Here is a 57,671-nt window from a genome sequence, read left to right on the forward strand (position 1 = left end):
AGCGCGCGGCGATCTGCTGTTGCGGCTTGCCCACATCTTTGAGCGCTACCGCCGCGGCTTTTTCCATCGCCGCATGGATCTGATCGAGATTGGCCGTTGGTACCGTCAACCCGACGGCCATCGCGTGCCCGCCAAAATGGGTCATCTTCTCGCGCACCGGATCGAGACTATTAAATAGGTGGAACTGGGCGACGGAACGACCGGACCCCTTGGCGCTGGTGCCGTCTGCGTTGATGTTCAGAACCAACGTCGGCTTGCCTGTGGCTTCGACCACATGGCTTGCAACGATGCCCAAGACCCCTTCATGCCAGCCGGCTTTGGCCAGTACCAGGGTCTTCTTGTCTTGATTCTCAGGTGCTTGGGCCATCGCCAAGGCTTCTTGCGAGATCTTACGCACCAATCCTTGACGCTCGACGTTGCGCTCGTTGACATTAGTCGCCAAGCGCGCGGCTTCTTCGTCATCAAAGGTCGTCAGCAGCGTCACCCCAGGATTGGCATCCCCCAGCCGACCAAGCGCATTCAACCGCGGCCCGATGCCGAAGCCGACGGTTTGCTCATTCACCTGTTCCGGCTTGATCTCTGCCGCGTTCAACAACGCGTTTAGCCCGATGCGCGCGCCTGAACGGATCTGGGCGAGCCCGAGCTGGACGATGATCCGGTTCTCGTCGGTCAAGCTGACGATGTCGCAGATCGCCCCCAACGCGGCGAGATCGATGGCATCCACCGGTGGCGCGTCGAGTAGTGCCGTCGCGACCTTGAAGGCGACGCCGGCGCCAGAAAGCTCACCAAAAGGATAATCACTTCCCGGATAACGCGGGTGCACGACCGCCACCGCGTCAGGCAACTGCTCAGGCAGTTCGTGGTGATCGGTGACGATAACATCCATCCCCGCCGCCATCGCAGCATCGATCACGTCTTTGCCGCCGACCCCATTATCGACGGTAATCACCAGCTGGGTGCCGTTTGACTGCAGGTATTTGTAAACCGCGGCGTTGGGGCCATAGCCATCCGTGAAGCGGTCAGGAATGAAAACTTCTGGCTCTGCCCCGATCGCTTCCAGCGCTTCTTTCATGATCGACGTCGACGTCAAGCCATCGACGTCATAATCCCCATAGATCGTGATCTTCTCGCCGTTGGCAATGGCCTGCTGGATTCGCGCCACGGCCTTGTCCATATCGTGCAACAACATCGGGTCGTGAAGCATCGCGATGTCAGGCTTGGTAAATTGCGCCCACGCTTCAGGAGTCGTGATGCCACGTTGCCACAACAGCCGCGCCAAAAATGGCGTCACGCTTAAAGTCTTCGCCAACGCCGTGATTTCACTTGTTTCTGGCTGATCAGCCAACTGCCAGTCGTAATGTGCCACCATATTGCCTCCGTTCTCATAAACTAACCTAGTATAGCAAAAAAAGCCCGGACTGTCGCGGCGATCTGGTGCTATAATATTCTTGTAAACTAATTACACAGCCCTACTCCAATCAGCGACTGCAGTAGAATGGAGAGATTTATATGTCAACTACAGCAGAAGCAACCGCAGATGCCACCATGGTCAAGAAGGCCAACGAAGCTTTGAACAGTCAAGGTTTTGTCGACGAACACCAACTGCCTGAACTCGAGAACATGTTCTTTGCCCGCGACCTCACCCAAAAGGTGATCAAGGAACGCGAGAAGAACTCCGAGGAAGGCTACATCTACACCGAACCGTTCGACTTCAGCGGTGGCCGGATTTCCAACATCGTTTGGAACATGGACAAGATCAAGTCTCGCGAAGATGCAGAACAGACCCTCGCCGACGACATGCACTGGTCAGTCGTTAAGCCGTCACTGTCCGCAGCCGATCAAAAGGAATTCTAATTAACAAGTCCGTCGGCGATTGCCGGCGGGCTTTTCTATCCCTGAAAGGAGCCACAATGAACCCTATCGACACCTTTTTCCAGACCGCCAAGCAAGAACTCGCCCTCGACCCGACACTGCACTACCAGCGCGTTATCACAGATATCGATGATTCTGAACAACTGCTCGCCGGCAAACTGACTGCCCTCACCAGCGGCTTTGAACTCTACATGCACAATCACTTGCCGCTTCCGGAGGCGCATGACATCAACGTTGTCGTGGATCCGAACCAGCAACCATTGGCACTGACTTACACCGAAGAGGTCCTGATCAGCCCCTTTGCCACGCTAGACGCCACCCACGCGTTGGCCGAAGGCGCGGCAGACTTCGACCAGTGGCGCGAAGCGAAGATCGCGACGCTGACGTCGGCCTACCAAGCCGCCGAGTTGCGATTTGATCCCAAGTCGGCCATGGTCGTCATCGAACGTTTCCGCGTGTTGTATCCTTTTGATTAGAAACCGCGGGTCAAATCGACCTGATGGCTGACCAAGGTGTGCGTGTTTAAGTAGCTACGGAGATTTTCAGTATAAATCGCGGTGACCACGGTCGTGAAGTGCGCGACTTGCCCCGCGATATGTGGCGTGATGACGGTATTGGGCAAGCGCCACAACGGCGAGTCGCTCGGTAGCGGTTCGGTTTCAAAAACGTCTAGCACCGCATGCCCCACCTGCTTGCTTCTGATCGCCGCGATCAGCGCGTCGGTGACAACCGTGCCGCCGCGGCCGACGTTGATGAACATCACCCCGCGCTTCAACTGGGCAAACCGTTCAGCATCGAAAAAATGTGTCGATGCTGGCGTCAATGGTAGCAGATCGACCACGATATCGGCTCGCGCGAGCGTATCAGCCGCCTGCGCGTCGGTCACGTTAGCATCAAAGAACGGGAGCTTACGCCCACTACGGCTAACGCCGATCACCGTCATCCCCAAAGCCGTCGCAACCTTGGCGATCTGGGTACCAACGCGTCCCGCCCCGACAACGACCAACCGCTTACCAACAACGCCGGCATAATCGACGTCGTGCTGCCATTTCGCCTCTCGCTGATTGGCGGCCGCCTCGATCAGCGCGCGGGTGCGCTGGAGGATAGCCCCGATCACGTATTCGCAGATGGCTTGGGTATGGATGCCGCTCGTGTTGGCGACCAAGACACCGGCCTGAGCGAGCCGCGGCAGATCCAGATAATCGATGCCTGCCGAATGCGCTTGGACAAAACCAAGATGGTTGTCTGGCGTGTCAAGAATCTGATCCGTCAAGTTCCCATCGCCGCCGAGGATCACCTCAACTGAGCCGCGGCGATCCGCAGGCAGGGGCCGTTGCCACTGAGTGAAGAACTCATAATCCGGGGCGATGGCTTGTAATTGTGCGACTTGGTCGGGTTTCAGTGGTCGGGTAATGACGATTGCTGGTTTCATGATGCTGTTCCTCCCATCTTTTGCTATGCTCATTGTACCGCATCTTCAGCTAACCTTGCGTAAGCGAACTTTTGTTTGTATAATAGATACTGAGGTGATAATCGATGAAACTTCCTATCACAATTGCAAACTGGACGATCAGCAAACAACACGCACCGCGCAACATGGTGCGCTTGCAAAGCCGCGACGGTAGCGGCATGCTCGAAGCAGATAAGCTACTCGACGACCTGCCGCGTGTTTTGGGCCGGCCGTTGACGATCGACGAACAAGTGGCTTTGACCCTGGCAGTGCCTGGGTTGGCGGCGTAAGCAACCTACTGACAACAAAAACTCAACCTCCGGGAGGCAGACTGGTTTGACACAAGCACACTACGAATTAATTCAAGACGGCACGAATGAATCGCTGGTTTACGGATCGCTTGCGGCCGTCAAACAAGTTGAACGCCGATTGCTGTGGCGGCTTTTTACCCCGACGCCTGGCCACCAACTTTACGCCGATCCTACCAAGTACGCTAAGCCGGGCGAACCGCCATTCTTGGGGATCTATGAAGTCAGTCGCTCCGAAATTCGCACGGTTATCTACGAATGGACGAAGCCTCGCAACTGGCAGCTCCTTCAGGAATTGATCGGCTGTCAGCTTTATCGTGTGATCGATGACAAGCTGGTCGAATTACCGCGCAATCCTGATTGGCAGGATTGGGTCATCGACGACGAACTGGCCAAGCCCTTTCCCGGTTCACCTGAAGAATTCATGGCAGAGTTGCCAGATTATCTGGCTGACCCGCAGGCCTATAACCGCTCAGGGATTCGCCAGTGGCTGTTCAGCGGTGACCCGCAATTCAACGTGAACTACGCGGATTGGCTAGACGACCATCCTGAAGAAAAGCCGCGCGGTTACGACTGGTAGCGTTTTGAACTCTGAGGTATGCAAATAAGGCGTGTGGCAACTGCCACACGCCTTATTTGCGCGATGATTACTTGCCTTTAGTGTCGTCTTCGTTCATCTTCAAAATTGACATGAACGCTTCCTGAGGAACTTCGACGCTCCCTACCGACTTCATCCGCTTCTTGCCGGCTTTTTGCTTTTCCAGCAGCTTGCGTTTACGCGTGATATCCCCGCCGTAACACTTGGCCAAGACGTTCTTGCGATAGGCTTTGACCGTGGAACGGGCGATGATCTTGTTGCCGATCGCGGCTTGGATCGGGACTTCGAACTGTTGCCGCGGAATCGTTTGCTTCAGTGAGGCCACGATCGCCTTACCACGGTCGAAGGCAAAATCTTTGTGCACGATCGTCGACAAGGCATCAACCGGATCGCCATTGAGCAAGATATCCATTTTGACCAGCTCAGAAGCCCGGTAGCCAGTGATCTCGTAATCTAAGCTGGCGTAACCTTTAGTGGATGACTTAAGATCATCGAAAAAGTCATAGATGATTTCGCTTAGCGGCAGGTTGTAGATGACATTGACCCGATATTTGTCCAAATAGTCCATGGTGACAAATTCGCCACGCTTGCGCTGGGCGATTTCCATGACCGGGCCGACGTAATCGTTAGGCACCATGATGCTGGCCTTAACGTATGGCTCGCGAATCTCTTTGATCTCACTGGCATCCGGCAGTTCCGACGGGTTGTCGATCGTCATCGTCGTCCCGTCGGTTTTATCGACTTGATAGTCAACAGAAGGTGCCGTCATGATCAGATCAAGATCAAATTCTCGCTCCAGCCGTTCTTGAACGACATCCATGTGCAACAGCCCCAAGAACCCGACGCGGAACCCAAAGCCTAACGCCTGAGACGTTTCGGGTTCAAATTCCAGTGATGCGTCGTTGAGTTGCAACTTTTCCAACGCTTCGCGCAGATCCGTGAACTTCGCGTTATCGACCGGGAAGACCCCTGAGTAAACCATCGGGGTGATCTGGCGAAAGCCTTCAAGCGCCTTTTGTGCCGGGTTGTCGGCCAGGGTAACAGTATCGCCGACCCGCGTGTCTTGGATCGTCTTGATGCTGGCAGTGATGTAGCCAACATCCCCGACCATCAAATAGTCTCGTTTGACGGCCTTAGGCGACATCACGCCCACTTCGGTAACTTCAAACTGCTTGCCGTTAGACATCAGTTCGATCTTGTCGCCGGGTTTCACAATACCTTCTTTGACGCGCACCGCCAAGACGACGCCACGGTAAGAATCGTAAACAGAATCAAAAATCAAGGCCTCTAACGGTGCATCGAGATCGCCACTGGGCGCGGGAACATCTGAGACGATCCGTTCCAAGACTTCCGGCACCCCGAGGCCGGTTTTAGCCGACGTCAAAACGGCATCGGACGCATCAAGGCCGATCATCTCTTCGATTTCTTCTTTGACGACATCTGGTTGGGCGCTAGGCAAGTCGACCTTGTTGATGATCGGGACGATTTCCAGATCATCGTCCAAAGCGAGATAGACGTTGGCCAGCGTTTGCGCTTCGACGCCTTGCGCGGCATCGACTAGCAACAAGGCGCCTTCACACGCCGCCAAAGAACGCGACACTTCATAAGAAAAGTCGACGTGTCCCGGCGTGTCGATCAGATGGAAAATGTACGTCTCTCCGTCCTTCGCCTTGTAGTGCAGCTCGACCGCGTTGAGCTTGATTGTGATGCCGCGTTCGCGTTCCAATGCCATGTCGTCCAAGACCTGCGCCTGCATGTCCCGCTTGGCAATGGTATCCGTCAGCTCCAAGATCCGGTCTGCAAGCGTCGATTTGCCGTGATCAATATGCGCGACGATCGAGAAGTTGCGGATGTGTTTTTGTCGCTCTAATAATGCCTGTTTATCCATGAATGGTCTCACTTTCGTTAAGTTCCTGCAATCCATTATACCAAGACTGCGCCAAAAACGCTTGATTCTCTCGCGCAGAATTATTGCCGCCACCGGCCGGCCCCAAAATACCCCTTGATATAATCGTTTTAACGCTGTATAGTCAGGTTAAATTAATCGTTCGCTCATAAACCGTCGAGGTGGAGAATGGGTCAAGCAGCGCGCACAGAGAGTCGTTATTGTTGAGAATGCGACCGTGGCACTTGATCAAATGGACCACCGAGGGTACCTCTGAACGCTTTTTTCGGTCAGTATGGGGTAACGTGTTGGAATACGTCAGTTTCCGGGAGAGTGTTGGCTCTTCGCAAAGTGCACGCCGTTGCGCGTGAATCTAGGTGGTACCGCGGATTACTAGTCCGTCCTTGACTGATGTTTAGGGCGGACTTTTTGTATTCTCGGGAGGAATAATGATGACACGATGGCAAATCAGTGGTTGCTAGTTACTAACGTCCAAGCAAAGGAGCACCCACATGAATTTTGAGACCTTGACCCCATATTTAAACACCTATCCAGCCGTTCCGATCGTGATCCAATACCGCCAGCCTGACTTCGACAGTCTGGCCGTTTTGAACCGCTTGCAAGCCACCGACAAAAAGGCCTTGTTGTTGCGCTCAGCCGACGCCGGCACGACGTTGATCGCCGCGGAAATCGGCACCGCCTACCGCTATCGCCAAGGTGAACTCACTGTCGACGATGGCAAGACGACCACGACGACCAAAACCGCACTGGGTCCGGTGATCGACGATCTGTTGGCCAGCCAGCGCACGCCCCACATTGCTGATCTGCCGGTTTTCACCGGCGGCATCGGCGGCTATTTTGCCTATGAATACGCCCAATATGCCAAACAACACCTGGACCTTAAGGCCGCAGACCCCCACCATCTCGATGACGCCGACTTGTTTATCGTCTCTACGGTGATTGCCTACGAACGCGATGCCCAGCGGGTCACCATCAGCCATATCGTCCCAACTAAAGGCCTTGATGCCGCCAAGTTTGCGACGGTTCAAGAGAAGCTCACGGCGGTGCGCGACCAGATCACCAACGGCGCCGCCACCTATGTGCCTGCACCGTTTTCCTTCACGACGCCTTTACAGATGACTTTTGACGAAGACACGTTTGAAGCCCGCGTCCGCCAGGCGCAACAACATATTCGCTTAGGCGATATTTTTCAATTGATCATGGCCAATCAGCAATACGCCACGATCGCCGGATCACTGCGCAGCCAAGCGGCAAGCCTGTTCGCCGCCAACCCGACCCCTTATCAGTTCTACTTCCAAGACGGTGATTACGAAGCCCTCGGAGCCTCTCCAGAAACCTTGATCCGTCGCCGCGAAGACACCTTGTTCACCTACCCGCTAGCCGGCACCCGCCGCCGCGGACGTACCAAAGAAGAAGACGACGCGTTTGCCTATGAGTTGCAACACTCAGAAAAAGAGCTTTCTGAACACAACATGTTGATCGATCTGGGTCGCAACGACCTCGGCGCCGTCAGCGAATTCGGGACCGTCGCTGTTACCCGCACCCGTGCGCTGTTGAAGTTCGCCAACGTCATGCATCTCGGTTCTGTTGTTGAAAGCAAGGCTCGCAAAGACACCACCCCAATGCAAATTATCGACTCGCTGCTGCCGGCTGGGACCTTGTCAGGCGCCCCGAAGCAAAGCGCAATGAGCATCATCGATGAACTAGAACCCACCAAGCGCGGGCTGTATGGTGGCGCCCTTGGCTACTTTGATTACAACGGCGATCTCGATTTTGCCATCGGCATCCGGCTTTGTTTCCGTCAAGGCGACCAGCTTTTGCTCCAGTCTGGTGCCGGCATCGTCGCAGATTCTGATCCGCGACTGGAATACAAAGAATTCAACAACAAGATTTCTGGGGTCAAAGATGCTTTGGAGGATCGCTCATGATCTATCTTATCGATAACTACGACAGTTTCACTTATAATCTCTACCAGCTGATGGGCACCCTCACCGAGCAGCCGATCACCGTCGTGCATAACGACGACCTCACCGCAGAAGAATTGGTCGCCAAAAAGCCCAGTGGCGTTGTTTTCTCGCCCGGTCCCGGCCGACCGGAAGCCGGTGGCAACATGCCAGCGATGATCCAGGCGTTGCGCGGCCGCGTCCCGATCCTAGGGGTCTGTCTCGGTGAACAGGCGATCGGTCAAGCGTACGGTGGCGAAGTCGTGGCCGCCAAAACCCTGATGCACGGCAAACCGTCGACGATCACCGTCACGGCAGACAGCACGTTGTTCGCTGATTGCCCACACCAATTCACCGGTGCGCGCTACCACTCACTGGTCGTCAAAGAAGCCCCAGATGGCTTGACGCTCAGCGCCGTAGCCGACGACGGCAGCGTCATGGCGATCGAAGACGACACTAACCAGGTTTACGGCGTCCAATTCCATCCCGAATCGATCATGACCGATCCCGAAGTCGGCAAGCAGCTGATCGTCAACTTCTTGAAGCAATGTCAATAATTGCCACACAAAAAATCACGCTCGCAATGAGCGTGATTTTTGTGATTATTGGCCTTTGAACGCATCCTTGACACGATCAAACAGCCGCCCGCCGTGCGGGGTGACGTCTTCGCCACTCGCCGCGGCAAAAGCCATCAAGGCGTCTTTTTGCTTGCTGTTGAGGTTCTTTGGCGTCTTGACCGTCACCGTGACGATCTCATCGCCGATGCCTGAACCTTGCAGTCTCGGTGCGCCTTTGCCGCGCAAACGGAACTTGCTTTGGGTCTGGGTACCAGAAGGAATCTTGAGTTCGACCGGACCATGAACCGTATCGACCTTGATCGTGTCACCTAAGGCCGCCTGAGCGAAGCTGATCGGGATCTTTAGGTAGATCGTCGCGCCGTCGCGTTCGTACTTGTCGCTTGCGGCGACCCGGAACACGATGAACAGATCCCCATAAGGGCCACCGTTCGTCCCGGCTTCACCAGCACCTTGCAGACGCATCTGCTGCCCGTCTTCAACACCGGCTGGCACCTTGACGTCGATTGTGTGGCGTTCTTGCTTGTGACCTGTACCGTGGCAATCGACACACTTGTCCTTGATTTCCTTACCGGTACCGCCACAAACGTCGCAAACTTCTTGGCTCATCATTGCGCCAAGCGGCGTGTTGCGTTGGACTTGGATATAACCAGAACCGTGACACTTATGACAGGTGACCGGACTGGTTCCTGGCTTGGCGCCGGAACCGCCACAGGTCTTGCAAATTGCTTCGCGATCATAGGAGACTTTGGTGTCTTTGCCGAAAATCGCTTCTTCAAACTTCAGATCCATCCGGTATTGCAGATCGGCCCCTTGCCGCGGGCTGTTGGCCCGTTGCTGCTGGCCACCGCCACCGAAGAACTGGCTGAAGATATCTTCGAAGCCACCGCCACCAAAACCGCCTTGACTAAAGCCACCAAACCCTTGGCCGCCTTGACCACCGAAGCCTTGTGGGCCGTCAGCTGACCCATATTGATCGAACGCTGCCCGCTTTTGCGGATCAGACAAGACCTGATAAGCTTCGTTGATTTCCTTGAACTTTTGTTCTGCGCCAGGGGCGTGGTTGATGTCTGGATGATATTTTTTAGAAAGTTGCCGAAAGGCCTTCTTGATGGTCGCATCGTCGGCATCTCGACTGACACCGAGAATGTCGTAGTAATCTTTCTGCTCTGCCATTATTGCCTCCTAATGTCTGTACCAAAAGCTAATACAGAATAACATACAACGTCTCACAAGTACAATTCACCAAAAGAGCCAAAGCCAGCTGGCTTTGGCTCTTCTAACCCAGGTGCTTACTTGTTGTCGTTGACGTCTTTGTATTCACCATCAATGGTATCATCATCGTCAGACTTCTTGGCACCAGCAGCACCGCCTTGGCCTGCGTCATCGGCGCCGGTTGCGGACTTTGCTTGCTGATCTTTTTGGGCTTGTTCGTACAACTTGACCGTCAAGTCTTGAACGATCTTGTTGAGCTCGTCGCGCTTGGTCTTCATGTCTTCGACGTTGTTTTCTTGTTGGGCCTTCTTCAAGGCTTCCTTAGCGTCTTCGGCCTTCTTGATCTCGTCGTCGGAAACCTTACCCTTCAAGTCCTTCAAGGTCTTGTCGGTTTGGAAAAGCAGTTGGTCGACGTCGTTCTTCAGATCGACTTCTTCCTTGCGCTTCTTATCGGCTTCTTCGTTTTCCTTGGCTTCTTTCATCATGCGATCGATTTCTTCGTCGGACAAACCGCTAGAACTCTTGATCGTGATGTTTTGCGACTTCCCGGTGCCCATATCCTTAGCGGAAACTTGGACGATACCGTTCTTATCGATGTCGAACTTAACTTCGATTTGCGGTACGCCACGAGGGGCAGCAGGAATGTCGGTCAGCTGGAAACGACCCAGCGTCTTGTTGTCAGCAGCCATTGGCCGTTCGCCTTGGAGCACGTGGATATCAACAGCAGGCTGGTTATCAGCGGCCGTCGAGAAGACTTGGCTCTTAGATGTCGGGATCGTGGTGTTGCGATCGATCAACTTGGTGAACACCCCACCCATGGTTTCGATCCCAAGGGAAAGCGGTGTAACATCGAGCAAAACGACATCCTTGACGTCACCGGAAATGACCCCACCTTGGATCGCCGCGCCAAGCGCAACGGCTTCATCAGGGTTGATGCTGTGGTCAGGTTCCTTGCCGGTCCAGTTCTTAACAGCTTCTTGAACGGCTGGGATCCGGGTGGAACCACCGTTTAAGATGACCTTATCAAGATCAGAGGCGGTCAAGCCAGCATCCTTCAACGCGTTGTCGACTGGGATCTTAGTCTTTTCGACCAAGTCTTCCGTCATCTGTTCAAACTGCGCCTTGGTCAAGGTGCGTTCCAAATGCAGCGGGCCGTTGGCACCGGCGGAAATGAATGGCAATGAGATCTGGGTGGAAGAAACGCCAGACAGGTCTTTCTTCGCCTTTTCAGCCGCGTCCTTCAGACGTTGCATGGCCATCTTGTCTTTAGATAAGTCAATGCCGTTTTCAGCCTTGAACTCGTCAACCAACCAGTTGATGATCTTGTCATCAAAGTCATCCCCACCAAGACGGGTATCACCGTTCGTGGAAAGCACTTCGAAAACGCCATCGCCAAGTTGCAAGATGGAAACATCGAAGGTCCCACCGCCAAGGTCGTAAACCAGAACCTTTTCATCGGCGTCGCCTTTATCAAGGCCGTAAGCCAAAGCAGAAGCCGTTGGTTCGTTGACAATCCGAGAAACATTCAAGCCAGCGATCTTGCCGGCATCCTTGGTCGCCTGACGCTGGGAGTCGTTGAAGTAGGCTGGCACGGTGATGACCGCGTCGGTAACTTCTTCACCCAAATAATCCTGAGCAAAATTCTTAATGTATTGCAGGATCTGAGCGGAGATTTCTTGTGGTGTGTAGGCCTTATCGCCCACCTTCACCGTGTAACCGGCTTCGCCCATGTGCCGCTTGATCGACACGATGGTATCTGGGTTAGTGATTGCCTGGCGCTTGGCCACTTCACCAACTTGAATTTCGCCGTCTTTGAACGCAACGACGGAAGGCGTGGTACGGTTGCCTTCTGGGTTGGTGATGATCTTCGGTTCGCCACCTTCGAGCACCGCAACAGCGGAGTTGGTGGTCCCTAAGTCGATCCCAATAACTTTACTCATTGTCATACCTTCTTCTAAATTTTTGATTAACTAATTTTAATTGCCATTGCCTGTCAGGCGCCGGCAAGTCCCTTACCAGAGTGAAACAAAGCGAATTCAGCTGGTTATGATGCCACAACCACCATCGCCGGACGCAACACGCGTTCCTTCATCTTATAGCCTTGCTGAAGGACCTGCACGATGCTGTCTTTAGGATGATCGTCGTCTGCCGGCACCGTCTGCACCGCCTGATGCAGTGTCGGATCAAACTTGCCGTCTGTCGGCACCTTCTCAACGTGGTTTTCTTTGAGGGCCGATTCGAGGTGGCTATAAACCATCTCGACCCCTTTTTTCAATGGATCCGCGTCATCGGTGCTGGCTTGCAAGGCCCGCTCAAGGTTGTCGAGTACAGGCAAAACAGCGGTGGCGAGCTTTTGCCCATCGTATTGCAAAAGCGTTGCGCGCTCTTTTTTGAAGCGGTTGTTCATGTTGCTGATTTCTGCAGCGGCGCGCAGATACTTGTCTTCAAAATCGTCGCGCTCTTGTTGGAGCTTCTTGACATCTACAGGTGCTTCTTTGACCTGCTCGTCGAGATCGGCCTTCATTTCAGCCTCGATCTCTTCTTTCAACGAAGGTTCCGCTTTTTTTTCAGCATCCTTTTCAGGTTGCTGCTTGGGTTCCTCATTGGTTTCAGGTTTTTGCTTTTCGTCTGCCATAAGCGACCTCCTTTTATTATTGATCAAAATGTGAATAGTAATCGGTCAGCCGCTTGGCTAACTCTTCACGAAAGGCGTCGAGCAAGCCGATCATCTTCGAATACGGCATCTGTGTCGGCCCCAGTAACGCAATCATCCCGGTGCCGTGATCGCCAACTGAATAACTGGCGGTGATCAAGCTGAGATCATCGAGGACATCAGGTGTCAGCTCTTGGCCGAGGCGGACGCGAACGCCACTGGAATCTGACACCGGCCCGATGAGTTGATTGATATCACTGGAATCATCATCAAACAGCGAGAAGATCTGCTTGACGCGGCGCACATCAGAATCATCAAGATAATCCATCAGATTCAACCGCCCGCCAACATAAAAGCGCTCGGCCGCGGCCTGTTTCAACACGTTGCCGAAGATATCCAAGAACCCATCCGGGCTGGTCATATACTTGTACAGCAATGATGGGACATCGCCTTGCAACTTCTTAGCGACCTGATTCAGTGGTAACCCGACCAGCTGATCGTTCACGATCCGGATCGCCTTTTCCACTTCATCGGAATCGATCTCACCGGGAAGGGTAAACAGCTGGTTGACCACATTCCCATTATTGGTCACCAGGATCGCCATCACCTGATGGTTTCCCAGCGGCACCAGCCGAAAACCGGTCAGCCGCAGGTTAGACACTTCAGGCCCGAGTGTGATCGCCGTGTAATTCGTCAGGTTGGATAAGATCCGTGCTGACTGCGCGACGATTTCGTCAATCTTATAAAAATGTCCGCCGAAGCCTTGCTGAATCGCAGCAATCTCGGCAGGTTCCGCTTGTGCCGGCTCGACTAAGTTGTCCAAGTAATACCGGTAGCCTTTGGTCGAGGGCACACGCCCAGAACTACTGTGAGTCTTGGTAATCAGTCCTGCTTCTTCCAGGGCCGCCATGTCATTTCGGATCGTCGCCGAGCTGACATGGATCGGTAGTTCCGCCATCAAGGTTTTGGAACCGACCGGCTGACCGGTTTCGGTGAAGGAGCGGATAATCTCTTTCAAGACGAGCAGTTGGCGTTTTGTCAACATATTGCCACCCTCTTCTTAGCACTAACAACAGATGAGTGCTAACACAATTACTATACTAGCAACGCGTATTAGCATAGTCAACCCCTAGAGTGCTAAAATCTACGGCTATCGGCGTAAAATCAGCCTTCAGCCCTAGATTAGACCAACGGATTGTCTAATAAAAATTGTTGAAAGACTTCGTTACCTAAAAACATCCCTTTGTTCGTCAAAACCAAACGATCGCCGTCTGCGACCATCAATCCTTGTTCGCACAAGTCTTCGACTAGATCACCATAGACGTCTTCGACCCGCATCTGATACCGCTGGTAAAAACGCTGGCGGCTGACGCCAGCACGGGTGCGCAAGCCCAGAAACATTTCCTCTTCGATCTGCTCTTCAAGCGGTACCAGGTGGTGTTCGATCACCGGCACCTTGTGGTCGTGAAGCGGTGCGAGGTATTGCTGGATCGGGCCAAAGTTGTGGTAACGATCCCGCCCGACATAACCGAACGCGCCAGCACCGAAGCCAAAATAGTGGTCATTTTGCCAGTACAACAAGTTGTGTTGGCACTCAAACCCTGGCTTGGCGAAGTTGGCGATTTCGTATTGCTCGCGACCATGGGTGTGCATCAAGTCGATCGCGTCTTGGTACATGTCGGCTTCAACATCTTGCGTCGGTAAGGCCAGCTTGCCTTTGCGCATCAGGTTATAAAAAATCGTCTTGCGCTCTAAAATCAGTGAATACGTGGAATAATGCGGCAAGTCCAGCGCCAATGCGGCCTGTAAACTGTGTAAAAAGTTTTCCCGGCTCTGCCCCGGCAAACGAAAGATGAGATCGATCGACAGGTTCTCAAAGCCCACTTTCCGGGCGTTGGCGATTGCCGTGTACACGTCAGCGACCCGGTGGATGCGCCCGATCTTTTTGAGAATGGCGTCATCGAAGCTTTGCACCCCGATCGACAGGCGGTTGACGCCGTTGGCCTTCAAGACCTTTAACTTTTCCAGATCCTGCAAGTCGTTGGGATTGGCCTCAAACGTGAACTCCCCGTGGTCAAAATGGAGTGCCGAACGGATGCCCTGACAGAGTTGGTCAAGTTGGTGCGGCGTCAACGTGGTCGGGGTGCCACCGCCGACATACACCGTTTCAATACGTTCGTTTGGGTGGCTTGCCATCACCATCTTCATTTCTCGCAACAACATCGCCACATAATCGTCAACTGGCTGGCCTTCGATGAAAACTTTGTTGAAATCGCAATAGTAACAGATGTGCTCACAAAACGGAATGTGCACGTAAGCCCCTGCCATCAAGACACTTCCTTTTTCAGATACGCCAAGCTGTGCTCACGGTCGGCTTGCAGCTGGGTGATCAACCCTTCAGCACCGGCAAACTTGATCTCGCCACGCAGATAATGGCACCATTGAACGACCACCTGTTCGCCATAAATATCAGCATCAAAATCAAACAGATTGATCTCCAAGGTGACGTCGCGTCCGGCCCCAAAAGTGACGTTACGGCCGACAGACGCCATGCCGCCAAACCATCGGCCGTTGACCTGCATCCGCACCGTGTAGATCCCAATGCCAGGCAACCGTTCTGCGTTCGGCGTATTGATGTTAGCCGTCGGGAACCCCAGCGTGCGCCCGCGCGCCTCGCCGTGAACCACGACCCCAGTCGTTTGGTACTGATAGCCTAACAGTTGGTTAGCCCGATCGACATCCCCTGCATCCAGTGCTTCGCGAATGTGCGTCGAGGAGATTTTTTCCCCATCTTGGCGGTGTGCCGGCACAGTAATAATCTCAAAACGCCCCTGCGCGTAATCAGGGAGCGTGGTCATGTTGGCAATCGCCTTTTTGCCATAAGTATAGTCAAAGCCGGCAACAACGACTTGGGCGTTCAATCCAACAAGATATTGGTCAACGAACGCTTGGGGTTGCAGCCCGGCAAACTCAGGCGTGAAATGGACAAAATACAGCAGATCAACGCCTAGGCTAGCCATCAAGGCTTCTTTGCGTGGCCGCGGCGACAGATACTTCACGGATTCGGCAGGCACGCCTTGATAAATCACTGCCGGGTGCACGTCAAACGTCATGACCGCCAGCGGCGAGTGCTTGGCGATCGCGATTTGCTTGGCGCGCGTGATCACCGCCTGATGGCCACGATGGACGCCATCAAAAAAGCCGAGGGCCAAGACGATCGGTGACTGCGGGCGCAATTCGTCTGTTAATGGGGGTTGAATATCGATCACTTGCATGCGTTAAAACTTCCTTCGTTTGCGAGATACATCACGTCTGGCCGGTACAGATCACCATCTTGGCGATACACCGCCTTAAGCAGCCCGTGATAGGTCAATCCGAGCCGTGGTTGGCTCGCGTCCAGCTTCAAGAAGCGGCCGTGGTTCAACCGCTCCCACTGGTCGTCATCAAGCGCCAAAAGCGGTAAGTCACCATAAGCAAACTCGATCGGCCGCAATTTTTCTGCGACTGCGGCCGGCGCCGTGTCAGGCGTCAGGGGCCGCAGATCCAAGGTCTCATCGAGCGTGAACCCACCGCTGGCGATCCGCGTCAGCTGACTCATCACCGCCGGTACCCCGAGCAGATGCCCGACTGCCACTGCCAGCGTCCGGATATAGGTGCCTTTGCTGACGCGAACCGAGAATTTGAACCGCTGCTCGCCGCGGACGGCATCAAAGCTGCCCGCATCGGTGCGCGTAAACGCATAAACCGTCGCTTGCCGTTTTGGACGCGTCACCGTTTCGCCGGCACGCGCATATTCATAAAGTTTGCGTCCGTTGACCTTCACCGCGGAATACATCGGCGGAATCTGGGTGATCTCACCGGTCAGCGTCGCCAACGCCTGGTCGATCTGGGCCGTGGTGAACGGCTGCGGCAACACAACACGCTCGACTTCTGCGCCGTCGAGGTCTTCGGTTTCGGTAGCAAATCCTAACGTGACTTCACCCGTGTAGGTCTTACCTGCCGCCATTAACGCTGGCACCGCCTTGGTGGCGGCACCTAGCGCGATCGGCAAGACCCCATCAACGCTGGGGTCAAGCGTACCGGAGTGCCCGATTTTTTTCATATGAAGCAGTCGGCGTAACTGAGCGACCACGTCGTGACTCGTGACACCAACAGGTTTATATACTGGCAAAATGCCGTCCATGGGATCAATCCTTTCACACATAACTCATTCCATTATACGCGTAACGCCCTGCAAAAGGCCACCGCCAGATTACCCGCGAGGCCACGCAAAAAGCCGCCAAAGTGGCGGCTTTCATGTTACTGCTTACGCTTCATTTCAGCGAGCAACTGGTCGATCCGGGCACCATACTGCACGGATTGGTCTTGCTCAAAATGAATCTCCGGCGTCTTGTACAACTTGATGCGTTGGCCGACTTCCCTGCGGATCAAACCAGTCGCCTTGTCCAAGCCGGTCTGTGCTTCAGCGATTTTCTTTGGATCATCCGAAAGAATGCTGAAATACACAGTCGCCTCTTGGAGGTCGCCGGTAAGATTGATCCCAGTGATCGTCACACCTTGCACCCGCGGATCGTTGACATCTTTCAACAAAATGTCGTCGATCTCACGCTGGATCTGGGTTTCTACCCGTCCAATACGATGTTTCATTGTGATTCTCCTTGTTGTGGCATATCACCCCTGACGAGGTGATATGGGGCAAACGTTGACGTCAAGCGATACGTTACTTAACTGGAACTTCTTCCATCTGGTAAGCTTCGATCTGATCGTCGACCTTGACGTCGTTGTAACCTTCGATCGTCATCCCAAACTCGAAGCCAGAACGGACTTCTTTCACGTCATCCTTAAAGCGACGCAGGGAACCCAGTTCGCCTTCGTAGATCACGATGCCATCACGGATCAAGCGGACCTTAGAGTCGCGGTTGATGAAGCCAGTATCGACGTAACCGCCAATAACCGTCCCGACCTTCGAAACAGAAATGGTTTCACGCACAGTGATCTGCCCGGTAATCTTTTCTTCGTAGGTTGGTTCCAGCATCCCTTTCATCGCGGATTCGATCTCTTCGATCGCCTTGTAGATGACAGAGTGCAGACGGATATCAACATCATCAGTGTCGGCTTGCGCCTTGGCTTGTGGTGTTGGCCGGACATTGAACCCGATAATGATGGCGTTAGAAGCAGACGCCAAGGTCACATCAGATTCGTTGATCGCCCCAACGGCTTGGTGAATAATGTTGACACGAACACCTTCAACATCGATCTTCTTCAAGCTGCTTGCGATGGCTTCAACAGACCCTTGCACATCGGCCTTGATGATGACGTCAACTTCTTTGAGTTGGCCTTCCTTCATCGTCTCGAACAAGTTGTCGAGGGTGACGTGGGTCGTCTGTTGACGTTCCTTGTCTAATGCGCGCTTGGCACGTTCTTCACCGGCGGCACGGGCAGTCTTTTCATCGTCAAAGACAACGAAGCGATCTGCTGATTGTGGCACGTCGTTGAGCCCAGTGATTTCGACTGGCATGGAAGGCAAAGCTTCCTTGACCCGACGACCGCGGTCGTTGGTCATGCTCCGGATCCGCCCATAGGTGTTGCCGACAACGACAGGATCGCCGATGCGCAACGTCCCTTGTTGAACCAAGACGGTGGAAACAGGCCCGCGGCCTTTGTCCAGACGTGATTCGATCACAGTCCCGACGGCCTTTTGGTCTGGGTTGGCCTTGAGTTCCAGAACGTCGGCTTCCAGTAAGATCATTTCGAGCAATTCGTCGATGTTCTTACCAAACTTCGCAGAGATTTCCACGAAGATGGTGTCGCCACCCCAGCTTTCAGGAATCAGCTGATATTCTGAAAGTTGTTCCATGACGTGGTTCGGGTTAGCACCTGGCTTATCGATCTTGTTGACCGCCACGATGATCGGTGCGTTGGCCGCACGCGCGTGGTTGATTGCTTCAACCGTCTGTGGCATCACACCATCATCGGCCGCAACAACCAGCACGATGATATCGGTGATATCAGCACCACGCGCACGCATGTTGGTGAACGCCGCGTGCCCTGGGGTATCCAAGAAGGTGATGACCCGATCATTCAAACGCGTTTGATAAGCGCCGATGTGCTGCGTGATCCCGCCGGCTTCGCCTTCGGTGACATGCGTATGACGCAACTTGTCCAGCAGGGTCGTCTTACCATGATCAACGTGTCCCATGATAGTGACCACTGGTGGCCGCGAAACCAGGTTATCCGTGCTTGAGGTCTCTTCTTCAAAGACCTTATCCAAGTCGGTGATATCCTCTTCGACCTTCTCTTGCGCTTCGATGCCGTAATCAGTCGCGATCAGCTCGATGGTGTCTTTATCAAGGCTTTGGTTTTGGTTGACCATCACACCCAGCATGAAGAGCTTCTTGATGATCTCGGCCGGTTCGCGATGCAAGATCTTACCCAGGTCTTGCGCGTTCATGCCGACCGTGTAAACCAAAGTCTCTGGTAACGGCCGATCTTTACGCTGTGGCAACGGCTTCTTCGGGGCACTCTGCTGCTGGCGCTTCTTGTTCTTTCGGTTGCGACGGTTGTTACGCCCGTTGCCGTAACCATTGTTGTAGCCCCCGCGGTTGTTGCCGTAGGTGTTACGACCGCCACGGCCGTTGCCATGGCTATTGTTGTTGCTTTGCGGTGCAGATTCAAAATGATTCCGCGCTGGCCGCGGCGCAGACGTCGATGCTTGAGCGGCTGGCTTGGCCGCTGCCGGACGTTGGCTTTGTGGGCGTTGATTATTTTGATGCTGTGTCGGCTGGCTGGTTTGCCGTTGTGCCGGTTGTGCCGGTGCCGCTGGCTTGGCCTTGGCAGCCTCTGCAGCTTGACGCTTGGCCTCTTTGGCCGCTTGTTGTTGCTTCAGTTGCTGGATGAACTTCTCGTCGTTACCCGCAACAGGACGTGGCTGGCTGTTAGCAGCCGTTGCACGTCCAGCACGTGGCATCGGACCAGTCGCAGCACGCTGTTGACGATTGTCGCGGTTATTGCGAGGATTGCGGTTATTGCTGCGATCATTGTTACGCGGGTTGCCGTTATGATTGCGTTGTTGGGTGCCAGGGCGCTGGTTACCTTGGCCGGACTGTGTCGCGTGTGGCCGGCGAATCGCCGACTTGGCGATCAACGTTTTGCCATCTTTCGTCTTTGTCGTCGCATGATGCGGGCCTGGTGCCGCCTGCTTAGGGGCATCGACGGTTGCTTCTGGCTTGGCCGCTGGCTTGGTGGTAGGCGCTGGCTTTTCAGCAGCAGGCTTAGCCGCTGCCGGCTTCAAGGCCTGGCGTACCTTATTTTCTTGTTCAGGCTCCATGGTTGACATGTGCCCTTTGAATTCGATCCCTTGTTTTGCAGCAGCATCGATCACTGCTTTTGATGGGACATTCATTTCTTTAGCAAATTCATAGACTCGTTTTTTGCCCATTTCTTCACGCTCCCTGTTAATTTAGGTGAGCAGCTTTATCAGCTTCTTAGCGAAACCTTGATCGATCACGGCGATTGCCGTGCGCGGAACCCCGATTGCTTGGGCAATATCCACTTTGGACATCACTTTCAGTATGGGAACTTCATAAAAGCTACTTTTATCAGTAAACTGCTTGATCGTGTTGGCGCTGGCATCGGTGGCAACAAGGACAAGGCGGGCGCTACCATCACGGATGGCGCCTAACACAAAGCCTTCTCCCAGTGTCAACTTACCTGCTCGCCGCGCTAACCCCAAGAGGTTAGCCGCTTGTTGTTGTGGCGTCATTGCTTGGTTTCCCCAAACAATTCTTGCCGTGCCTTCTTGTGATCGACATATGCGAACAATTCGTCATAAAACGCCGGATCGACAGTGACGTCGAAGGCCTTATCGATCACTTGCTTCTTCTTGGCTGTGGCAATGGCTTCAGGTACCAACGCCACATAGGCGCCACGACCTGCGGCTTTGCCGGTTGGATCGATCGAGACGGTTTGATCTGCGTTACGCACGATGCGCACCATCTCTTTTTTTGGAAACATCTCGCCGCTCAACAAATCTTTACGCATCGGAATCTTTCGCACTTTAGCCATGATTGCCCTCCTATGCTTCGTCGTCAGGCGCCGTTTGGTCGCCGGCTTCTGCATCGTTGGCAGCATCTGTGGCATCTGGCGCAGCTTCGGCGGCCGGTGCTTCTGTTTCTGGGGCAACTTCCGCCTCAGCGTCTGAAGCAAAGGTTGCTGAGTCGACCGCTTCGTCTTCTTCCGCAAACTCATCGTCATCGACGAATTCAACTTCAGATTCCGGCTTGATGTCGATCTTGTAGCCGGTCAGCTTAGCGGCCAGACGGGCGTTTTGCCCCTTCTTTCCAATTGCTAACGACAGCTGATAATCAGGAACGATCACAGTGCATGAACGATCGTTGTCTTCATCGTTGAATTGCACGGCGATGACCTGTGCCGGGTTCAAGGCGTTAGCGATATAATCGACCGGATCTTCTTCGTACTGCACGACGTCCATGTTCTCGCCGGACAGTTCGTTGACAACCGCCTGCACACGCGCACCTTTAGGGCCAACGGTGGTCCCGACAGGATCGACGGAAGGGTTGTTGGACTTCACCGCGATCTTGGTTCGGTCGCCGGCTTCGCGCGCAATACCGGCAATTTCAACGACCCCGTCGAAAATTTCTGGTACTTCTTGCTCGAACAGGCGCTTAACCAACCCAGGGTTCGTCCGCGAAACGAAGACCTGCGGGCCCTTGGTGGCATTTTCGACCTTCGTCACGTAAACCTTGATGCGGTCATGCGCTTCGTAATGCTCGTTAGGCATCTGGTCTTGCTTGCCAAGAACGGCTTCGATCTTACCCAGGTTGACGTAGATGAACTTGTTATCCCGTCGTTCAACGACCCCGGTCATGATTTCTTCTTCATATTGAGAATATTCATCATAAACGATCGCCCGCTCTGCTTCACGCACCCGTTGCATGATGACTTGCTTAGCGGTTTGCGCCGCAATCCGACCAAAATCTTTAGGGGTTACTTCGAAGCGAATCTCGTCACCGATTTCGTACGCCCGGTTGATTGCCAAGGCATCCTTTAAGCTGACTTCCAAGCGAGAGTCAAAGACTTCTTCTGTGACTTCTTTGACCGCATACACGTGGATGTCACCGCGGTCTTTGTCGAAAGTCACTTCAACGTTTTGGGCCTGGTTGTAGTTGCGCTTGTACGCACTCGCCAAGGCTTGTTCCAACGCGTCGATGACGATCGCCTTTTTGACTCCTTTTTCTTGTTCTAAGGCGTCTAGCGCCTCAATCATTTCCTTTGACATGTTGATCTCCCTTTAACTTCAGATTAGAACTCGATGGCTAAACGTGCCTTGGCAATCGCGGACCGCTCGAAGGTCTGATCGAACTTGCGCGCTTTGTCACGCAGCGTCAAAGTCAATGTGGTCTCGGTCAAGGCCTTCAGTGTGCCTTCATAAACCTTCTTGCCATTAACCTTGGCGAACAATGAGATATGAATATACTCACCGACGGCATTTTTGTAATCCGCTTCGTTCTTTAGCGGCCGCTCAGCGCCAGGGCTTGAGACCTCCAAGAAATACGCTTGTGGAATCGGATCGGGATCCATCGCATCGAGCTGCTCTGACAACGCCTCAGAAACCAAGACGCATTCATTAAGGGAAATCCCACCAGGCTTGTCAATATACACCCGCAGGTACCAGCTCCCGCTTTCCTTAACGAATTCGATATCACTGAGATAGAAGCCATGCGTGTCCAAGATCGGATTAACGACCGCAGACACGGTTTCAACAACTGTACTCATGCTTCCCCCCCTTTATTCAAAATTGAGTGCCTGTCGTCCATGAAAAAGAGTGAGCATCACTGCTCACTCCCGGCCGACATCATAATTACTAATACTAATTTAGCACAGGTTACAACCAGATGCAACCACACTGTACGGGTTAAACCCTTGACACCTTGCATCCAGCAAAATCACACGTCAATGTGCCCAGTACCGTCGGCCTCTGAAGCCATCAGGTTAGAATAGCCCTTCAAACAGCGACAACTGGTTTTCATCTGGCAGGCCGTCAAGCACATGGTTTTCTGTCATGTAATCGATCAAGGTCTTTGAGACCTTCCCCCGCGTTGCCAAGTCTTCTTTAGATAGGAACGGTTTTTCTTCGCGCGCAGACACGATCTGCTTGGCAACGTTATCGCCTAATCCTGGCACCGCACGGAACGGCGCGAGCAAGGTATGGTCGTCGACGATCAAGAAGTCATGGGCATCAGACTTTTCGATGTCGACCATCAAGATCTTGAAACCGCGCTCCAAGCACTCGTTGGCGATTTCCAGGATCGTCATCAACCCTTTTTCTTTGGCGCTGGCGTCCATACCCTTATCCGCAATTTCTTTGATGGCGGCCTTGGTTGCTTCCTTTCCGTAGCTCATCGCCACCAGATCGAAGTCCTCCGCCCGCACAGAGAAATAAGACGCGTAATATACTAGCGGGAAATACACCTTGAACCACGCAATCCGCAGTCCCATCAGATCATAGGCAGCGGCATGGGCCTTCGGAAACATGTACTTGATCTTCAAACAAGAATCGATATACCAATCTGGCACATTCTCGTTATCTCGCATCGCCTGCTGCCACTCATCGGGGATCCCGCGCCCTTTACGGACCCGTTCCATGATGTTGAAGGCCATCGAATCATCCATTCCCCAGTGGATCAAGTCCATCATGATGTTATCACGACAGCCGATCACTTCTTTGATCGTGACGACTTTGTTTTTGATCAGCTCTTCCGCGTTGCCCAACCACACGTCGGTACCATGGGACAGCCCGGAAATCTGGAGCAACTCGGAAAAATGTTTGGGATGGGTTTCTTCCAACATCCCCCGGACGAACCGGGTCCCAAACTCTGGCACGCCGAGCGTCCCGGTCTTGGAATTGATCTGTTCAGGGGTCACCCCCAGCGCCTCGGTGCTGGAAAATAGCGACATCACCCCGGGATCGTCCATCGGGATACTCTTGGGTTCGATCCCCGACAGATCTTGCAGCATCCGGATCATCGTTGGATCATCATGGCCCAAGACATCCATCTTCAGAATGTTATCGTGGATCGAATGAAAATCAAAGTGAGTGGTTTTCCACGCGGCGTTTTGATCGTCTGCAGGATATTGAATCGGCGAGAAATCATAGATGTCCATTTTTTCAGGCACGATTAAGATCCCGGCCGGGTGCTGCCCTGTTGTCCGCTTGACGCCGGTGGCGCCTTTGGCAAGCCGGTCGATTTCCGCACCACGAATCATCTGGCCGGTGTCCCGTTCGTACGCCTTCACATACCCATAAGCGGTTTTGTCTGCCACCGTGCCAATGGTTCCGGCACGAAAGGCGTGGTCTTCACCAAACAAGACCTTGATGTAGTTATGGGCAACCGCCTGATAGTCTCCGGAAAAGTTCAGATCAATATCAGGCACCTTGTCACCCTTGAACCCTAAGAACGTTTCAAAAGGAATGTCTTGGCCATCTTTGACCAGCTCAGCACCACAATTCGGGCAGTTTTTGTCCGGGAGGTCAAACCCAGAACCATATTCCCCTTTGGTGTAAAACTCAGAGTATTGGCATTGTGGGCAGCGATAGTGCGGCGGCAACGGATTGATCTCAGTGATCCCCGCCATGGTGGCTGCCAGACTGGAACCGACAGACCCACGAGAACCAACCAAGTAACCGTCTTTGTTGGACTTCAACACTAGCTGTTGGGCAATGTGATAAATCACCGCAAACCCGTTACCGATGATCGACTCGAGCTCTTTATCCAGCCGCTTCTGGACGATCTCGGGAAGCTTCTCCCCATAAAGTTCATGAGCTTTGGTCATCACGTCATTGCGTAAGCCCTCTTTGACCCCGGGAATCTCCGGCGTGTAAAGCTTGGTCTTCACCGGGGTGATATCGTCGGCCACCCAGTCGGCGACTTGATGCGTGTTATCGACCACCAAACGGTGCGCGACGTCTTCTGGCAACCAGTCAAAAGCTGCGAGCATCTCTTGGGTCGAGCGGAAATGCACGTCAGGCAAGCTGTGGCGGTTCAGCGGATTGGCGCCGCCTTGAGAGTGGATCAAGATCTTGCGATAGATGGCGTCGTTAGCGTCGAGATAATGAGCATCGCCGGTTGCCACAACCGGCTTGTCTTGTTCCTGCCCAATCTTGATGATGTTTTGGATGATATCTTTGAGGTGGGCATCCCCTTTGACCAGCTCCGCTTCTTTGAGCGGTAGATAGTTAGCCAGCGGTTGGACCTCGAGATAATCGTAGAACTTCGCTTTTTCTTCCGCTTCGGCATAACCTTTCTGCATCATCGCAGTGAAGACTTCACCACTTGAGCAGGCAGAACCGACCAACAAGCCTTCGCGCATCTTCTGTAGTCGGCTGCGCGGTACCCGTGGCATCCGGTAGTAGGTCTCGACATTGGACATTGACACCAGCTTGAAGAGGTTCTTCAATCCCGCTTGCGTCTTAGCCAAGATCACGGCATGGCTGGGCCGACTTTGTTGCCAAGCATCCCCTAAGCCAACACGGGAATTCAGCTGATCCAAGGTCGTGATCTCAAAGTTTTTGGCGGCCTCTTTTTCCAAGGCGTATAACAGATACCCGGTCGCTTCGGAATCGGCGTTGGCCCGGTGGTGATTCTCCAATGAGATCTTGTATGCCTTGGTCAAGGTGTCAAGCTTGTGATTCTTGCGCTCTGGATGCAACATGCGTGACAGTTCCAGCGTATCGACAATTGGATTTTGGATGGTGTCTTCACCCAACCGGCGGTAGCCCGCGTTGATGAAACCCACGTCAAACGTCACATTGTGACCGACCATGATCGTGCCGTCACAAAACGTCCGGAAGGCATTGAGAACTTCCGGCTCGGTTTTGCTTCCGCGCACCATGTCGTCAGTGATATGGGTCAGATTGATGGTGAATTCAGAAAGCGGAAAGCCGGGATCGAGTAATTCTTCGAACTCATCGATCACCTTGCCGTCTTGCATCTTCACCGCTGCGATTTCGATAATCTTGTCATAGACCGCAGACAAGCCGGTGGTTTCGATATCGAAGACCACATACGTTGCGCTTTCTAAGTCTCGTGGCTCATCAGCGTTATAAGCCACCGGGGTGCCGTCGTCGACCAGGTTGACCTCGACGCCATAAATCATTTTCAGCCCTGCTTTAGCCGCTGCTGAATGGGCTTCCGGATAGGCCTGCAAGCCGGCGTGATCGGTGACGGCGATGGCCGTATGGCCCCAAGCTGCAGCCCGAGCAACATAATCGGAGATGCTCGCCATCCCATCCATGGTCGACATGTTCGTGTGCAAGTGTAGCTCCACACGTTTGTCGCCTTGAACGTCATCTTTCGGCTGGGGATGAGAAACTTGCTGCATGTCTTGGGCCATGACCGTCAACTCGCGGGAATAGCTGTCTTCTTGAACGCTCCCCCGCAACCGGAACCACATCCCAGTCTTGATGCGATCAAACATGGCTTCATCGTCGGCATTGTTAGAAAATTTCTTGACGACAAAACTTGAGGTGTAGTCGGTGACCTTGATCATCAACAACTTGCGCTTGGAGCGCAACGAACGTACCTCGACATCAAACACGTAGCCTTCGATGATAACGGAGCGTTCTTCTTGAGAGATTGCGATCATCTGTGCAGGCTCATCGTTGCTTTTGATTGGCCGACCGATCACGATCGGGCCGCTGGCGGCATCGGGATCGGCCGCCTGCGCCTGCTGCCGCTTTTGAACAACTTCTGCGGCATGCTTGGCCATCTCCGCCGTTTGTTGGGCCTGTTGGGCCTTGAACGCTTCGCGCTGCGCGCTGGCTTGTTCCTCATCGACATCGGCATTGAGGTGCAAGGTGCGGAAGCCAACGTTGTGATACGCCTCTTCGAGTTTGCCAAGGCCTTGGTTGACCAGAAAATCCTTCACCGGCTGATTGTCTGCGGTGAGGCTGACACGACCGTCTGTCAGCTGTGGCTGCTGCTTCATGCACAACTCATAAACCAAACTGGAGGCGATTCCGGCGTGGGTGACGACATAAGACCAGTAACCGGCGAGCAGTGCCTGATCGAATGCCGGCGTTGCCGCAGCAATCGTCAGACTGACGCTGGCGATATCTTTGAACGCGGCTTCAAGATGTTGTTCAAACGGCGTGAACACCGCGATCGGTAAGATTGTTGGCACCCCGATGGTGAAGTGATAGTGACGCGACTTCGCGTGCACGTCGACTTGATCGATCGTGGCCTCTTGAAAGCCTGGATAATTTGCCAGATCTTGTGGCAATTGAAGCTGCTCCAGCAGCTTCATGAACATTTCGTGTTTGGATAAAGGCAAAACACTGACACCCTTCCATTAAAAAACTGAACTTGTTGGTTGCGACATGCATCTAGCTTAACTGTTTTTAAACGCTGAAACAAGCGCCGGGATTCGGGCCAATTCCAAGCACCCCACTGCGTAAAAAACCGCCAGGCACTAGTGGTTTTGGTGCACAACGCACTAACGGCCTGCAAAACCACGTTGGGTTTTGCAGGCCGTTAGGCTACGCCACTGCGAGACGCACCACAGTGTTGCTAGATGTTTGCGAATCGAATCAATTCAGCTGATCAAGCAAAACGTGTAAGGAGTTGATGACTTCTTCTTGTTTGACTTCCAGCGTTTCGCCGGTTTTACGTAACTTGAGTTCCACGATGCCATCAGCCGCTTTCTTACCAACGGTAATGCGAATCGGCAAGCCGATCAAATCAGAATCAGCGAACTTAACGCCAGGCCGTTCGTTACGGTCGTCTTCCAAGACGGCATAGCCGGCGTCTTGCAGTTCGGCTGTGATCTGATCTGCCAAGTCCCGTTGTTCCTGCTTCTTGGTGTTGACCGGGATCACATGCACGTCAAACGGCGCGATGTTCTTTGGCCAAACCAAGCCGTGCTCGTCGGCTTGCTGCTCAGCCACGGCAGACAATAGGCGTGAAACCCCGATCCCATAAGAACCCATGATGATCGGTTGCGCGCGGCCATTTTCATCCAAGAAGTTGGCACCCATCGCTTTAGAATAGCGCGTCCCCAACTTGAAAATGTGGCCAATCTCGATGCCGCGGGTAAAGTGCAAGACCCCTTGGCCGTCTGGTGAAACTTCACCTTCAGTCACAAACCGGATGTCGGCATATTGTTCCGGTTGATAGTCGCGATCAGCATTGACGTTGCGCAGATGCTTTTCTGGCTGGTTGGCGCCGGCGACCAAGTTGGTCAACCCTTGCAGCGAGTTGTCGGCGATCACGCGCACATCGTCATCGACCCCGACAGGCCCGACGTTACCGACGGCACAGTGCAGATATTCTTGCACTTGCTCAGGCGTGGCCATGTCCAAAAAGTCAGCCCCAAGCAAATTCTTCAGCTTGACGTCGTTGATCTCGTAGTCACCACGCACCAGCGCCAAGACTGGTTTTTCATCAGCGATGAACAACACCGACTTGATCAATTCGCTTGCCGGGACATCTAACAGCGCAACCACTTCATCGATGGTCTTAGCCGCGCCGGTATCAACAGTTTCCAGCGGCAAAGCCTCCGCATGCGTTGCTTGCGGCATGGTCATGCTGGTCGCCATCTCAAGGTTGGCGGCGTAGTCAGAGGCATCCGAGTAAACGATCGTGTCTTCGCCAATCGCGGCAATGGCAGAGAATTCTTTGGAGTCTTTGCCGCCCATCGCCCCGCCGTCACCGATGATGGCGCGGAAATCGAGCCCCATCCGGTTGAAGATGTTCGTGTACGCCTTTTCCATCTGGTGATAGATGGTATCGAGATCTTCTTCATTGGCAGTGAAGGAGTAGGCATCTTGCATGATGAATTCGCGCCCACGCAACACGCCGTAACGCGGACGATCTTCGTCGCGGAACTTGTTTTGAATTTGATACAAGACCAGAGGCATCTTCTTGTAGGAATTCAACGCATTCTTGACCGTGTCAGTAAAGGTCTCTTCATGTGTTGGCCCCAAGATGAAATCCCGCTCGTGGCGATCTTTGAACTTGAATAAGTTCGGGCCGTATGTGGCATACCGGCCAGATTCCTTCCATAATTCGGCAGGCAGGATGTTTGGCATCCGCATCTTCACCGCGTCGATCTTTTCCATTTCGTCGTCGATGATCGCATCGATATTTTGCAACACCCGCTCTGCCAGTGGCAGATACGCATAGACCCCTGCTGACACCTGGCGCACGAAGCCGGAGCGGATCATCATTTTGTGTGACTTCGCCACGGCGTCTGTTGGCACCTCTTTGACCGTAGGGATAAACATTCGAGATTGTTTCATTATTCAGATTGCCTCCAAAAGCAGATTATGTTCACTAACGACTGTGGGTCGTTAGAATTGCCGTAAAATATCGTTGATCGTTACCGCGACTAGTAGTAAAACCATCAAGCCCGCTCCGATCAGCGTCACCACGCCTTCTTTATCGCGCGACAGCGGCTTACGCCGAACGATCTCAACAAGGTTTAACAAAATCTTCCCGCCATCTAACACCGGAATCGGAATCAAGTTCATGATCCCCAGGTTCAAGCTCAAATAGGCTAAGAAGAAGATCATCGACACGATACCACCTGCCGCATAGCTCGCCGTCATCGTGTAAATACCAACTGGTCCAGCCAGTTTATTCAATGAGAAATGTCCTGTCACCATGGACTTGAGCACCGTCAAGATGCGCGTGGTGAGACTCCAAGTCTGGGTAAAGCCGTAGCTGATCGCGGCTTGTGGGGACTTGTCCATCAGGATGGACACGCCGATCAGACCTTTTTTGTCCGGCTTGACGGCCAGTGACCGCACCTGACCTTGTTGCTCGGCCTTCACCGTCAGCGTCTGCTTCTTGTGTGCGGTGACAACTTTTTGCAGATCAGTAAAGGTTGTAATTTTCGTGCCGTCGATAGACTGAATCTTTGCACCAGAAACCAAACCAGCCTTGGCCGCAGGCGACCCCGCCTGCACCGTTCCGATTTGATTGGTGTTGAGTTGCGGCGCGCCTGCCATGAAGCCCACAACGATGAACGCCAGAATGGCCAAGATGAAATTATTCATTGGTCCAGCAAAATTCACCAACAAGCGCCGCCAGACGCTGGCATTTTGAAACTGCACGTCGCTTGGCGCAATCACGACTTCGGTACCATCGGCTTCGATAATCGTCGCATCGTGGTCGACACGCCAAGACTTAAGCTGGGTGTCGTCCCCATTTTCATAGCCGGTGATCGTCAGGGTATCTACCAAGTCGCAGGTATCGACTTGCACCGGCACACCACCTTGGAGCGTCACCTTGTTGGAGGTGTTGATTCGTGTCACGACCTGCTGATCATTCAGCGTGAGCATCAACGTCGTGCCGGGCTTGATCTCGTCATCTTCGTCTTGCCAGCCTGCCATGCGCACATAACCACCAAGCGGCAACAGCCGCAACGTATAGGTCGTGTTGTTTTTGCGCGTCGCAAAGAGCTTAGGCCCCATGCCGATCGAGAATTCACGCACCAAGATGCCAGAACGCTTGGCAAAAAAGAAGTGCCCGAACTCATGCACCAAAACCAAGATCACGAAAACGATGATGAATGCAATGATTGTTTTCATAGTTGCACCCCTCTCAAGAGATCAGATGATCCCCAGCAAATGTAACATCGGAAATACCAATAACATGCTGTCAAAACGATCTAAGATGCCGCCATGACCTGGCAAGATCTTACCAGAATCTTTGACGCCATAATACCGCTTGAGCGCAGATTCGATCAAATCACCGAGTTGCCCAATGATCGACAGGAACAGCGTGATCGCCATCATTGGCCAGAAACTATAATACTGCGGGAAAAAGTGCAGATAAATCGCCGCAAAAATTAGCGCGACCACGTTTCCACCAATACTACCTTCCCAGGTTTTGTTTGGTGAAATCGCCGGCCACAGCTTATGTTTGCCGAGCTTGCGCCCGACCATGTATGCCCCAGAATCGGTCAGCCAAACGATCAGCATCGCAAACAACAGCGTATCTAAGCCAGCGCCGTTACGCACCGCAATCAGGTTGTGGAACCCGACCCCGATATAAAACATCGCCAGTGTCGATACCGACACGTCATCAAAGCTGGTATGGTTTTTCGTTGCCACCGTCACCAGTAACAAACACGCGACAGCAATATAAAGCAAGTCGAACCGATTCAGATGCTGGGGTAGCCATCTGAAATAGCTATCCGGGAAAACCACGATCAAGGTGCCTAGACTTGCAAATAAAAAGTCTGCAGACATAATGATGCGCTTACGCATGATAAAGACTTCCGACAACGCCACTAAGGCTAACACCGACGCGGCAATTTCCAGCCAGATCCCGCCGGCGATTAGAATCGGAATAAAGATGATCAACGCCACAATGGCGGTGATGACTCGTTGTTTCATAGGTTATCCGTCCCTCACTATTTAGTTAAGCCGCCGAAACGCCGATCGCGCTGTTGATACGTCGCGATCGCTGCTTCTAATGTTTCCGGCTTGAAATCTGGCCACAAGGTATCTGTAAAGACCAGTTCAGAATACGCTAACTGCCATAGCAAAAAGTTAGAAATCCGCTCTTCGCCGCTGGTACGGATCAGCAGATCAGGATCCGCCAATTCACCAAGCCCAGCCGTCATCAGGTGCGCCCCGATTGTCTGCGCATCGATCGCCTCGGGCGCCAGTTGCCCAGCCTGGACATCAGAAGCGATCTGCTGGGTGGCTTGGACCAATTCATCGCGTCCACCATAGTTCAACGCAAAATTTAAGATCAAACCGGTATTTTGCGCCGTGTCTGCGATTGCATCTGCAACCGCTTTGCGCGTATATGCCGGCAGCGCATCGCGTTCGCCCATGACACGCACCTGGACGTTTTCAGCAATTAACTCTGGCACAAACGTCCCGAAGAAATCGACGGGTAACTTCATCAAATAGTTGACTTCACCTTCCGGCCGCTTCCAGTTCTCTGTCGAAAACGCGTACAGCGTCAACACCTTGACGCCAAGGCGACTAGCAGCCTTAGTGATCGTTTTAACGACTTCCATTCCTTGTTTATGGCCGGCAATTCGTGGCAAAAAGCGCTTCTTCGCCCACCTACCATTGCCATCCATGATAATTGCGACATGTGCTGGGATCCGTTGCGGGTCCAGCTGGATCGCATTGTTGTTAGCCTTCACGGCTGATGCCTCCTTTGGCACTGATAGTCATTCTTACTGATTGTATCAGAAAACCCGATGTCGATGAAGCATTCCGGCCACATATTCAGAGAATCCACAACCGACAATGACGATAAATCGCAGAAATCGGCTGATTGCCGGTGCTGGCTACCGCGTGATGACTTCTGAACACAAAAGCGCCGGTGCTTCCGAATGGTTTCAGAAGCACCAGCGCCGATCACTTCAAGCCATCATTAGCCTTCAGTGATTTCTTTTTCTTTATCAGCGGCAATTTGATCGATGTGCTTAGTGGCATCATCGGTTACGCTTTGCATCTCTTTTTCAAAGCGATGAAGATCGTCTTCAGTGATGTCACCGGCTTTTTCTTGCTTCTTCAGCTTATCTAAAGCATCGCGCCGAACATTACGCACCGCGATCTTGGCTTCTTCAGAATACTTGCCGACTTCCTTGGCCAGTTCTTGGCGACGCTCCCCAGTGAGTTGTGGGACAACCAGGCGGATGGCAGAACCATCGTTGGCAGGGTTGATGCCCAGATCAGACATGTTGATCGCCGCTTCAATTTCCTTGAGCACAGACTTATCGTATGGCGTCACCATCAACACCCGTGGTTCCGGAACCGTAATGGCGGCCATCTGGTTCAGTGGCGTCATCACGCCATAATATTCAACTTCGATCCGGTTCAGCAAGCCTGCGTTAGCGCGGCCGGCGCGGATTGAACCAAGTTCACGCGACAATGATGCCGCAGACTTGTCCATGTTGACTTTGGCAGCTTCAATAATTTCGTTAGCCAATGTGATTCCTCCTAAGTTAAGCTTTACCTTTGATGGTCGTCCCGATGTTTTCCCCTTCAACAACGCGTTTGATGTTGTTGGCTTCGTTCAGGTTGAAGACCACCAGCGGGATGTCATTGTCCATCGACAGCGTGCTTGCGGTCGAGTCCATGACGTTCAACTGCTTGTTAATGATATCCAGATGGGTGAGGGAATCGAACTTGACGGCGTTTTCATCCTTATTCGGATCAGCGTTGTAGACGCCATCGACACCGTTTTTGGCCATCAGGATCACATCTGCGTTAATTTCAGCAGCACGTAATGCTGCCGTGGTATCCGTTGAAAAATATGGGTTCCCTGTGCCGCCGGCAAAAATCACGACGCGCCCTTTTTCCAAGTGACGAACAGCCTTGCGCCGGATGTAAGGCTCAGCGATCTGGCGCATCTCGATAGACGTTTGGACACGCGTTGGCACGCCAAGACTTTCGAGGTTGTCTTGCAAGGCCAGCCCGTTCATCACGGTAGCAAGCATGCCCATGTAGTCAGCCTGCGCACGTTCCATGCCCATTTGCGCACCGGTTTCGCCGCGCCAGATGTTGCCACCGCCGCAGACGATCGCGATCTGGACACCGAGATCATGAACCGCCTTGATTTCCTTAGCGATATCTGCGATCACGGGTGGCTTGATACCGAAACCTGCTTTGCCCGCAAGTGCTTCGCCACTCACTTTGAGCACGATACGTTTATATTTAACCATTGTCACGATTCCCTTCGTATTTTCTGTTTTTAGTTTACCATAACTCGACTGAACTTGCGCACCTGCACAGAAAAAGCGTCGCAACGGCGACGCTTCTACTGCGGCGCAAGGCAAGCTGCCTTGTGAGCTTGTTTTACTTGATTTGACCCATCACTTCGTCAACGAAGTCGTTGGCCTTCTTTTCGATGCCTTCGCCGACTTCAAAGCGGACGAAGCCCTTTACAGTCGCGTTTTTGCTCTTGGCAAACTCAGCAACAGTCTTATCGGAATCCTTGACGAATTCTTGGTCGACCAATGAAATTTCGGACAACCACTTGTTGACGCGGCCCTCAACGATCCGAGGAACGATCTTTTCAGGCTTACCTTCAGCCTTCGTTTCTTCGGTGAAGATGTCGGTTTCGTGTTGCAGTTCGTCTGCAGGCACTTCAGAACGGTCGAGATACTTCGGGTTGATCGCAGCAACATGCATCGCAATGTCGCGGGCTGCCTCTTCGTCGCCGCCTTCAAGGGTGACCAACGAAGCAATTTGGCCGCCGTTGTGCAGGTAGGCACCAAAGTTGTCGCCGTCGTTCTTTTCAACGATGCTGAAACGACGGAAGGAGATCTTTTCGCCGATCACAGCAGTCAACGCCTTAGCAGCGTCGTCGATGGACTGGCCATCCAGATCCAATGCCAAAGCGGCTTCTTGGTCAGCCGGCTTGTTGGCAGCCACGGTCTTAGCCACAGAGGTCACAAAGTTCTTGAACTTGTCGTTAGAAGCAACGAAGTCGGTTTCAGCGTTGACTTCGATCACAGCGGCGGTGTTGCCGTCGATGGCGATTTCAGCAAGCCCTTCAGCAGCGATGTTGCCTGCCTTCTTGGCTGCTTTAGCCAGGCCTTTTTCACGCAAAACGTCGATTGCTTTGTCCATGTCGCCGTCTGCGGCAACCAAAGCCTTCTTGGCGTCCATCATCCCAACTTGCGTGCGGTCACGCAGTTCCTTCACTTGAGCAGCTGTAATAGCCATTAATACGTCCTCCTCAGGATTAGCAGTTTTATGATTTTGTGCGGATAAAAAGCGCCGCCTGCAGATCTTGCAGTTGCGAGATGTCAGACGGCGCATGTTTAAGAATTACTTGTTGTCGCCTTCAACGGCTTCAACGATGTCTTCGATGGAATCAACAGGTGCATCTGCAGCTTGTTGTTCTGGCGCATCGTCTTGGTCTTCGCCTTGGTTACCTTCGATAACAGCATCAGCCATCTTCGAGGTGATCAGACGAACGGCGCGGATCGCGTCATCGTTAGAAGGAATGATAACATCGATATCATCAGGGTCTGTGTTGGTATCAACCATCGCAACGATCGGGATGTTCAGCTTTTGGGCTTCAGAAACCGCAATCTTTTCCTTACGTGGGTCAACGATGAAGATCACATCTGGGATCCGAGGCATATCTTCGATACCGCCAAGGAACTTGGTGAGCTTATCTTGTTGCTTCTTAAGCAGGGAAACTTCCTTCTTAGGCAACTTGTCGAAAGTGCCATCGGTAGCCATCTTCTTGATGTCCTTGAGGCGCTTGATCCGGGTCTGGATGGTGTTCCAGTTGGTCAAAGTCCCACCAAGCCAACGATGGTTAACGTAGAATTGGCCGGCACGGGTTGCTTCTTCAGCAATCGCATCTTGGGCCTGCTTCTTGGTCCCAACAAATAAGAATACGCCGCCTTGTGTCGCTTCATCTTTAACGAAGTTGTAGGCATCGTCGATCATCTTAACGGTCTTTTGCAGATCGATGATGTAGATACCGTTACGTTCGGTGAAGATGAATGGCTTCATCTTAGGGTTCCAGCGACGAGTTTGGTGACCAAAATGGACACCGGCTTCAAGCAGTTGCTTCATGCTTAATACAGACATTATAGTCCTCCTAAAGGTTTTTTCCTCTTGCCGAATCAATTCGTGTCCAGACTCTTGCGAGCACCGAGGACACGATCAACGACAATGTTTTTTGTGTGTTACCACACTTGATTAATCATACGCCAAGGTCAAGGCCTTGACAAGCCTTTACCACTGAATTTTATGGGCGCGCAAAAATGCCTCTTTGGCGGCGCGACTTTGATGTTTGAAATGCCACTCCGCAGACAGCGCATCGTGTTTGCTCGCAAACGCTTCGGCGTACAGCAACACCACCGGCAAGCGTTGTTTAGTATATTTCGCCCCCAACCCAGCGTTATGGGTCGCAACGCGCTGGCCAACATCGGTGGTAAACCCGCCATAAAACGACCCATCTGCACAACGTAAAACGTAAAAATAATAAGGTTTAGTCGCCATACAACGCCGCCTGCACTTCTGGGGTATACGCCCCATTCGCGTCATACACTGTCAACGGCGGTAAGATCCGGATCCCATCCGGCTTGCCGCTTCGGATGGCCTCGATCAAGACCATGTTGGCCTCACGATCAGCTTTGGGATGGATGAAACGCAGCCGTTTTGGGGCCAAGTTAGCCGCCACCAACGTCTGTAGCAGCTCAGCCAAACGATCCGGACGGTGGACGAAAAAGGCCTTGCCTTGATACTTCAATAAGCTCGCTGTTGCCGTCGCAACAGTTTGAAACGTCGTCGTGAGTTCGTGGCGGGCCATAGCAAGGTGATCGTTAGGATTGACCACATGCCCATCATCGAGTTTGAAGTAAGGTGGGTTGCAGGTCACCACATCGACACTGTCTTTGGACACCACTGTCGCCACGTCTTTAAGATCGAGCTGGTGGACATCCACATTGGTGAAGCCATTAAGTCTCACCGAACGTTTGGCCATATCTGCTAGTCGGGGTTGCAACTCGATCAGCGTCACCTGTTCATCCGTGCGCGGCGCGACAAACAGCCCGACTGCCCCATTGCCTGCGGCCAGATCGACAACGCGACTGTGTCGTTTGACGTCAGCAAACGCCGCTAACAACACGGCATCCAGTGAAAAGGCAAACACGGTTCGCGATTGGATGATCTGCACCCCTGCCGCTTGTAGCTGATCGATCCGTTCATCTGGCAATAATCCCATCGCGTCGCCCTCCTGATGTGTCATAATTCATCAATTATAGCGAACGTCTTGCCAGACGACAACCAGGCGCTTGCTGGTAGCCAACCGTCACCCTCACGCCAGAACAAAAAAATCCCAACCAACTAGTGGCCGAGATTTGCTTGAATTACCAGATCAAGTAAGCTGTTGAATGACTTGCGCCAAGCGCGCTGCTTGACCTGTGGCCTCCCACGAATACCCATAGCCCGGCTTGAAGTGCCCGTATACCGCTGTCGACGCAAATTGCGGGCGGGCAAGATTCAGGGTTTGCATCATCCCCGCAACGGAATAATCGAAACCATTACAGATCACAGTACGCAGTAACGCCAACGGTTTCTTTTCGGTGCCGAAAGTCTCCACGCTGATGCTAACAGGGTCCACAACGCCGATTGCATAAGACAAACCGATCAGGCATCGATCAGCGAGGCCCGCCGCGACAATGTTTTTGGCGACATAACGCGCCATGTAAGCGCCCGAACGATCGACCTTGGTCGCATCCTTGCCAGAAAAAGCACCACCGCCATGAGGAATCTCCCCACCATAAGTGTCGACCATCAGCTTGCGCCCAGTCAGCCCTGTATCTGCCGCTGGACCTCCACGGACGAAGCGGCCGGTGGGATTGATGTAAAACGTCGTTTGGGAAAGCGCGGCGTCAGGCAATTCAGTCCGAATCACGTCTGCTAACAAGCGTTGGCGCACTTCAGACTCTTTCCATGCGTCACTGTGCTGTGCTGAAAGCACCACGCTGGGAATACACAACTGGCCATCGACTTGGGCCACGGTCACTTGCGCTTTGCCGTCAGGATAAAAGCCTTCGAGCTGGCCTTGCAGGCGCAAGTCGTCTAATCGTTTGACCAGTCGGTGTGCATAGGCCAACGCCAGTGGTAAATATTCTGGTGACTCGTTAGTCGCATAGCCATAAACCGTGCCTTGGTCACCTGCTCCGATACGGGTTTGATCCTGCTGCACCCCACGGTCGATATCGGGGGACTGTTGGTGGACGTTGATCAAAATCGTGCACGTCTCGGCATCTAGGCCACATGCCCGACTTTGATACCCAATTGCAAGTAACTTTCGCCGGACGATCTCTTCGATTGCGATCCTGGCAGCGGTTTTGACCTCGCCTGCGACCACCAGCATCTGGTCGGAAAGCAGACACTCAACGGCAACATGCGCGTGTGGATCTTGCGCCAGGTAAGCATCTAATAACGTGTCTGCAAGCTGGTCACACACCTTATCCGGATGGCCCATCGCAACAGACTCTGCAGTTTGGGTTCTCATTCCTTGATTCATGACATCACATCCAATGTTTGCTGCTTTGCGGATTGCAATTGTTTCTTGTACTGACTCGGCGTCACCTGTTCATATTTTTTAAACACCTTGGTGAAATAGCCGGGTTCGTTATATGCCAACTTGAAACCAACATCAATAATTTTTTCTTCATTAAAGTAGAAATCTGCTTTGGCAAGCTGAATCTTACGCAACTGCCCGTATGCGTTCATGCTGATGCCGACACGTTCTGCAAACAATCGCCCAAGATAGTTATGGCTGATGTTGCAAGCCTGCGCGATCTGGACGATCGATAGCTCCTGATACAAATGAGCCTCGACGTATGCCAAAACTTGTTGGAGCGGAAGGCACTGACGAGTGGCTCGGAACGCGTACACCACGTCGAACAAATAAAACAAGTAAAGTTCTAGCTCAAAGCGACTCCGTATGCCAACCTGGACGTGGCGATGCAGTGCCTTGCGAAGTTCCTCTCGCTGTTGCGTATCAACGCAACCACACAATGAACAGCCAACGTCAAACAAACGCTGCAACTGGTCGTTAGGAATCCGTCCGTTACTATCACGCAAGATTGCCGTACCAATCGCATCGATCATGTGATACGCGCGTAAGAAATCTTGCCCCAGCACAGCTTGCTCGAAAAGCTGTACAAATACAGGCGTCGCGGCTTGCGGCGCCAAACAATCGAGCACCTGACCAAATTTTTTTACCGAAAACGGCAACTTCATTCCCCACGAACAACCGGAAGCAAATAGTGCCTCCCAAAACTGGGAGCCAGTCACCGTCGTGTAACAACAAATCAACAGCTCTGGATAGCTGGCCTTCACCTGCCGGATCAATTGAATGCTGGCAAACCCTTGGTTGTGGGTGTTGATAATTAACAGCCGTGGTTGGCGTTCACGAATGGCATGCAAAAGCGTTGTCGGGGAACATTCAGATTGCACCACGCAGTCAAACCGTGCCTGCCTAGTGACTTGGTTTTGGATTGCGCGATTCAACAGCGGTTCGAGTTGGTACAACATCAGTGGCACTTGCTCTACCATCACGCTTCTCCTTTCAGCGATTCAACGGAATGGTCAACGTTACCGTCAAGCCGTGGCCTGGCTGATTGATGAGCTGAATATCTCGCTCAGCACCAAACAATTGCATGAGCATCCGCCGGGCACTTTCGATATTCAAACATTCCTCAAAAGCACCTGCAGCCTGCTGCGGTAGCGGCGCCTGGCACGCCGCAAGATCCTTGCCGGACATACCCAACCCATTGTCACTGACCCTGATCGTGAAATCTGTCTTTGTCTGCACGATGTCGATCGTGATCTCGCCACGCTGATGTCGAGGCAAGACGCCGTGAATCACAGCGTTCTCAACGAAGGTAAACAGTAAAAAGCGCGGAATCATTAAATCCCGGGAAGACTTGGCTTCACGGTTGATCGTGTAAGTGAAAACATTTGGGAAGCACAGACTCTGTACCTTCAAGTAATCTTTAACATACTCGAGCTCTTTGTCCAACGCAATCACTGCGGTATTGTTTTCTGCAAGATGGCTAAGCATCTCCGCATAAATGCAAACCAGCTCATTAGTCTGATTTGCCCCTTCGATTGCCGCCAACTCACCAACTGCATTCATAATATGGGTGACAAATTTAGGCGGCACCCCCAGCTGACTGCCACCAGGCGGCGTGCTGAAAGCCTGACGTGCCGTTGCCAGCTCGGCAGTCAGCTTTTCTTGAGCTGCGACTGCAGTTTGGGCCGCGGCCGTTGCCAGTTGTTTTTGAACCATCTCTTGCACGTACAAAAAGAATAAATGTGACACGACTTGCAGCTGTTGAACACTCAACGGCGCCGCTTCCCAATAAGCAGTCTGTAACTCCTCTGACAATTCGTCTTGCTTCTGGTTGAATGTGTGCGTATGTTCGAGCATTGTCGCATCGTCTTCGGCTCGCACCTGCCCCATCAATACAGCGCCTAAATAGGCATCTTCAACAACAATCGGTACTGCACAGTCCATCAAACCGGCCGGACACAAGTAGACATAAGGCGACCCAAGCATCGCTGCTTTCAATCCACCATACGCGTCTGAGAAAAAACAATTCTTGCGGCACGCCGCCTCTTGACGGCGTAACGCACAAAACCGGGTGAAGCCGGTTTCTTTGGTAATCGGCACACCCTTCGAATCAACGGTAACGATCGCGACACCGGAGATTTTAGAGACTTCATCTTGGGCGCGCTGCAGTGCGTCAATGTCGAGCAGGTGCCGGATGCCAAAGCCGCCAGAAGAACCAGAGGCTTCGCTTGCACGGATATTGGGACTCGTCATCGCGTGACCATCTAGATTAACCATGATTAATGCTCCTTGTTATGCCCCTTTGGAACCGCTATCATATTAATCTATTATAGTCACAATTGTCCCCACGCGCCCAGTTAAATTTGCGTGACAGCCGCTTGCTTGAGACGATAAGTATCACGAGCAATCACAAGTTCTTCGTCTGTTGGGATAACCAATACCGGCACGCTGGAACCAGTTGCATCAATACGCGTCTCATTAGTTGCATTACGGTCAGGATCTAACCGAATACCCAGACACGCCAGCCCAGCACAGATCTGTTCGCGGATAATCGCCGACCGTTCACCGATGCCGGCAGTAAAAACCAAGCCATCTAGCCGCTGTAATTGGGAGCGATAAGTCAAGATATACTTTTGGATGCGCTGAACAAACATCGCCACCGCGATACGGGCTTGCTCTTTGCCAGCCTCAACGGCGGCCAGCACATCGCGCAGATCGTTGGATACCTCAGACACCCCGAGCAAGCCAGACTCTTGGGTCATCATCGCGTCGAGTTGCGCGGCATCGAGCCCATATTTACGTTGCAAATATGTGATAGTCATCGGATCGATGTCCCCGCAACGGGTGCCCATCATCAACCCTGCCGTTGGGGTAAAGCCCATGCTGGTGTCAATCGATTGGCCGTTGGCAACACAACAAATACTCGACCCATTGCCCAGATGGCAAGTAACAAAATTAGCTTGCTGTACATCTAAGCCAAGCACATCTGCAGCCGTTTTGGCCACAAAACGATGACTGGTGCCATGGAACCCATACTTTCGCACCTTGGCTTCGCGATAATACCGATAAGGTAGTGGATAGAGGTAATGCTCTGGCGGCATGGTTTGGTGAAACGACGTGTCAAACACCGCCACTTGCACCGCCTGAGGTAAGCCAACCATGAAACTACGGATCCCTTCGAGGTTGATCGGGTTATGCAACGGTGCCAGCTCGTTTAGCGAAGCAATCTGTTGGCACTCTTTAGCTGTCACGATACTTGATTGTTTGAACAACTCACCACCGTGTGCCACCCGGTGCCCAACGCCGACGATTTCATCAAGCGACGCCACAACGTGCATCTCGGTCAGTTTTGCAAGCAACATGGCAACTGCTTCTTTGTGAGTACGCAACTGAGGTTTTGAGACGACTTGTCCGAAGCGCAATTCAGGTTGGGCTTCCCCAATCCGCTCAAACAACCCGCTGATAATCACCTTTTCGCTAGGCATGTCATATAGTTTGAATTTTAATGAAGAGCTTCCTGCATTGATTGCTAGAATTTTTTCAGACACAAATGCACCTTCCTTTCTGCCCGCACCACTACAGTACTGCTAAGACAAGTTTGACCACGTCAGCCTTGGTTGCGGCAACCGGATTGCCGGCAAAGGTGAAATCATGCATCGCGTTATTGACAATGGCGTCCAACGCCGTTGTCACCTGCGCGGTCGTGATCTCACATGCACGCAATGACTGCGGACAAGCCAACTGTTTACTCAAAGCCTGCACATGCGCAATCAGCGCAGGAACGCCTTGTTCGCCTTCTGGGAAAACGATCTGGTTAACCGCGGCATATTTCGCCGCACTTCGCGCGTCTTTGGCGTTAAACGCGATGATATGCGGCAACATGATCGCGTTAGCCAACCCGTGGGGAAGATGAAACTGACTGCCAAGCTGATGGGCAATGGCGTGGCTGAGCCCAACGCCGGCATTATCAAACGCCATCCCGGCGATACAGGCGGCTTGTTGCATCGCAGCATAATCGGCCTCAGGGGTCGCCGCAAAACACGGTCCTAAGTGGCGGAAGGTCAAGGCGATCGCCTGGGTCGCTAACCCGTCTGTAAACCGCGTCGCTCCCGTTGCAACCAGTGCTTCTAAACCATGGGTCAATGTGTCCATGCCACTGTATGCGCAGACTTTTGGAGGACACGATTTGACGATTTCTGGTAGCAAAAGCGCCACATCCGGTTGCAACAAAGCATCAAACAAAGGATACTTCACTGCCGCATCAGGGTCCGTAATCACCGCAAAGCTGGTCACTTCCGAGCCGGTGCCGCTAGTCGACGGCATCACATACAGGCTGGCAAGCGCATCGGCTGGGTGTCTAAAATGTTCACAGTAGCGGACTGCTTTCATCGTGTCGATCGCAGAACCGCCACCAATGGCTAACACAACAGTCGGCTGAAAAGCGTGATATACGCTCACTCCGGCTGCGACCTTGGCAAGCGGCGGGTCCGGTACCACATCAGCAAAAACGTGAGTCTGATTTTTCGTGTTAAGGGTTTGAATAAGATTTGCCACCAGCGGATCAGCAACCAAAAAAGGATCACAGCCGATCAGTACACGTTCTTGCGTCAACGCCGCCAAAAATGTTCCCACGGCATCACCAAATTTCACTTGGGTATGAACGCCAAAGCTTTGCATACGTATCCCTCTTATCTGATTGAAAAACCATCTGTTAACACACACCGCCGAATCCGAGCAAAGCTACGTGCGGTCGTGGTGCCTTCGCCAGTCGGGGTCGCAATCGTAAACGTCGTCGGGCCTTCGCCGTTGAATCCGATGCCGGCGTATGATGGCCCGTTTTTGACAAAAATCGATGTCTGCATTTCGCGTGCAACTTGATCCAATCGGGTAACATCTTGAGAATGGATCAATGCCGTATGGTGTAGACCGTGCTCCAACTCCAGGCAAGTCGCCAGTGCTTGGTCAAAATCCGGGACCCGGATGAATGGCAGCACCGGCATCAACATCTCGATTTTGGCGAACGGGCTTTGAGCGTTCGCATCGACCAACACCAGCCGCGGATGACCGCTATAGCCAATTTTGGCAGCTTGAAGGATCTTTTCAGCAGATTGGCCCACATATTGCTTGTTTGGCGTTTGTTTTGGCGTGACGACCAACGCCGTTAATTTTGCAATTTCTTCCGCGTCGTCTAGGTAGATTGCCCCAGCATTTTGCATCGCTGCCAAAAGCGCATCAGCAACGGATTTGACCACCACGACATTTTTTTCCGCGATACAAGGCAAGTTGTTATCAAAGGACGCCCCATCGACAATGTTTTGGCTGGCCTTGGCAATGTTCGCTGTTTCATCTACCAACACCGGTGGGTTGCCGGCGCCAGCCCCAATTACTTTTTTCCCGCTTTTCATCGCTTGCGTGACCACACCAGGACCGCCAGTAACAGCCAACAAGCTAATATCGGGATGCACCATCATCTCTTGGGCGGCTTGAATCGATGGCTTGGCGATCGTCACAACCAGGTTCGGAATCGCACTGACATCTGAAACGATGCGATTAATGCGGGCAATCAGCCACTGCGAACTGGCCATTGCCCCAGGATGAGGACTGAAGTACACCGCGTTGCCAGCGGCTAACATGCTAATGCAATTATTGATAATGGTCTCAGTCGGATTAGTACTAGGGGTAATCGACCCAATGACACCATATGGGCAATATTCATACAGCGTCATCCCATTATCCCCGGTGATAACTTGCGAGCTTAACGCCAGATCTTCAGTTCCTGGCGTCTTGGTTAGCGCCAGGCGATTTTTCAAAATTTTATCGTCAAGGTTGCCCATGCCAGTGTCATCAAAACCTCGCTTGGCAATCTCATCAATTTCTGGTGCGAGTTGATCACGTAGCGCTTGAACGATTGCTTCACGCTTAGCCAAGGTACTATGAAAATAGGCACGCTGGGCAACTTTGGCTGCGGCAATTGCCGCATCGACGGTGTCAAACACCCCACTGAGCTCGGCGTCAGCGACCACTGGCGCCATTGTTGGTTCGGATTCAGGCGCGGCTGGTGTCGGTTTCTTACCACTAACGATCTGATTCACCAATTGTTCGATATCAATTTCCATTTATTAAGACCTCGCTTTGCTCCGTAAAGTCATCCAAGATCCCGACAATCGCCGCGTCGATTGGCGCGTCTGTCTTAACAAGTCCGCGCGTAGCCGCACTGCCGCAGGTCACGAGCACATAATCACTGCTACCTGCGCCAACGCGATCGATAGCAACAATCAAATGTTTCGTCTGAATATCGGCTTGGCCGCGCAACAGTTGCACGATCAATAATTTATTGCCTGTCAGCTGTGGTTCCTTTCGCGTCGACACGACGTTGCCGATCACTTTAGCGATGTACATGGATTCACCTAGTTTCTTTTTGGTTGAGTCGCTTGCGCGACACTCATTGCGATCCCCAGCGGCGTCACGAGCCGAGGCTGATGCGGCTGCACGACAGAAATCTCAAACCGTTGTTGAAACGCCGTCACGCTCTGGCTAAAGTCAGTCGCACCACCGACCAGATAGATCACCGACGGCGATACTGGTGCCTGTTGAATAAATTGTTCCGTGATCGTGGCAACTTTGTCGATCACTGGCTGAATGATTGGAAATACTGTCTCTTCTTGTGCAGGTAGCCTTTTCATGGCCTCAGCAGCCGCCAATGTCAGTCCTAAGCGACCGGCCAACACTAATGTGATCTGGGTACCACCAGTTGGTTCATCACCGGCAAATACCACCTCGCCATCGGCCAACACACTAATTCCTGTGGTCCCACCGCCAACATCGACAATTACACCATCTTGAACCCCCAACGCAACTGCTGCGGCGGTCGGCTCATCAAAAATACCAACAACGGCCATGTCTGCTGCTTCAAGCACATGGCCAACGACGGCCTTGTTGTTCCCAATCGTTCCGGGGGGAATCGCACCGGCAGCTGCCAGTAACGAAACTTGAAGTGCGGCTTCTGCTTGGGCTTTTAACCTCTTGGTGATCGCCACGGCTTCGCCGTAATTGACGACCAAGCCATCGCGAACAACATTGGCGTCTTCTGAAGCCGCAAACACCGGCTGATCGTCATCATCGACAACCACCAGCACGATCGAGCTGGTGCCAAGATCGACCCCAACTTTATAGCAACGGTCTTTTGCGAGCGGCTCCGGTTTTTTGCCATCAATGAGCCATGCTGCTAACTGATCGAGCTTTGAATTTGCGACTTGCAAGGCGTCCATATTGACCTCCGACCCTCTGAAAGCTAGCAGAAGCGTCCAAACGCACCTGCAGTGAGGTTGGCCGCGTTCGCTTCGTCTGTGTCCACGTGCATCTCTAACTTGAAATTTGCGCCGGGACGAATCTCGACATCATCATAAACAAGGTGGCGATCAGGCCCATCCAAAGCGATTGCGACAGTATCGCCACGCTTAAATCCCAGTAGCGAAGCTTCTTGGTCAGACATGTGGATGTGGCGTTTGGCAACGATCACGCCACAAGTCAGGTGGACCGTTGCCACTTCAGACTGCAGATCGATTCCTGGCGTGTCAGCAACATCGCCTGACAACCGCACCACCGCTGGGACCCCAAGCGTACGCGCATCCGTTGCTGAGATTTCAACTTGACACTGCGCCCGACAAGGCCCCAATACCCGCACGTGGGAAATCGTGCCACGTGGCCCCTTGACTGTCAGCGTCGCGGTGCTGGCAAATTCTCCTGGTTGGTTTAGCGGCTTTTTGACGGTGATGGCTTGATCTGGAAAAAGCTCAGCATACACCGCTTCCGTCAGATGGATATGGTGATTGGAAATCCCGATCGGTACCTTAACGACCGTTTTAAGATTCTGCAATACTGCCTTGATGGCGGCTTCTTTTTGCGCGTCGTTCATTAATCTACGCCTCTTCGATCGTTAACATCTTCTCAATATCAGCGTGCGGGCGCGGAATGACATGCACAGACTTCACTTCGCCGACGTTGCCCGCGGCGACTGCTCCGGCATCTGTTGCTGCCTTGACTGCGCCAACATCCCCACGCACCAACACGGTGACCAAGCCGGCCCCGATCTGCTTGTAGCCGATCAAGCGTACGTTGGCGGCCTTGACCATGGCATCGGCGCCTTCTACCGCGCCAACAAAGCCTTTGGTTTCAATCATTCCTAATGCGTCATTCATGTTATTTTCCTCCTTCAATGCAGATCACGACTCCGGTGTTGGTGGCGTTTTTGGCTGGCGTGTTCGTTTGGGCGCCGGTTTGGGCGCCGGTTTGGACGCAGGTGGGGTCACCGGTTCAGGTACTGGCACAACCGGCGGTGCAGCGCTTTCAAACAATTCCTCGATGCCTTTGCCAGGACGCGGAATCACTTTCGACGATACATACAGCTCTGCCGCCATGGCCTGCGCCTTAGCAGCTGCAATCGCGGCGTTCACCGCCCCGACGTCACCTTGAATGAAAATACTCATCCAACCCATGCCTCTGGTGCGCTTGACCTTCAGTAACTTAACGTTGGCAGCCTTGAGCATCAAGTCCGTAAACGTAACCGCGGCGACATAACCTTTGACTTCTAGCATGCCTAATGCTTCACCCATCTCATTCACCTCCTTGCGTCGTATACATCAGCCGACTGTTTTTAGCACGTAGCCGTTCTTTGGCGCTGGCCGTCACCACCGCATCTGCAGCCACGCGAATAGTACTGTTAGCTGGCATTGTTGCGACTGAATCCGCCGTGATCACTTGCTTGCCGTGTTGCGGTAGCAGTTGTGGCCAAGTCACAACTTTGAGCCCAAAAGTCTGCAATCGCCGGTGATAGTCGGCCAACATCGCCGCATACGGTTGGGTGGCAGCCCGCAACACCCCATTTAAGTCTGCATCAGGTGCATACACCGATAACCCGTTGGCAAACGCATAGCCCAAACACCGCGTCATTTCGTCGGTACTGATCCCCAGTGCCGCCTGCGCTTGTTGCCAAGGCGAAAGCCCACTCACCACCAACTTATCCGCTGGGACGATTCTTGTAAGTGCTTGATCAAGAGCCGTCTTTGCGCCTGTCTGCCCTGTCGTCACCCAAGTCAATTGATAAGCCTGGGCCAGCGCCGCATGATAACGTGAATGCCACGCGGCATGAGTATCAGGGGTGTCGACGATCAACATCCGCGGCAACTGACGCTGAGCGGCCAATACTTCTTCAGTAACGCGCCTGATAAGCGCTTCTAACTCGGCTGCTTGCATATCGCACCTCTTAGATCACCTACGATCAAGTAAGGCGACCGAAGTCTCCTTCAAGTCGCGATTCTTGATCGCCATTGTCAGTCTGTCGGCAACATTTTTTCGGTGTCAGCGTGCGGGCGTGGAATGACATGCGTCGAGACCACTTCACCGACGTTTTTGGCCGATGCAACACCAGCATCAGTGGCGGCTTGCACAGCGCCAACATCCCCTCGTACCAACACGGTAACCAATCCCGACCCAATCTTCTTGTAACCGATCAAATTCACGTTGGCCGCCTTGACCATGGCGTCGGCAGCTTCTACCGCAGCAACAAAGCCACGGGTTTCGATCATTCCCAAAGCATCTGAATTCATGTGTAATCCTCCTTATTCCTTGGCTAAATGTACGGCGTCGTCGTCGATTCCGGCGTTGCCCCCATCGCCCCAAGCAGCTTCAATCCAACTTCACGCGCAGCAATCACCGCTTGACGGACCGCTCCTGAGTCTCCGCTCATGGTGACGATCACTTCGTTGGAATGGGCGGTGCCACCATTGCCCGGCGATGCATAGCTGACAACAGAGACGTTGGCGGCTTTTACTGCAGTATCTCCAAGCACGACCCCGATTGCCGCTGGGCCAGCGCAAACCATGCCAAACGACTTGCCAATCGGGGCGCCAAAAGCTTTTTCAATCGCGTAACTGGCGCGCGCGGTGTATTGAAATTCAAGATGTCCAGCATCATTGCCATAAACATCACCATAAACAGTTGGTAAAGTGCTCAACGCGACCTCGATGGCACGCCGCGCATCGGAGACATCAACGCTTCCGATGATGATCAAGCTACCGTGACCGGCGCCGCCTTTCGTGTCTCGAGCCAGCTCGACGGATAAAACCTCTGTGTTAGTTGCTTTCACGGCTTCATCGATCGCCATAATCTCTGGGCCCGCGCCTGTACGTGCGCCCAAAATCCCAATCGACCGGTACTTCTTGTCGATTCCCATTTTTTCGTGGAGCTGATCATCAACATTGGCAATGACCAAGCCGATCGAATCGCCCAAGCCAACCCCAACAAATTCTGTGAGATTGCAGCCTTGTGGGTCTGCTGCACTTGGCGGCGTCGGCTCTTGTGACGTGGTGTCAAGTTGCTGTTGCACCTTCGCCATCACGTCCTGCAAAATTTTGTCATCCATTCGGAATCCTCCTAATTCTTTTTGTTTCTGACTTTAACCACCTAAGACACAATTCAGTCCGTGGGCTTCAACCACTTGTTTAAGTGGCAACAAATCGTCCATTGTTAATGGTGCGACGCCAGTTAACGGATAGTCTCGACCAAGCTGAGCGTATTTGTTGACGCCAACGGTCATGTATGGCAACAAGTGTAGCGTGTGAACATGCGGCATATGGGCAACAAATTGGCAGATATAATCGATCTGCTCAGCAGAATAGTTGAACGTTGGAATCACTGGTACCCGCACGACAACATCTTTGGCCAGTTTATCGATCAATAACGCATTTTTAAGGATCCGCCGGTTGGACACCCCGGTGCCGAGCTGGTGGATATCGTCAGGAATCGCCTTGATATCTAACAACACATGATCGATCTGTGGAATTAAACGCGTGATCGTCGCTTCAGGGACGAACGCTTCGGTTTCGATCGCCGTCGTCCAGCCATTTAACCGACAGCATTTGATCAGCTCTTCGACAAAATCAGGCTGCGTCAATGCTTCCCCACCGGAAAACGTCACGCCGCCGCCAGAGCGACGATAGGTGACCGCATCTTTTTTGATCTCTGCGTACACCTCGCGAACAGTTTTCATCTCGCCAAATTCTGGCGTCGGCAGCGGACTTTGTGATTCAGGATTAAAACACCACTGACAACGCAACGGGCACCCTTTGATAAACACAATCGTGCGAATGCCTGGCCCATCATGGATGGAATACCGCTGGATGTTGAAGACACAGGCTTGGCGATCATAATTGATTGATTCCATACGCATTCCCCTATCACAAACCCGGCGAGTTGGTATCACCGGTCGATTTAGCACCGTTTATACGGTTTCGAATTCTGTCCGTTCGATGATGTCGTCTTGCACGGTCTTATCCAACGCAATGAACTGTGCACTATAGCCAGCTACACGCACAATGAGATCTTTGTGTGCCTGTGGGTTGGCTTGGGCATCGAGCAAAGTCTGACGATCGATCACGTTGAACTGGACGTGCGCGCCTTTCTTATCGAAGAAACCACGAATCAACGCGCCAAAGCGCCGTAGCCCATCATCTCCGGCAACCGCAGACGGACTAAACTTCATGTTGTAAAGCGTCCCGTTGGAAGCGATGAAGTGATCGAGCTTGGCCACAGAGTTTGCGGCAGCCGTCGGCCCAAGTGTATCGGTCCCGCGGGTTGGAGAAACACCATCAGCGATGGTTTCATGTGCATAGCGCCCATCCGGTGTCGCCTCAATGTAGCTACCAAACAACACATTGCCCGATACCGGATAAAGTCCGGCGTTGTAGATCCCGCCGCGAGGGGTTGAATACTTTTCAAGCTCTTCGCAGTAGACTCTGGAGCCGGAACGCGCCAATAAATCAACTTCATCGATATCGTTACCAAACTTCGGAACCGCCATGACTTGCTCGTGAATCTGTTGATAGCTGTTGTTGCTTGCTACGGGCTTAGTGGCACTGAGATCGAGGTTGCTCAAATCAAAATTACCGGATTCTTGCAAGACTTTGCGAACCGCAGCCGCGATTTGATCGTAATCGTCAGTAGCTGTTGCGCTCGAAGCAGTCGCTTGATCGTCTTTGCCCCAGTTATGAGCCATCGCGTCTTTAAGTTGAGCCATCGTCAAGCGCTTCTCGTCAAAGACCAGCTTCTTCACGACCATCAAAGCATTGCCAATGTTGGCAACCCCAATTCCCTGCGGGCCGGTGAAGTTATAGTGGGCCCCACCAGACTGAATCGTTTCGCCGCGACCGATACAATCTTCGATCAGCGTCGAGACAAACGCGAGTTGGCCGAGCTTTTCATGCGCTAGGTCGACCGCGTTGTCAGCGCGTACCAGCAAGTTGACACAGAATTTCATCTGTTCAACATACGCGGCTTCAAAGGCTTCAAAAGTCTTGAAATCTTCAAACTCACCGGTTTGCGGTCCGAACGCTTCGCCGTCTAGGCGGCCATTGTTCATCGCAATTTCTAAAACCTTTGGTAAGTTGAACAAAGCCGCATCACACCAACTGTTTTCTTTACCTTGGCTAGCTGGCTCGACACACCCGATGACCGCGTAGTTTCTCGCGTCTTCGAGTGTCTCTCCGCGGTTGACTTTTGACGTGATGATCTCTTCATCGTTGTAAAACGCCGGCTGACCGCCGCCCAAGCGGGATAGCTCACAGGCCTTTTGAACCAATTCATCAGGCGTCTCGTTCCACACCCGAATCGACAACGACGGCATCGCCATCATCACATGCGCCATGGATTCGATTTCCATATAAGACATCGTGTTAGTGGCATCACGACCGTCGCGAGTTTGGCCGCCACAGTTGGTGTTTTGCCATAGCTGATACCCTGCAAAGGCAGTGGCGGTACCAATATCACGCAACTTATTGAGATCATTGAACTTCACGAACAAGCAATCTAATAATTCTTGGGCTTCGTCTTGAGAAATCGTCGTATCAGCTTCAAAGAACGGATCCATATACTGATCGAAACGCCCTGGGGAGATCGAATGCCCAGAAGATTCGATCTGGATCGTCAGTTGGATGAACCAGAAAGACTGTAAGGCTTCATAGAAGTTACTTGCCGGATACTCTGGTACTCGCGCACAGTTTTCCGCAATCTTAAGCAGTTCCGCCTTACGTTTGGCGTCGCTGGTCGCCGCTGCCATTTCCTTGGCTTTAGCGGCATACCGATTGGCAAAATCAACAACTGCCTTCAACCCGATCAATGCGGCTTGATAAAATTGCTCTTTTTCAATCCAGTCTGGGGCATTATGGTCAGCGTTTTGAATCACGGTGACGATTTCATCCATCACGCCACGAATACCTTTGGTCAACACTTTGCCGTAATCAACAGCTAAATGTCCAACCCCGCCTTGGTGGTAGTTACCCACCGTAAACACACCTGCATGATAGGCTTTCAAGGTGTCAGGCGTCATCAAAGCCGTAGCATATTCACTGGTCGTCTTGCCTTGCCAGTACTTGAAAATCTCTTTGAGCTCGGTTTTAACTGAATCGGAAATAGCGAATGGATCGGCAGAACGAGTCGCAACAGTATCGAATTCTTCATCTAAACCCTGGGGGCCGTACTCCGGGAACATCTGACATGAACGTGACTCAACGGTAGCAGTCCCAACAATCAATTCGTTGTCACGGATCACGATCGGTAATCCTGCCAAAATATGGGCAAAACCTTTGGCATGACGAAGAACATTGGTAAGCGCTTCCGTTTCTTTGTAAGATTCAGTGATCAGACGGGCCCGTTCCACTTCAATGCGTGGCGTCGCATCTAGAATTGCTGCTTTGAGCGCCTTGATCCGCTGAGTCGGTTGACTAAATCCAGGTTTAACGTCATATGGTTTGGTCATTATGCTTTCTCCTTTGAAGATTCTAACGACGATCTGAGACCTTCATGATCTTGTCTGCAAACATCATGGCAAATAAGTGATCTTGCTGAGACGCTGGCGCCCCACTCACGCCCACACCACCAATCACCTTGGTACTGTTGCGCAACGGGACACCACCACCGAACGTCACGAGCTCACCATGACTCAACGTCTCCAGCTGGTAGAGATCTTGCCCCGGTTGAACCAGCGACTGTAACGCCTGAGTTGTCGAGCGCATGGCCACAGCCGTGTATGCCTTTTTCTGGGCCAAGCCCAGGCTTGCCAAAATCGCATCTGGCATCCGATAAACAAACACCAGCCGTGCAGCCGCATCCACGACCGCAAACGTAACGGCGGTCTGGTGGCGTTGGACTTGAGGCACGACCGCCAAAACAGCTTGCGTTAAAGTGGTAAGCGCCAACGTATCAGCGTTACCACCCTCGGTGGCAGAAGCCACCAACGCGCTCAAGGCATCCGGGTCTATTTGCAATCTAGTCACCTCCTCTAATGCTTAGTTCGCTTCCACTTCTTAATATAGCGACTAGCTGATGAGCAAGCTTGTGCAAACGGTTACAAAAACTGGCAGTTTTTACGCCTTAAACTCGCTTTCACTGGTAAATAAATGGATTCAGGAACAAATTCTAGGCGCATTTTTACCACTTCTTGTGTCAGTTTGTCCAAGCCGCTGTGATGGCGTTTCTTTAAGATAGAGGCGAGACGATAGGGAGGGGTTCAACTTGCAACAAGTGATTGACGGTAACACAGCAGTGGCCCGGATGGCCTATGCTTTCAGTGATGCGGCTGCCATCTATCCGATCACCCCATCTTCGGGTATGGCCGAAAGTTTCAGCTTATGGGCAACCCAGAAGCAAACTAACGCCTGGCAGCAGGTCCCGGAAGTTGTCGAGATGCAATCTGAACTAGGCGTTGCCGGGCTCATCCACGGGCTCAGCCAGGCTGGCTTAATGGCGACGAGCTTCACCAGCTCACAAGGCTTGTTATTGATGAAACCAACGTTATACAAATTGGCAGGTGAAGGGCTGCCAGCCACGATCCACGTCGCTGCGCGTAGTCTCGCCACAGGTAGCCTGAACGTCTTCGGCGAACATAGCGATGTCATGAGCATCCGCGATACTGGTTGCATCATTTTAGCGGCCAGTAGCGTGCAACAAGCCGCATTGCTGGCCGCTGTCGCTCAGTTGAGCAGCATCGCACTCAAATTACCGATCATTCATTTTTTCGATGGTTTCGACATCAGCCATGAGTTGCGTAAAATTACCCTGCCGTCAGCAAGCGAGCTAGCCGATTGTTGGGACCTGCAGCAACTGACCGCAATGCGGCAAGCCGGCATCGACAACCACAAACCAGATGTCCGCGGTGGTGTACAGCCACCGGCAAGTTATTACCAAATACAAGAAGCAACCAACCCGCAGTACGACCATGTGCCAGAAGTCATTGAACTCATGTTAACCCGACTTGGGCCACTTTTTGCCACGCACTGCGAACTCGCAGATTACACCGGTGCAACTGACGCGACGACCGTCATGATCACAATGGGAGCAGTAGCTGACACCGTCGAAGAAGTCGTCACTGAAGCCAACTGTAACGGCGCACACTGGGGCGCATTGGACCTCCATTTGTATCGGCCCCTACCAGCAGCGACAATTCTGGCCAAACTACCGGCAACCGTCACCAAGCTCATCGTGCTCGACCGTACCAAGTCTAAAGGCGCGGTGATGGAACCACTCGCAGAAGATATCAGCGCCCTCTTGCAACAAGCGCATCGTCCCCTCCATCTCATTCATGGTCGCTTTGGTTTAGGCGGCAAAACCACCCGGCCGGATCAAATCCGAGCGGCTTTCATTGAAGCTGAGCGGGCCACCCCAAAGTCACCTTTCACGCTTGGCATTAACGACGACATCACCCACCTTTCTTTACCAGGGATCGGTGATAACGATTTGACCCCAGTAGCGACATTTTCTGCCAAAACGTATGGTAAAGGCTATGATGGGGCAATCAGCGGAAGCCGGCACACATTGGCAATTATTGGCGCGCTGACTCCGCTTGATGTTCAAGGGCGCTTTTCTTATGACGCGCGGCGGTCGAATAATCTCACCGTTGCGTCAATGCGCATCAGTCCCAGCAGGATTCAACAAGCGTACGATCCAACCCGACTGCAAATGGTGCTGTGTTATTGTGATCGCTATCTCCTGCGTCCAAACCTGCTCGCAGGCTTATGTGACAACGGGATTTTATTAGTGAATACCGCAATGCCAACAAGCCTGACCGAGGTCATTTCCGCGGCCAATCTCGCCTATATGCGCGACCATCATGTCCGCGTGTTCACCGTTGATGCGACGGGTATCGCGCAAGCCAACGGCATCGCCCCTCACACCAACAGCGTCATGCAGGCTGCATTTTTTGCTTTGACCGATTTTGTCGATTACGATACTGCCGTCGAAGCGCTCACCGCCAAAATCAAAGCGGGATATGCGAGCGACCTCAATGAAGGCAACCGCCGTGCTATTGCCCAAACACGAGCAAACCTCCATGCTTGGCAGATACCGACAGGCCCTGTCAAACAACCCACATCTGCGACATCATCAGCTTCTGCATCGCCTTTTGAACAGCGGGTTTATGCTAAGCTCAAAACAGGCGCCGAATTATCAGTGCGCGATGTGATCGCCGGTGGCATGCAAGCCGGGGCTTTACCACTTGGCACAGCTGCAAACGATAAGTCTGGCTTAGCATCACAGATCCCCCTTTGGTGGCCAGAGCACTGCTTGCAATGTAATCTGTGTGCGACCGTTTGCCCACACGCCGCAATTCGCCCGGTATTGATCCGCGACGGGCAAGAAGTCCCCTTTACGACGGCGCCGGCCAAAGATTATGCCAATATGCAGTTTCGCATCCAAGTGTCACCAGAAGACTGCACCGGCTGTCAAGTATGCGTTGATGCTTGCCCCATGAAAGGGCAGGCGTTGACCATGGCTCCGATCGCGCCTCATCGCCGAGATGAAGGCATCAACTGGCATATCGCCCAGCGTAAAGCGGAACCGATTACGATAGAAGCGGCTAAAACCAAAACGGTTGCCAAATTGCAATACAATCCTCCGCTGGTCGCTTTTTCTGGTGCTTGTGGCGGTTGTGGCGAAACAGCATATCTCAAGATGCTGACGCAAATGTTTCCTGATAACCTGGCTATTGCCAATGCCACGGGCTGTTCGTCGATCTGGGGAAGTAGTGCGCCTAGTATTCCATGGATGAAAAACCCAGATGGCAGTGGGCCTGTCTGGGCATCGTCGTTATTCGAAAACAATGCAGAATACGGCTTAGGAATGCATCTCGGCAGAAAAATCATCCAAACCAGCCTTTCCAAAAAACTTCAGACGATTACTCAAGATCCCACTCTCAGCCAATCTTTGCGCGATGCTGCTGACGTTTGGTTGAAACACCCGCAAATCAACGCCAACGCCCAGTCCTTGATCACTGCTTTGCAAAACGATCCTGCCGAGTCGCCGATTCAAAAAACGCTACTTGCCCAAAGCCAGTTCTTCTTCAACCAAGTCCAATGGCTCGTCGGTGGTGACGGCTGGGCTTATGATATTGGCACGAGTGGCATCGATCGCATTTTGAGTCGCGGCGATGACGTCAATATTCTGATTCTTGATAATGAAGGGTATGCGAATACGGGTGGCCAGTCTTCAACAGCAACGCCGGTGGCCGCCAAAAACAAATTTGCGCCGGCTGGACATATCGGGCATAAGAAAGACTTGCCCGCGATGTTTATGACCTATCCGCAAGCTTACGTCGCCCAGGTTTGCTTGGGTGCTAACCCCGAGCAAACGTTCAAAGCGTTCAAAGAGGCCGCCGCCTACCCGGGACCAGCAATCATTTTTGCATACAGCCCTTGTATTCTTCACGGTCTCATCAACCACAGCTCGTTAATCGAAGAAAAACAGGCTGTCGCCAGTGGCTACTGGTCACTTTTCCGCCGACAACCCGCATCAGACACCCAACCGCCTCACCTCATGCTCGATTCAAAAGCACCACATTGGGAGCAATACCCTGCTTTCTTAGCAGGCGACCGCCGCTTTAACACAGACGCGACCGCCAAAACAGTCAATCAGCTCGACGCCAAAACGCGCTTTGACCACCTCAAATAGACTGACAAGCAACAAATAAACGTCGGTATCACCCAACTCTTGGCTTGAGTTGGGTGATGCCGACGTTTCGTTTTAGGTTCAGCACCCTGACCGTTCAGTTGCCTTATCGACTTTACTCGTTGCGATAGGCAACATGCGCAGCTTGTGGCACCGCATCCCACGCAACCGGATAGCCGGCACCATGGGCACAAAAAACTGAGTCCGGCGTATTGGCAAGATCTGCCGTCGGTTCATAATCCTGCGCCACGATCACCGCTTGCGCATCATGCGCAGGCCGATAACCATCAACGACCAAGCTCAGCTGTCCTTGGCCATGCGTGTATCCCCGCAGTTCTTCAGGATACGCCTGCATGGCCGCCACCGGCGCCACGCCGGTTAAGCTGGTAAAATCGCCAGCTTGCTGCGGCGGCTCGCATTCGCCACTCATGCGTTGAATATCGGTCATTGCACGGCCAACATTACCCGCCGGCACCGTCAGTTCAAAGCGATACCACGGCTCTAACAGCTGGCATTCGCCTTGTTGGCGCAGCATCATCAAACCTTGCCGTAGTGCGCGCCAAGTGGCTTCACGGAAATCGCCCCCCACGGAATGCTTGATGCTGGCACGCCCCGAGATCAAAGTGATATGCACATCCGTCAACGGCGCCCCGACCAAGACGCCCAGCTGCGTTTTGGCCTGAAGGCTGGTCAACACCTGATGTTGCCAATTGCGACCCAGAACCTCAAGGGAACAATCGGCATCGATCGTGATGCCGCTACCCAAAGGCGCAGGTGTCAGCAATAAATGCACCTCCGCATAATGACGCAAAGGTTCAAAATGGCCGACCCCTTCGACCGGTGCCGTGATGGTTTCTCGATACAAGACCCCACCGGCGATAAACGCCACATGCAGACCATATCGCCGTGAAAGGATCTGTTGTAGAATCTCGAGTTGGATGGTTCCCATCACCTGCACGCGCAACTGCTGCAGCTGTTCAGACCACTGCACATGCAACTGCGGATCCTCGTCATTTAACTCTCGCAACGCGGCAAGACACGCATGGAGATCTTCTTGTTGCGGATCCAAGGCGTAGGTCAACACCGGTTGCAACAGTGGGCGCGGACTTGACGGCACCGCCCCTAACCCCAAGCCAGGATGCGTCTCGACTAAACCCGGAATTACGCAAACATCACCTGCAGTCACCTGGGCGGCGGTGGTGTATTTCGTCCCGTTATACAACCGTAGCTGATTGATTTTCTGCTCACCCAAGACCACTTGCTTTGGTTTTAAGGTTCCGCCAAACACCCTCAGCCAAGTCAAACGCTCACCATCGGCATGTGTGATTTTGAAGATCCGCGCACCAAATTCCGCTAAGGGTTGCCTTGCTGTGGTCCAGTGCTTTAACCCCGCCATCAGCGTGGCGACACCATCAAGTTTTAATGCCGACCCAACAAACACCGGAAAAACCTGCCGCTTGGCGATCATGGCTTGAATCACGGCATCGGCAAGCTCCCCGGTTTCAAGGTATTGCTCGAGCACTGCATCATCCAACACGGCAATTGCTTCTTTAGTCTCATCGGTGAGGTCGGCGGATCCAAACGGTAGACAACCAGGGTCACAGTTAGCCTGCAGATCTGCAAGCACCTTGGACTTGTCTGCGCCGATGGGATCCATTTTGTTAACAAAGATAAATGTCGGCACGTGGTTGCGTTGCAACAGGTGCCACAGCGTGCGCGTGTGAGCCTGGACGCCAGCGGTTGCAGACACAACGAGAATCGCATAATCCAAGACCCCCAGCACCTGCTCGGTCGCACTGGCAAAATCCAGATGGCCTGGCGTGTCTAGCAGCGTCAACCGCAAACCGTCGCTTTCAAGGACCGCTTGATGCGAAAAAATGGTGATCCCACGTGCTTTTTCCAATGCATCTGAATCTAAAAATGCATCCCCTTTGTCAACCCGCCCAAGCTGTCTGAGATTGCCCGCCTGATACAGCATGGCCTCCGACAGCGTCGTTTTCCCGGCGTCGACATGCGCTACAATGCCTGCAACAATCGCCTTCATAGCCGTC

Annotated in this window: 52 protein-coding genes (1 of these 52 only partly in view); 7 read left to right on the forward strand and 45 right to left on the reverse strand. The window is 52.9% G+C overall.

The window, feature by feature from the left end; translation table 11 throughout:
• Positions 1 to 1,366, reverse strand: partial view of a single-stranded-DNA-specific exonuclease RecJ gene (recJ, locus tag ACYVRB_RS00270; RefSeq protein WP_461213027.1) — the 5' portion only. Its footprint begins 902 nt before the window's first position; only the first 1,366 of its 2,268 coding nucleotides appear in the window; it begins with the start codon at positions 1,364 to 1,366; its stop codon lies off the left edge, out of view.
• Positions 1,367 to 1,509: 143 nt separating this feature from the next.
• Between recJ and ACYVRB_RS00275 the strand changes: the two genes are divergently transcribed.
• A complete protein-coding gene (locus ACYVRB_RS00275; protein WP_461212819.1) occupies positions 1,510 to 1,854 on the forward strand; it encodes a hypothetical protein in 345 nt (114 codons plus the stop codon).
• A gap of 56 nt (positions 1,855 to 1,910) precedes the next feature.
• Positions 1,911 to 2,348 carry an ASCH domain-containing protein gene (locus tag ACYVRB_RS00280; protein WP_461212820.1) on the forward strand — a complete coding sequence of 146 codons (438 nt, stop codon included), beginning with the start codon at positions 1,911 to 1,913 and terminating at the stop codon, positions 2,346 to 2,348.
• Here the strand turns inward: ACYVRB_RS00280 and ACYVRB_RS00285 are convergent.
• Positions 2,345 to 3,304: an NAD(P)-dependent oxidoreductase gene (locus tag ACYVRB_RS00285; protein ID WP_461212821.1), complete on the reverse strand. Its 960-nt coding sequence runs from the start codon at positions 3,302 to 3,304 to the stop codon at positions 2,345 to 2,347. The genes ACYVRB_RS00280 and ACYVRB_RS00285 overlap by 4 nt on opposite strands.
• Positions 3,305 to 3,408: 104 nt before the next feature.
• Here ACYVRB_RS00285 and ACYVRB_RS00290 point away from each other — a divergent pair, with 104 nt between their 5' ends.
• Both ACYVRB_RS00290 and ACYVRB_RS00295 read left to right on the forward strand, forming a co-directional pair.
• Positions 3,409 to 3,612 (forward strand): hypothetical protein, encoded by a 204-nt coding sequence (locus ACYVRB_RS00290; protein ID WP_461212822.1) that lies wholly within the window; start codon positions 3,409 to 3,411, stop codon positions 3,610 to 3,612.
• A gap of 46 nt (positions 3,613 to 3,658) precedes the next feature.
• Entirely contained in the window at positions 3,659 to 4,210 is a 552-nt protein-coding gene (locus ACYVRB_RS00295) for a hypothetical protein (RefSeq protein WP_461212823.1), read from the forward strand.
• 67 nt (positions 4,211 to 4,277) lie between these two features.
• Here ACYVRB_RS00295 and lepA read toward each other — a convergent pair whose 3' ends face one another.
• On the reverse strand, positions 4,278 to 6,116 hold the full coding sequence (gene lepA, locus ACYVRB_RS00300) for a translation elongation factor 4 (RefSeq protein ID WP_461212824.1): 1,839 nt from the start codon (positions 6,114 to 6,116) through the stop codon (positions 4,278 to 4,280).
• Between the two features lie 509 nt (positions 6,117 to 6,625).
• Between lepA and ACYVRB_RS00305 the strand changes: the two genes are divergently transcribed.
• Entirely contained in the window at positions 6,626 to 8,062 is a 1,437-nt protein-coding gene (locus tag ACYVRB_RS00305) for an anthranilate synthase component I family protein (protein ID WP_461212825.1), read from the forward strand.
• Positions 8,059 to 8,634: an anthranilate synthase component II gene (locus ACYVRB_RS00310; protein WP_461212826.1), complete on the forward strand. Its 576-nt coding sequence runs from the start codon at positions 8,059 to 8,061 to the stop codon at positions 8,632 to 8,634. Before ACYVRB_RS00305 ends, ACYVRB_RS00310 begins: the two co-directional genes overlap by 4 nt.
• Positions 8,635 to 8,679: 45 nt before the next feature.
• Here ACYVRB_RS00310 and dnaJ read toward each other — a convergent pair whose 3' ends face one another.
• From dnaJ to ACYVRB_RS00515, 41 genes are all read right to left on the reverse strand, one after another.
• On the reverse strand, positions 8,680 to 9,828 hold the full coding sequence (gene dnaJ / locus ACYVRB_RS00315; protein WP_461212827.1) for a molecular chaperone DnaJ: 1,149 nt from the start codon (positions 9,826 to 9,828) through the stop codon (positions 8,680 to 8,682).
• A 116-nt stretch (positions 9,829 to 9,944) separates the two neighbouring features.
• Positions 9,945 to 11,813, reverse strand: coding sequence for a molecular chaperone DnaK (dnaK, locus tag ACYVRB_RS00320; RefSeq protein WP_461212828.1), 1,869 nt, complete (start codon positions 11,811 to 11,813; stop codon positions 9,945 to 9,947).
• Positions 11,814 to 11,911: 98 nt separating this feature from the next.
• Positions 11,912 to 12,502, reverse strand: a complete 591-nt coding sequence (gene grpE / locus ACYVRB_RS00325) for a nucleotide exchange factor GrpE (protein WP_461212829.1) — start codon at positions 12,500 to 12,502, stop codon at positions 11,912 to 11,914.
• 16 nt (positions 12,503 to 12,518) lie between these two features.
• Positions 12,519 to 13,565 carry a heat-inducible transcriptional repressor HrcA gene (hrcA, locus tag ACYVRB_RS00330; protein ID WP_461212830.1) on the reverse strand — a complete coding sequence of 349 codons (1,047 nt, stop codon included), beginning with the start codon at positions 13,563 to 13,565 and terminating at the stop codon, positions 12,519 to 12,521.
• A gap of 137 nt (positions 13,566 to 13,702) precedes the next feature.
• Complete coding sequence (gene hemW, locus ACYVRB_RS00335) at positions 13,703 to 14,848, reverse strand: radical SAM family heme chaperone HemW (protein WP_461212831.1); 1,146 nt, start codon at positions 14,846 to 14,848, stop codon at positions 13,703 to 13,705.
• Positions 14,848 to 15,795 (reverse strand): riboflavin biosynthesis protein RibF, encoded by a 948-nt coding sequence (ribF, locus tag ACYVRB_RS00340; protein WP_461212832.1) that lies wholly within the window; start codon positions 15,793 to 15,795, stop codon positions 14,848 to 14,850. The genes hemW and ribF overlap by 1 nt, the downstream gene beginning before the upstream one ends.
• On the reverse strand, positions 15,786 to 16,703 hold the full coding sequence (gene truB / locus ACYVRB_RS00345; RefSeq protein ID WP_461212833.1) for a tRNA pseudouridine(55) synthase TruB: 918 nt from the start codon (positions 16,701 to 16,703) through the stop codon (positions 15,786 to 15,788). Before truB ends, ribF begins: the two co-directional genes overlap by 10 nt.
• A 116-nt stretch (positions 16,704 to 16,819) precedes the next feature.
• The gene (gene rbfA / locus ACYVRB_RS00350; RefSeq protein ID WP_461212834.1) at positions 16,820 to 17,167 is read right to left on the reverse strand and encodes a 30S ribosome-binding factor RbfA; all 348 of its coding nucleotides are present in this window, start codon (positions 17,165 to 17,167) and stop codon (positions 16,820 to 16,822) included.
• A gap of 73 nt (positions 17,168 to 17,240) precedes the next feature.
• The gene (gene infB, locus ACYVRB_RS00355; RefSeq protein WP_461212835.1) at positions 17,241 to 19,958 is read right to left on the reverse strand and encodes a translation initiation factor IF-2; all 2,718 of its coding nucleotides are present in this window, start codon (positions 19,956 to 19,958) and stop codon (positions 17,241 to 17,243) included.
• 21 nt (positions 19,959 to 19,979) lie between these two features.
• Entirely contained in the window at positions 19,980 to 20,282 is a 303-nt protein-coding gene (locus tag ACYVRB_RS00360; protein WP_461212836.1) for a L7Ae/L30e/S12e/Gadd45 family ribosomal protein, read from the reverse strand.
• Positions 20,279 to 20,584 (reverse strand): RNase P modulator RnpM, encoded by a 306-nt coding sequence (gene rnpM / locus ACYVRB_RS00365; protein WP_461212837.1) that lies wholly within the window; start codon positions 20,582 to 20,584, stop codon positions 20,279 to 20,281. Before rnpM ends, ACYVRB_RS00360 begins: the two co-directional genes overlap by 4 nt.
• A 10-nt stretch (positions 20,585 to 20,594) precedes the next feature.
• Positions 20,595 to 21,818 carry a transcription termination factor NusA gene (nusA, locus tag ACYVRB_RS00370; protein WP_461212838.1) on the reverse strand — a complete coding sequence of 408 codons (1,224 nt, stop codon included), beginning with the start codon at positions 21,816 to 21,818 and terminating at the stop codon, positions 20,595 to 20,597.
• A gap of 23 nt (positions 21,819 to 21,841) precedes the next feature.
• Positions 21,842 to 22,315 carry a ribosome maturation factor RimP gene (gene rimP, locus ACYVRB_RS00375; protein ID WP_461212839.1) on the reverse strand — a complete coding sequence of 158 codons (474 nt, stop codon included), beginning with the start codon at positions 22,313 to 22,315 and terminating at the stop codon, positions 21,842 to 21,844.
• A gap of 216 nt (positions 22,316 to 22,531) precedes the next feature.
• A complete protein-coding gene (locus ACYVRB_RS00380) occupies positions 22,532 to 26,872 on the reverse strand; it encodes a PolC-type DNA polymerase III (RefSeq protein WP_461212840.1) in 4,341 nt (1,446 codons plus the stop codon).
• Positions 26,873 to 27,128: 256 nt separating this feature from the next.
• Complete coding sequence (locus ACYVRB_RS00385; protein WP_461212841.1) at positions 27,129 to 28,838, reverse strand: proline--tRNA ligase; 1,710 nt, start codon at positions 28,836 to 28,838, stop codon at positions 27,129 to 27,131.
• Positions 28,839 to 28,889: 51 nt separating this feature from the next.
• Positions 28,890 to 30,131, reverse strand: coding sequence for an RIP metalloprotease RseP (gene rseP, locus ACYVRB_RS00390; protein ID WP_461212842.1), 1,242 nt, complete (start codon positions 30,129 to 30,131; stop codon positions 28,890 to 28,892).
• Positions 30,132 to 30,152: 21 nt separating this feature from the next.
• The gene (locus ACYVRB_RS00395; protein ID WP_461212843.1) at positions 30,153 to 30,941 is read right to left on the reverse strand and encodes a phosphatidate cytidylyltransferase; all 789 of its coding nucleotides are present in this window, start codon (positions 30,939 to 30,941) and stop codon (positions 30,153 to 30,155) included.
• Between the two features lie 17 nt (positions 30,942 to 30,958).
• Positions 30,959 to 31,708: an isoprenyl transferase gene (locus tag ACYVRB_RS00400; protein ID WP_461212844.1), complete on the reverse strand. Its 750-nt coding sequence runs from the start codon at positions 31,706 to 31,708 to the stop codon at positions 30,959 to 30,961.
• Between the two features lie 233 nt (positions 31,709 to 31,941).
• Entirely contained in the window at positions 31,942 to 32,499 is a 558-nt protein-coding gene (gene frr, locus ACYVRB_RS00405; RefSeq protein WP_461212845.1) for a ribosome recycling factor, read from the reverse strand.
• Positions 32,500 to 32,515: 16 nt separating this feature from the next.
• Positions 32,516 to 33,241, reverse strand: a complete 726-nt coding sequence (gene pyrH, locus ACYVRB_RS00410) for a UMP kinase (RefSeq protein WP_461212846.1) — start codon at positions 33,239 to 33,241, stop codon at positions 32,516 to 32,518.
• A gap of 127 nt (positions 33,242 to 33,368) precedes the next feature.
• On the reverse strand, positions 33,369 to 34,241 hold the full coding sequence (tsf, locus tag ACYVRB_RS00415; RefSeq protein WP_461212847.1) for a translation elongation factor Ts: 873 nt from the start codon (positions 34,239 to 34,241) through the stop codon (positions 33,369 to 33,371).
• A 105-nt stretch (positions 34,242 to 34,346) separates the two neighbouring features.
• Positions 34,347 to 35,123 (reverse strand): 30S ribosomal protein S2, encoded by a 777-nt coding sequence (gene rpsB / locus ACYVRB_RS00420; protein ID WP_461212848.1) that lies wholly within the window; start codon positions 35,121 to 35,123, stop codon positions 34,347 to 34,349.
• A 147-nt stretch (positions 35,124 to 35,270) separates the two neighbouring features.
• Entirely contained in the window at positions 35,271 to 35,537 is a 267-nt protein-coding gene (locus ACYVRB_RS00425) for a GIY-YIG nuclease family protein (RefSeq protein ID WP_461212849.1), read from the reverse strand.
• A complete protein-coding gene (locus ACYVRB_RS00430; RefSeq protein ID WP_461212850.1) occupies positions 35,527 to 36,261 on the reverse strand; it encodes a tRNA1(Val) (adenine(37)-N6)-methyltransferase in 735 nt (244 codons plus the stop codon). The genes ACYVRB_RS00425 and ACYVRB_RS00430 overlap by 11 nt, the downstream gene beginning before the upstream one ends.
• 153 nt (positions 36,262 to 36,414) lie before the next feature.
• On the reverse strand, positions 36,415 to 37,572 hold the full coding sequence (metK, locus tag ACYVRB_RS00435) for a methionine adenosyltransferase (RefSeq protein ID WP_461212851.1): 1,158 nt from the start codon (positions 37,570 to 37,572) through the stop codon (positions 36,415 to 36,417).
• Positions 37,569 to 38,609 (reverse strand): helix-turn-helix domain-containing protein, encoded by a 1,041-nt coding sequence (locus tag ACYVRB_RS00440; RefSeq protein ID WP_461212852.1) that lies wholly within the window; start codon positions 38,607 to 38,609, stop codon positions 37,569 to 37,571. The genes metK and ACYVRB_RS00440 overlap by 4 nt, the downstream gene beginning before the upstream one ends.
• 13 nt (positions 38,610 to 38,622) lie before the next feature.
• Positions 38,623 to 39,906, reverse strand: a complete 1,284-nt coding sequence (locus ACYVRB_RS00445; RefSeq protein ID WP_461212853.1) for a PocR ligand-binding domain-containing protein — start codon at positions 39,904 to 39,906, stop codon at positions 38,623 to 38,625.
• 80 nt (positions 39,907 to 39,986) lie between these two features.
• The gene (locus ACYVRB_RS00450; protein ID WP_461212854.1) at positions 39,987 to 41,177 is read right to left on the reverse strand and encodes an acetate/propionate family kinase; all 1,191 of its coding nucleotides are present in this window, start codon (positions 41,175 to 41,177) and stop codon (positions 39,987 to 39,989) included.
• 28 nt (positions 41,178 to 41,205) lie between these two features.
• Complete coding sequence (locus ACYVRB_RS00455) at positions 41,206 to 42,306, reverse strand: iron-containing alcohol dehydrogenase (protein ID WP_461212855.1); 1,101 nt, start codon at positions 42,304 to 42,306, stop codon at positions 41,206 to 41,208.
• A gap of 11 nt (positions 42,307 to 42,317) precedes the next feature.
• Positions 42,318 to 43,745 (reverse strand): aldehyde dehydrogenase family protein, encoded by a 1,428-nt coding sequence (locus ACYVRB_RS00460; protein ID WP_461212856.1) that lies wholly within the window; start codon positions 43,743 to 43,745, stop codon positions 42,318 to 42,320.
• On the reverse strand, positions 43,735 to 44,028 hold the full coding sequence (locus ACYVRB_RS00465; protein WP_461212857.1) for a EutN/CcmL family microcompartment protein: 294 nt from the start codon (positions 44,026 to 44,028) through the stop codon (positions 43,735 to 43,737). Before ACYVRB_RS00465 ends, ACYVRB_RS00460 begins: the two co-directional genes overlap by 11 nt.
• A gap of 8 nt (positions 44,029 to 44,036) precedes the next feature.
• Positions 44,037 to 44,897, reverse strand: coding sequence for an ethanolamine utilization protein EutJ (gene eutJ / locus ACYVRB_RS00470; RefSeq protein WP_461212858.1), 861 nt, complete (start codon positions 44,895 to 44,897; stop codon positions 44,037 to 44,039).
• Between the two features lie 23 nt (positions 44,898 to 44,920).
• Positions 44,921 to 45,544 (reverse strand): phosphate propanoyltransferase, encoded by a 624-nt coding sequence (pduL, locus tag ACYVRB_RS00475; RefSeq protein ID WP_461212859.1) that lies wholly within the window; start codon positions 45,542 to 45,544, stop codon positions 44,921 to 44,923.
• 4 nt (positions 45,545 to 45,548) lie between these two features.
• The gene (locus ACYVRB_RS00480) at positions 45,549 to 45,827 is read right to left on the reverse strand and encodes a BMC domain-containing protein (protein ID WP_461212860.1); all 279 of its coding nucleotides are present in this window, start codon (positions 45,825 to 45,827) and stop codon (positions 45,549 to 45,551) included.
• Positions 45,828 to 45,851: 24 nt separating this feature from the next.
• Positions 45,852 to 46,241 carry a BMC domain-containing protein gene (locus ACYVRB_RS00485; RefSeq protein ID WP_461212861.1) on the reverse strand — a complete coding sequence of 130 codons (390 nt, stop codon included), beginning with the start codon at positions 46,239 to 46,241 and terminating at the stop codon, positions 45,852 to 45,854.
• A 1-nt stretch (position 46,242) separates the two neighbouring features.
• Positions 46,243 to 46,881 carry a hypothetical protein gene (locus ACYVRB_RS00490; RefSeq protein WP_461212862.1) on the reverse strand — a complete coding sequence of 213 codons (639 nt, stop codon included), beginning with the start codon at positions 46,879 to 46,881 and terminating at the stop codon, positions 46,243 to 46,245.
• A gap of 77 nt (positions 46,882 to 46,958) precedes the next feature.
• Positions 46,959 to 47,234 carry a BMC domain-containing protein gene (locus tag ACYVRB_RS00495; RefSeq protein WP_461212863.1) on the reverse strand — a complete coding sequence of 92 codons (276 nt, stop codon included), beginning with the start codon at positions 47,232 to 47,234 and terminating at the stop codon, positions 46,959 to 46,961.
• Between the two features lie 23 nt (positions 47,235 to 47,257).
• A complete protein-coding gene (gene pduB / locus ACYVRB_RS00500; protein ID WP_461212864.1) occupies positions 47,258 to 48,049 on the reverse strand; it encodes a propanediol utilization microcompartment protein PduB in 792 nt (263 codons plus the stop codon).
• Between the two features lie 33 nt (positions 48,050 to 48,082).
• Entirely contained in the window at positions 48,083 to 48,850 is a 768-nt protein-coding gene (locus tag ACYVRB_RS00505; RefSeq protein ID WP_461212865.1) for a glycyl-radical enzyme activating protein, read from the reverse strand.
• Between the two features lie 57 nt (positions 48,851 to 48,907).
• Positions 48,908 to 51,439: a glycyl radical protein gene (locus tag ACYVRB_RS00510; protein WP_461212866.1), complete on the reverse strand. Its 2,532-nt coding sequence runs from the start codon at positions 51,437 to 51,439 to the stop codon at positions 48,908 to 48,910.
• 22 nt (positions 51,440 to 51,461) lie between these two features.
• The gene (locus ACYVRB_RS00515; protein ID WP_461212867.1) at positions 51,462 to 51,947 is read right to left on the reverse strand and encodes a GlcG/HbpS family heme-binding protein; all 486 of its coding nucleotides are present in this window, start codon (positions 51,945 to 51,947) and stop codon (positions 51,462 to 51,464) included.
• Between the two features lie 256 nt (positions 51,948 to 52,203).
• Here ACYVRB_RS00515 and nifJ point away from each other — a divergent pair, with 256 nt between their 5' ends.
• Positions 52,204 to 55,623: a pyruvate:ferredoxin (flavodoxin) oxidoreductase gene (nifJ, locus tag ACYVRB_RS00520; protein WP_461213028.1), complete on the forward strand. Its 3,420-nt coding sequence runs from the start codon at positions 52,204 to 52,206 to the stop codon at positions 55,621 to 55,623.
• 112 nt (positions 55,624 to 55,735) lie between these two features.
• Here nifJ and ACYVRB_RS00525 read toward each other — a convergent pair whose 3' ends face one another.
• Positions 55,736 to 57,664, reverse strand: a complete 1,929-nt coding sequence (locus ACYVRB_RS00525; protein WP_461212868.1) for a GTP-binding protein — start codon at positions 57,662 to 57,664, stop codon at positions 55,736 to 55,738.
• Positions 57,665 to 57,671: the final 7 nt, after the last annotated feature.

Source organism: Lacticaseibacillus boliensis (assembly GCF_054784775.1).

Coding starts and splice junctions, on each gene's coding strand:
- ACYVRB_RS00275 (WP_461212819.1), top strand. CDS start 1,510: ATGTCAACTACAGCAGAAGCAACCGCAGATGCCACCATGGTCAAGAAG.
- ACYVRB_RS00280 (WP_461212820.1), top strand. CDS start 1,911: ATGAACCCTATCGACACCTTTTTCCAGACCGCCAAGCAAGAACTCGCC.
- ACYVRB_RS00285 (WP_461212821.1), bottom strand. CDS start 3,304: ATGAAACCAGCAATCGTCATTACCCGACCACTGAAACCCGACCAAGTC.
- ACYVRB_RS00290 (WP_461212822.1), top strand. CDS start 3,409: ATGAAACTTCCTATCACAATTGCAAACTGGACGATCAGCAAACAACAC.
- lepA (WP_461212824.1), bottom strand. CDS start 6,116: ATGGATAAACAGGCATTATTAGAGCGACAAAAACACATCCGCAACTTC.
- ACYVRB_RS00305 (WP_461212825.1), top strand. CDS start 6,626: ATGAATTTTGAGACCTTGACCCCATATTTAAACACCTATCCAGCCGTT.
- ACYVRB_RS00310 (WP_461212826.1), top strand. CDS start 8,059: ATGATCTATCTTATCGATAACTACGACAGTTTCACTTATAATCTCTAC.
- dnaJ (WP_461212827.1), bottom strand. CDS start 9,828: ATGGCAGAGCAGAAAGATTACTACGACATTCTCGGTGTCAGTCGAGAT.
- dnaK (WP_461212828.1), bottom strand. CDS start 11,813: ATGACAATGAGTAAAGTTATTGGGATCGACTTAGGGACCACCAACTCC.
- grpE (WP_461212829.1), bottom strand. CDS start 12,502: ATGGCAGACGAAAAGCAAAAACCTGAAACCAATGAGGAACCCAAGCAG.
- hrcA (WP_461212830.1), bottom strand. CDS start 13,565: ATGTTGACAAAACGCCAACTGCTCGTCTTGAAAGAGATTATCCGCTCC.
- hemW (WP_461212831.1), bottom strand. CDS start 14,848: ATGGCAGGGGCTTACGTGCACATTCCGTTTTGTGAGCACATCTGTTAC.
- ribF (WP_461212832.1), bottom strand. CDS start 15,795: ATGCAAGTGATCGATATTCAACCCCCATTAACAGACGAATTGCGCCCG.
- truB (WP_461212833.1), bottom strand. CDS start 16,703: ATGGACGGCATTTTGCCAGTATATAAACCTGTTGGTGTCACGAGTCAC.
- rbfA (WP_461212834.1), bottom strand. CDS start 17,167: ATGAAACATCGTATTGGACGGGTAGAAACCCAGATCCAGCGTGAGATC.
- infB (WP_461212835.1), bottom strand. CDS start 19,958: ATGGGCAAAAAACGAGTCTATGAATTTGCTAAAGAAATGAATGTCCCA.
- ACYVRB_RS00360 (WP_461212836.1), bottom strand. CDS start 20,282: ATGACGCCACAACAACAAGCGGCTAACCTCTTGGGGTTAGCGCGGCGA.
- rnpM (WP_461212837.1), bottom strand. CDS start 20,584: ATGGCTAAAGTGCGAAAGATTCCGATGCGTAAAGATTTGTTGAGCGGC.
- nusA (WP_461212838.1), bottom strand. CDS start 21,818: ATGTCAAAGGAAATGATTGAGGCGCTAGACGCCTTAGAACAAGAAAAA.
- rimP (WP_461212839.1), bottom strand. CDS start 22,315: ATGAGTACAGTTGTTGAAACCGTGTCTGCGGTCGTTAATCCGATCTTG.
- ACYVRB_RS00385 (WP_461212841.1), bottom strand. CDS start 28,838: ATGAAACAATCTCGAATGTTTATCCCTACGGTCAAAGAGGTGCCAACA.
- rseP (WP_461212842.1), bottom strand. CDS start 30,131: ATGAAAACAATCATTGCATTCATCATCGTTTTCGTGATCTTGGTTTTG.
- ACYVRB_RS00395 (WP_461212843.1), bottom strand. CDS start 30,941: ATGAAACAACGAGTCATCACCGCCATTGTGGCGTTGATCATCTTTATT.
- tsf (WP_461212847.1), bottom strand. CDS start 34,241: ATGGCTATTACAGCTGCTCAAGTGAAGGAACTGCGTGACCGCACGCAA.
- rpsB (WP_461212848.1), bottom strand. CDS start 35,123: ATGTCTGTATTAAGCATGAAGCAACTGCTTGAAGCCGGTGTCCATTTT.
- ACYVRB_RS00425 (WP_461212849.1), bottom strand. CDS start 35,537: ATGGCGACTAAACCTTATTATTTTTACGTTTTACGTTGTGCAGATGGG.
- ACYVRB_RS00430 (WP_461212850.1), bottom strand. CDS start 36,261: ATGGGATTATTGCCAGATGAACGGATCGATCAGCTACAAGCGGCAGGG.
- metK (WP_461212851.1), bottom strand. CDS start 37,572: ATGAATCAAGGAATGAGAACCCAAACTGCAGAGTCTGTTGCGATGGGC.
- ACYVRB_RS00440 (WP_461212852.1), bottom strand. CDS start 38,609: ATGGTAGAGCAAGTGCCACTGATGTTGTACCAACTCGAACCGCTGTTG.
- ACYVRB_RS00445 (WP_461212853.1), bottom strand. CDS start 39,906: ATGGTTAATCTAGATGGTCACGCGATGACGAGTCCCAATATCCGTGCA.
- ACYVRB_RS00455 (WP_461212855.1), bottom strand. CDS start 42,306: ATGCAAAGCTTTGGCGTTCATACCCAAGTGAAATTTGGTGATGCCGTG.
- ACYVRB_RS00460 (WP_461212856.1), bottom strand. CDS start 43,745: ATGGAAATTGATATCGAACAATTGGTGAATCAGATCGTTAGTGGTAAG.
- ACYVRB_RS00465 (WP_461212857.1), bottom strand. CDS start 44,028: ATGTACATCGCTAAAGTGATCGGCAACGTCGTGTCGACGCGAAAGGAA.
- eutJ (WP_461212858.1), bottom strand. CDS start 44,897: ATGGACGCCTTGCAAGTCGCAAATTCAAAGCTCGATCAGTTAGCAGCA.
- pduL (WP_461212859.1), bottom strand. CDS start 45,544: ATGAACGACGCGCAAAAAGAAGCCGCCATCAAGGCAGTATTGCAGAAT.
- ACYVRB_RS00480 (WP_461212860.1), bottom strand. CDS start 45,827: ATGAATGACGCATTAGGAATGATTGAAACCAAAGGCTTTGTTGGCGCG.
- ACYVRB_RS00485 (WP_461212861.1), bottom strand. CDS start 46,241: ATGGGTGAAGCATTAGGCATGCTAGAAGTCAAAGGTTATGTCGCCGCG.
- ACYVRB_RS00490 (WP_461212862.1), bottom strand. CDS start 46,881: ATGCAAGCAGCCGAGTTAGAAGCGCTTATCAGGCGCGTTACTGAAGAA.
- ACYVRB_RS00495 (WP_461212863.1), bottom strand. CDS start 47,234: ATGAATTCAGATGCTTTGGGAATGATCGAAACCCGTGGCTTTGTTGCT.
- pduB (WP_461212864.1), bottom strand. CDS start 48,049: ATGGATGACAAAATTTTGCAGGACGTGATGGCGAAGGTGCAACAGCAA.
- ACYVRB_RS00505 (WP_461212865.1), bottom strand. CDS start 48,850: ATGGAATCAATCAATTATGATCGCCAAGCCTGTGTCTTCAACATCCAG.
- ACYVRB_RS00510 (WP_461212866.1), bottom strand. CDS start 51,439: ATGACCAAACCATATGACGTTAAACCTGGATTTAGTCAACCGACTCAG.
- ACYVRB_RS00525 (WP_461212868.1), bottom strand. CDS start 57,664: ATGAAGGCGATTGTTGCAGGCATTGTAGCGCATGTCGACGCCGGGAAA.